The organism is Actinomyces faecalis (assembly GCF_013184985.2).
Lineage (GTDB): Bacteria > Actinomycetota > Actinomycetes > Actinomycetales > Actinomycetaceae > Actinomyces > Actinomyces faecalis.
Window position 1 is genome coordinate 2,530,324 of record NZ_CP063418.1, and the last position, 56,544, is coordinate 2,586,867.

52 protein-coding genes and 1 tRNA gene (2 of these 53 cut by a window edge) are annotated in these 56,544 nt (G+C 70.4%); 34 read left to right on the forward strand and 19 right to left on the reverse strand.

From position 1 onward, the window contains the following. From HRL51_RS10830 to HRL51_RS10860, 7 genes are all read left to right on the forward strand, one after another. A protein-coding gene (locus HRL51_RS10830) for an arginine deiminase (RefSeq protein WP_172119193.1) crosses the window boundary here: on the forward strand, nucleotides 1-772 show its 3' portion. 452 nt of this gene lie to the left of the window's left edge; only the last 772 of its 1,224 coding nucleotides appear in the window; the start codon falls outside the window, past its left edge; the stop codon is at nucleotides 770-772. A 61-nt stretch (nucleotides 773-833) separates the two neighbouring features. Further along, a complete protein-coding gene (argF, locus tag HRL51_RS10835) occupies nucleotides 834-1,841 on the forward strand; it encodes an ornithine carbamoyltransferase (protein WP_172191790.1) in 1,008 nt (335 codons plus the stop codon). A gap of 2 nt (nucleotides 1,842-1,843) precedes the next feature. Further along, nucleotides 1,844-2,824, forward strand: coding sequence for a carbamate kinase (gene arcC, locus HRL51_RS10840; RefSeq protein ID WP_172119191.1), 981 nt, complete (start codon nucleotides 1,844-1,846; stop codon nucleotides 2,822-2,824). Nucleotides 2,825-2,948: 124 nt separating this feature from the next. Next, entirely contained in the window at nucleotides 2,949-4,076 is a 1,128-nt protein-coding gene (locus HRL51_RS10845) for a serine/threonine protein kinase (RefSeq protein WP_172119190.1), read from the forward strand. A 136-nt stretch (nucleotides 4,077-4,212) separates the two neighbouring features. Next, nucleotides 4,213-5,268, forward strand: coding sequence for a DMT family transporter (locus HRL51_RS10850; protein WP_172119189.1), 1,056 nt, complete (start codon nucleotides 4,213-4,215; stop codon nucleotides 5,266-5,268). Then, nucleotides 5,265-6,614, forward strand: coding sequence for an MFS transporter (locus HRL51_RS10855; protein WP_172191792.1), 1,350 nt, complete (start codon nucleotides 5,265-5,267; stop codon nucleotides 6,612-6,614). Before HRL51_RS10850 ends, HRL51_RS10855 begins: the two co-directional genes overlap by 4 nt. Nucleotides 6,615-6,679: 65 nt before the next feature. After that, nucleotides 6,680-7,264 (forward strand): TetR/AcrR family transcriptional regulator, encoded by a 585-nt coding sequence (locus tag HRL51_RS10860; protein ID WP_172119187.1) that lies wholly within the window; start codon nucleotides 6,680-6,682, stop codon nucleotides 7,262-7,264. A 63-nt stretch (nucleotides 7,265-7,327) separates the two neighbouring features. On the opposite strand, the gene topA is transcribed toward HRL51_RS10860, so the two are convergent. Then, nucleotides 7,328-10,129: a type I DNA topoisomerase gene (topA, locus tag HRL51_RS10865; protein WP_172191794.1), complete on the reverse strand. Its 2,802-nt coding sequence runs from the start codon at nucleotides 10,127-10,129 to the stop codon at nucleotides 7,328-7,330. Between the two features lie 226 nt (nucleotides 10,130-10,355). Between topA and HRL51_RS10870 the strand changes: the two genes are divergently transcribed. Then, a complete protein-coding gene (locus tag HRL51_RS10870; protein ID WP_172190989.1) occupies nucleotides 10,356-10,751 on the forward strand; it encodes a hypothetical protein in 396 nt (131 codons plus the stop codon). On the opposite strand, the gene HRL51_RS10875 is transcribed toward HRL51_RS10870, so the two are convergent. The 7 genes from HRL51_RS10875 to HRL51_RS10905 all read right to left on the reverse strand — a co-directional run bounded on the left by HRL51_RS10875 (nucleotide 10,673) and on the right by HRL51_RS10905 (nucleotide 19,753). Further along, nucleotides 10,673-13,084 carry a glycoside hydrolase family 3 protein gene (locus tag HRL51_RS10875; RefSeq protein WP_172119185.1) on the reverse strand — a complete coding sequence of 804 codons (2,412 nt, stop codon included), beginning with the start codon at nucleotides 13,082-13,084 and terminating at the stop codon, nucleotides 10,673-10,675. The two genes, HRL51_RS10870 and HRL51_RS10875, sit on opposite strands and share 79 nt — an antisense overlap. Nucleotides 13,085-13,199: 115 nt before the next feature. Next, nucleotides 13,200-14,111: a phosphatase PAP2 family protein gene (locus HRL51_RS10880; protein WP_172119184.1), complete on the reverse strand. Its 912-nt coding sequence runs from the start codon at nucleotides 14,109-14,111 to the stop codon at nucleotides 13,200-13,202. Next, nucleotides 14,108-15,733 (reverse strand): DUF7059 domain-containing protein, encoded by a 1,626-nt coding sequence (locus HRL51_RS10885; protein ID WP_172119183.1) that lies wholly within the window; start codon nucleotides 15,731-15,733, stop codon nucleotides 14,108-14,110. Before HRL51_RS10885 ends, HRL51_RS10880 begins: the two co-directional genes overlap by 4 nt. Nucleotides 15,734-15,984: 251 nt before the next feature. Further along, the gene (locus HRL51_RS10890) at nucleotides 15,985-16,485 is read right to left on the reverse strand and encodes a PH domain-containing protein (protein ID WP_172119182.1); all 501 of its coding nucleotides are present in this window, start codon (nucleotides 16,483-16,485) and stop codon (nucleotides 15,985-15,987) included. A 39-nt stretch (nucleotides 16,486-16,524) separates the two neighbouring features. Further along, on the reverse strand, nucleotides 16,525-17,754 hold the full coding sequence (locus HRL51_RS10895) for a hypothetical protein (RefSeq protein ID WP_172119181.1): 1,230 nt from the start codon (nucleotides 17,752-17,754) through the stop codon (nucleotides 16,525-16,527). Further along, complete coding sequence (locus tag HRL51_RS10900) at nucleotides 17,751-18,932, reverse strand: TadA family conjugal transfer-associated ATPase (RefSeq protein ID WP_172119207.1); 1,182 nt, start codon at nucleotides 18,930-18,932, stop codon at nucleotides 17,751-17,753. The genes HRL51_RS10895 and HRL51_RS10900 overlap by 4 nt, the downstream gene beginning before the upstream one ends. A 23-nt stretch (nucleotides 18,933-18,955) precedes the next feature. After that, nucleotides 18,956-19,753 (reverse strand): cellulose synthase operon protein YhjQ/BcsQ, encoded by a 798-nt coding sequence (locus tag HRL51_RS10905; RefSeq protein WP_172119180.1) that lies wholly within the window; start codon nucleotides 19,751-19,753, stop codon nucleotides 18,956-18,958. Nucleotides 19,754-19,979: 226 nt separating this feature from the next. On the opposite strand from HRL51_RS10905, the gene HRL51_RS10910 reads away from it, so the two are divergent. Continuing rightward, nucleotides 19,980-20,798: an HAD family hydrolase gene (locus tag HRL51_RS10910; RefSeq protein WP_172191796.1), complete on the forward strand. Its 819-nt coding sequence runs from the start codon at nucleotides 19,980-19,982 to the stop codon at nucleotides 20,796-20,798. 55 nt (nucleotides 20,799-20,853) lie between these two features. On the opposite strand, the gene HRL51_RS10915 is transcribed toward HRL51_RS10910, so the two are convergent. Continuing rightward, a complete protein-coding gene (locus HRL51_RS10915; protein ID WP_172191798.1) occupies nucleotides 20,854-21,756 on the reverse strand; it encodes a Fic family protein in 903 nt (300 codons plus the stop codon). A 55-nt stretch (nucleotides 21,757-21,811) separates the two neighbouring features. Here HRL51_RS10915 and HRL51_RS10920 point away from each other — a divergent pair, with 55 nt between their 5' ends. The 5 genes from HRL51_RS10920 to HRL51_RS10940 all read left to right on the forward strand — a co-directional run bounded on the left by HRL51_RS10920 (nucleotide 21,812) and on the right by HRL51_RS10940 (nucleotide 26,100). Beyond that, a complete protein-coding gene (locus HRL51_RS10920) occupies nucleotides 21,812-22,786 on the forward strand; it encodes a hypothetical protein (protein WP_172191800.1) in 975 nt (324 codons plus the stop codon). Between the two features lie 66 nt (nucleotides 22,787-22,852). Then, nucleotides 22,853-24,001: a hypothetical protein gene (locus HRL51_RS10925; RefSeq protein WP_172191802.1), complete on the forward strand. Its 1,149-nt coding sequence runs from the start codon at nucleotides 22,853-22,855 to the stop codon at nucleotides 23,999-24,001. Between the two features lie 6 nt (nucleotides 24,002-24,007). Beyond that, on the forward strand, nucleotides 24,008-24,763 hold the full coding sequence (locus HRL51_RS10930; protein WP_172191804.1) for an AzlC family ABC transporter permease: 756 nt from the start codon (nucleotides 24,008-24,010) through the stop codon (nucleotides 24,761-24,763). Further along, a complete protein-coding gene (locus HRL51_RS10935; protein ID WP_172191806.1) occupies nucleotides 24,757-25,080 on the forward strand; it encodes a branched-chain amino acid transporter permease in 324 nt (107 codons plus the stop codon). Before HRL51_RS10930 ends, HRL51_RS10935 begins: the two co-directional genes overlap by 7 nt. A 105-nt stretch (nucleotides 25,081-25,185) precedes the next feature. Next, nucleotides 25,186-26,100 (forward strand): alpha/beta fold hydrolase, encoded by a 915-nt coding sequence (locus tag HRL51_RS10940; RefSeq protein WP_172119173.1) that lies wholly within the window; start codon nucleotides 25,186-25,188, stop codon nucleotides 26,098-26,100. Nucleotides 26,101-26,167: 67 nt separating this feature from the next. Here HRL51_RS10940 and nth read toward each other — a convergent pair whose 3' ends face one another. Further along, nucleotides 26,168-26,821: an endonuclease III gene (gene nth, locus HRL51_RS10945; RefSeq protein WP_172191808.1), complete on the reverse strand. Its 654-nt coding sequence runs from the start codon at nucleotides 26,819-26,821 to the stop codon at nucleotides 26,168-26,170. Nucleotides 26,822-26,998: 177 nt separating this feature from the next. On the opposite strand from nth, the gene HRL51_RS10950 reads away from it, so the two are divergent. Then, nucleotides 26,999-27,676, forward strand: coding sequence for a Crp/Fnr family transcriptional regulator (locus HRL51_RS10950; RefSeq protein ID WP_172191810.1), 678 nt, complete (start codon nucleotides 26,999-27,001; stop codon nucleotides 27,674-27,676). Between the two features lie 82 nt (nucleotides 27,677-27,758). On the opposite strand, the gene sp36 is transcribed toward HRL51_RS10950, so the two are convergent. Then, on the reverse strand, nucleotides 27,759-27,920 hold the full coding sequence (gene sp36 / locus HRL51_RS10955) for a Sp36 family protein (protein WP_172119170.1): 162 nt from the start codon (nucleotides 27,918-27,920) through the stop codon (nucleotides 27,759-27,761). A gap of 73 nt (nucleotides 27,921-27,993) precedes the next feature. Continuing rightward, complete coding sequence (locus HRL51_RS10960; protein ID WP_172119169.1) at nucleotides 27,994-28,314, reverse strand: WhiB family transcriptional regulator; 321 nt, start codon at nucleotides 28,312-28,314, stop codon at nucleotides 27,994-27,996. 284 nt (nucleotides 28,315-28,598) lie between these two features. Here HRL51_RS10960 and HRL51_RS10965 point away from each other — a divergent pair, with 284 nt between their 5' ends. From HRL51_RS10965 to HRL51_RS11010, 10 genes are all read left to right on the forward strand, one after another. After that, a complete protein-coding gene (locus tag HRL51_RS10965; protein ID WP_172191812.1) occupies nucleotides 28,599-30,800 on the forward strand; it encodes a transglycosylase domain-containing protein in 2,202 nt (733 codons plus the stop codon). After that, the gene (locus HRL51_RS10970; protein WP_244960176.1) at nucleotides 30,793-31,857 is read left to right on the forward strand and encodes a metallophosphoesterase; all 1,065 of its coding nucleotides are present in this window, start codon (nucleotides 30,793-30,795) and stop codon (nucleotides 31,855-31,857) included. Before HRL51_RS10965 ends, HRL51_RS10970 begins: the two co-directional genes overlap by 8 nt. Before the next feature lie 63 nt (nucleotides 31,858-31,920). Then, nucleotides 31,921-31,994, forward strand: a tRNA-Pro gene (locus tag HRL51_RS10975). Nucleotides 31,995-32,099: 105 nt separating this feature from the next. Then, complete coding sequence (locus tag HRL51_RS10980; RefSeq protein WP_172191814.1) at nucleotides 32,100-33,680, forward strand: diacylglycerol/lipid kinase family protein; 1,581 nt, start codon at nucleotides 32,100-32,102, stop codon at nucleotides 33,678-33,680. Between the two features lie 123 nt (nucleotides 33,681-33,803). Then, complete coding sequence (locus HRL51_RS10985) at nucleotides 33,804-35,252, forward strand: Mur ligase family protein (RefSeq protein ID WP_172191816.1); 1,449 nt, start codon at nucleotides 33,804-33,806, stop codon at nucleotides 35,250-35,252. After that, nucleotides 35,249-36,019 (forward strand): type 1 glutamine amidotransferase, encoded by a 771-nt coding sequence (locus HRL51_RS10990; protein WP_244960177.1) that lies wholly within the window; start codon nucleotides 35,249-35,251, stop codon nucleotides 36,017-36,019. The genes HRL51_RS10985 and HRL51_RS10990 overlap by 4 nt, the downstream gene beginning before the upstream one ends. 155 nt (nucleotides 36,020-36,174) lie before the next feature. Next, nucleotides 36,175-36,669, forward strand: coding sequence for an NUDIX hydrolase (locus HRL51_RS10995; RefSeq protein WP_172191818.1), 495 nt, complete (start codon nucleotides 36,175-36,177; stop codon nucleotides 36,667-36,669). A 137-nt stretch (nucleotides 36,670-36,806) separates the two neighbouring features. Further along, entirely contained in the window at nucleotides 36,807-37,064 is a 258-nt protein-coding gene (locus HRL51_RS11000; RefSeq protein WP_172119164.1) for a FeoA family protein, read from the forward strand. Beyond that, entirely contained in the window at nucleotides 37,061-39,208 is a 2,148-nt protein-coding gene (gene feoB, locus HRL51_RS11005) for a ferrous iron transporter B (RefSeq protein WP_172191819.1), read from the forward strand. The genes HRL51_RS11000 and feoB overlap by 4 nt, the downstream gene beginning before the upstream one ends. 45 nt (nucleotides 39,209-39,253) lie before the next feature. After that, on the forward strand, nucleotides 39,254-39,829 hold the full coding sequence (locus HRL51_RS11010; RefSeq protein WP_172191820.1) for a NifU family protein: 576 nt from the start codon (nucleotides 39,254-39,256) through the stop codon (nucleotides 39,827-39,829). On the opposite strand, the gene HRL51_RS11015 is transcribed toward HRL51_RS11010, so the two are convergent. Together HRL51_RS11015 and HRL51_RS11020 are read right to left on the reverse strand one after the other, a co-directional pair. Beyond that, nucleotides 39,826-42,186, reverse strand: a complete 2,361-nt coding sequence (locus HRL51_RS11015; RefSeq protein WP_172191821.1) for a hypothetical protein — start codon at nucleotides 42,184-42,186, stop codon at nucleotides 39,826-39,828. The two genes, HRL51_RS11010 and HRL51_RS11015, sit on opposite strands and share 4 nt — an antisense overlap. Then, nucleotides 42,186-42,836 (reverse strand): ATP-binding cassette domain-containing protein, encoded by a 651-nt coding sequence (locus HRL51_RS11020; protein ID WP_172191822.1) that lies wholly within the window; start codon nucleotides 42,834-42,836, stop codon nucleotides 42,186-42,188. Before HRL51_RS11020 ends, HRL51_RS11015 begins: the two co-directional genes overlap by 1 nt. A gap of 595 nt (nucleotides 42,837-43,431) precedes the next feature. On the opposite strand from HRL51_RS11020, the gene HRL51_RS11025 reads away from it, so the two are divergent. Next, the gene (locus HRL51_RS11025; protein ID WP_172191823.1) at nucleotides 43,432-43,677 is read left to right on the forward strand and encodes a hypothetical protein; all 246 of its coding nucleotides are present in this window, start codon (nucleotides 43,432-43,434) and stop codon (nucleotides 43,675-43,677) included. 9 nt (nucleotides 43,678-43,686) lie between these two features. Continuing rightward, a complete protein-coding gene (locus HRL51_RS11030) occupies nucleotides 43,687-44,067 on the forward strand; it encodes a hypothetical protein (RefSeq protein ID WP_172191824.1) in 381 nt (126 codons plus the stop codon). Nucleotides 44,068-44,176: 109 nt separating this feature from the next. Here HRL51_RS11030 and hemQ read toward each other — a convergent pair whose 3' ends face one another. From hemQ to HRL51_RS11040, 3 genes are read right to left on the reverse strand one after another with little or no spacing between them, the layout of a single operon-like run. Beyond that, nucleotides 44,177-44,953, reverse strand: coding sequence for a hydrogen peroxide-dependent heme synthase (gene hemQ / locus HRL51_RS11815; protein WP_244960178.1), 777 nt, complete (start codon nucleotides 44,951-44,953; stop codon nucleotides 44,177-44,179). A 57-nt stretch (nucleotides 44,954-45,010) separates the two neighbouring features. Beyond that, nucleotides 45,011-46,369, reverse strand: a complete 1,359-nt coding sequence (locus HRL51_RS11820) for a ferrochelatase (protein ID WP_244960179.1) — start codon at nucleotides 46,367-46,369, stop codon at nucleotides 45,011-45,013. Beyond that, nucleotides 46,362-47,780 (reverse strand): glutamyl-tRNA reductase, encoded by a 1,419-nt coding sequence (locus HRL51_RS11040; protein WP_172191825.1) that lies wholly within the window; start codon nucleotides 47,778-47,780, stop codon nucleotides 46,362-46,364. Before HRL51_RS11040 ends, HRL51_RS11820 begins: the two co-directional genes overlap by 8 nt. Before the next feature lie 240 nt (nucleotides 47,781-48,020). On the opposite strand from HRL51_RS11040, the gene HRL51_RS11045 reads away from it, so the two are divergent. The 7 genes from HRL51_RS11045 to HRL51_RS11075 all read left to right on the forward strand — a co-directional run bounded on the left by HRL51_RS11045 (nucleotide 48,021) and on the right by HRL51_RS11075 (nucleotide 56,080). Then, nucleotides 48,021-49,289: a uroporphyrinogen decarboxylase gene (locus tag HRL51_RS11045; RefSeq protein ID WP_172191826.1), complete on the forward strand. Its 1,269-nt coding sequence runs from the start codon at nucleotides 48,021-48,023 to the stop codon at nucleotides 49,287-49,289. Next, nucleotides 49,286-50,911 carry a protoporphyrinogen/coproporphyrinogen oxidase gene (locus tag HRL51_RS11050; protein WP_172191827.1) on the forward strand — a complete coding sequence of 542 codons (1,626 nt, stop codon included), beginning with the start codon at nucleotides 49,286-49,288 and terminating at the stop codon, nucleotides 50,909-50,911. Before HRL51_RS11045 ends, HRL51_RS11050 begins: the two co-directional genes overlap by 4 nt. Then, nucleotides 50,908-52,104, forward strand: a complete 1,197-nt coding sequence (gene hemC / locus HRL51_RS11055) for a hydroxymethylbilane synthase (RefSeq protein WP_172191828.1) — start codon at nucleotides 50,908-50,910, stop codon at nucleotides 52,102-52,104. The genes HRL51_RS11050 and hemC overlap by 4 nt, the downstream gene beginning before the upstream one ends. After that, nucleotides 52,101-53,042 (forward strand): uroporphyrinogen-III synthase, encoded by a 942-nt coding sequence (locus HRL51_RS11060; RefSeq protein WP_172191829.1) that lies wholly within the window; start codon nucleotides 52,101-52,103, stop codon nucleotides 53,040-53,042. The genes hemC and HRL51_RS11060 overlap by 4 nt, the downstream gene beginning before the upstream one ends. Before the next feature lie 76 nt (nucleotides 53,043-53,118). Further along, the gene (gene hemB, locus HRL51_RS11065) at nucleotides 53,119-54,174 is read left to right on the forward strand and encodes a porphobilinogen synthase (protein WP_172191830.1); all 1,056 of its coding nucleotides are present in this window, start codon (nucleotides 53,119-53,121) and stop codon (nucleotides 54,172-54,174) included. Nucleotides 54,175-54,269: 95 nt separating this feature from the next. Next, a complete protein-coding gene (hemL, locus tag HRL51_RS11070) occupies nucleotides 54,270-55,739 on the forward strand; it encodes a glutamate-1-semialdehyde 2,1-aminomutase (protein WP_172191831.1) in 1,470 nt (489 codons plus the stop codon). Between the two features lie 89 nt (nucleotides 55,740-55,828). Beyond that, nucleotides 55,829-56,080, forward strand: coding sequence for a PspC domain-containing protein (locus HRL51_RS11075; protein WP_172191832.1), 252 nt, complete (start codon nucleotides 55,829-55,831; stop codon nucleotides 56,078-56,080). Here the strand turns inward: HRL51_RS11075 and HRL51_RS11910 are convergent. Further along, a complete protein-coding gene (locus HRL51_RS11910; RefSeq protein WP_280528698.1) occupies nucleotides 56,077-56,211 on the reverse strand; it encodes a hypothetical protein in 135 nt (44 codons plus the stop codon). The two genes, HRL51_RS11075 and HRL51_RS11910, sit on opposite strands and share 4 nt — an antisense overlap. 40 nt (nucleotides 56,212-56,251) lie before the next feature. Beyond that, on the reverse strand, nucleotides 56,252-56,544 hold the 3' portion of the coding sequence (locus tag HRL51_RS11080) for a Dps family protein (protein WP_172191833.1). The gene runs 196 nt beyond the window's last position; only the last 293 of its 489 coding nucleotides appear in the window; the start codon falls outside the window, past its right edge; the stop codon is at nucleotides 56,252-56,254.

A 56,544-nucleotide genomic window follows, 5' to 3' on the forward strand; every position in this document is an offset into this window, starting at 1 on the left:
CCTGCCCAACCACCTGTTCACCCGCGACACCTCCAGCTGGATCTACGGCGGCGTCTCGCTCAACACCATGCGGCGCAGTGCCCGCAGGCGCGAGACCTTGAACTACCAGGCCATCTACACCTGGCACCCCCTGTTCACCGCCTCAGACTTCCCCTGGTGGAACAACGATGTCCAGGGGCGGGACATGAGCATCGAGGGCGGGGACATCCAGGTCATCGGCAACGACTCGGTGATGATCGGCGTCTCTGAGCGCACAACCCCCCAGGGCGTGGAACACCTGGCCGCCAGCCTGTTCGCAGGGGGTGTACGCGAGGTCGTGGCTGTGAGAATGCACAAGAGCCGGGCCCAGATGCACCTGGACACCATCATGACGATGGTCGACCGAGCGACCTTCACGAAGTACGCGGGGGCAGGGATGCTCCCCACCCTGACCCTGCGTCCCGGAGACGGGCCACAGGACATCGTCGTCACCGAGAACGCCCCGGAGCAGATGCACGACGTCATCGCGCAGGCACTGGGAGTCGATGAGATCACCGTGCTCACCACGCCGCAGGACTCCCGATCCGCTGCCCGCGAGCAGTGGGACGACGGCGCCAACTCCCTCGCGATCGCGCCGGGCACCATCATCACCTACGACCGCAACGTCAACACCAACCGGTACCTGACGAGCAAGGGCATCGAGGTCCTGACCATTCCCGGCTCAGAGCTCGGCCGCGGCCGTGGCGGTCCTCACTGCATGAGCTGCCCGGTCCTGCGCAAGCCGGTCGACTGACCTTCTCCCCCACTGCCTCCAACACCATGACCACATCCACGCTAGACAAAGGAGTCCAGCCATGACCCACCCACTGCAGGGGCGCAGCTTCCTCAAGGAGCTCGACCTCACCGCCAAGGAATGGAGCATTCTGCTCAACCTTGCTGCTCAGCTGAAGGCCGACAAGAAGGCCGGCCGTGAGGTCCAGCGCCTGGTTGGTAAGAACATCGCCCTGCTGTTCGAGAAGACCTCCACCCGTACCCGCTGCTCCTTCGAGGTCGCTGCACACGACCAGGGTGCGCACGTGACCTACCTCGATCCCTCGGGCTCGCAGATGGGCCACAAGGAGTCCGTGGCGGACACCGCCCGCGTACTGGGCCGCATGTTCGACGGCATCGAGTTCCGTGGCAAGCTCCAGGAGCACGTTGAGCAGCTGGCGGAGCTGTCCGGCGTGCCGGTGTGGAACGGCCTGACCGACGACTGGCACCCCACCCAGGCCCTGGCCGACCAGCTGACCATGATCGAGCACTCCGACAAGCCACTGACGCAGATCTCCCTGGCCTACCTGGGTGACGCCCGCAATAACGTTGCCAACTCCCTCCTCCTGTCCGGTGCCCTCATGGGCATGGACGTCCGCCTGGTCGGCCCCGAGGCCCTCCACCCCGCACCTGAGGTCCTGGCCGAGGCCGAGCGTCTGGCAGCCGATTCCGGGGCACGGATCACCGTCACCGATGATGTCGCTGCCGGCGTGGCCGGAGTCGACTTCCTCTACACCGATGTGTGGGTCTCCATGGGAGAACCCAAGGAGGTGTGGGACGAGCGGATCGCCCTGCTACGTCCCTACCAGGTCAACTCCGAGCTTGTCTCCCTCACCGGCAACCCGGACGTGAAGTTCCTCCACTGTCTACCCGCCTTCCACGACCGCCTGACCAGCGTCGGCGAGGACATCTTCACCAAGACAGGCATGAACGGCCTGGAGGTCACCGACGACGTCTTCGAGACCGAGCGCAATGTCGCCTTCGACCAGGCCGAGAACCGCATGCACACGATCAAGGCCGTCATGGTCGCCACCCTGGGAAGCTGGGACTGATCATGCGCATCGTCGTCGCCCTGGGTGGCAACGCCCTGATGAGGCGCGGGGAGAAGCCTGATGCCCGCAGCCAGATCGCCAACGTCGAGCGCGCCGCCCGTGCCCTGGCACCACTAGCGCAAAAGCATGAGCTCATCATCACCCACGGCAATGGCCCCCAGGTCGGCACACTGGCCCTGGAATCTGCCAATGATGAGCGGCTGAGCGAGCCCTATCCCTTCGACACCCTCGGTGCCGAGACCCAGGGCATGATCGGCTACTGGCTCCTCCAGGCCATGCAGAACGCCCTGCCTGGACGCCACGTCGCCTCCCTCATCAGCCAGACCCTCGTGCTGTCGGGTGATCCCGCCTTCACCAATCCCACAAAATTCATCGGCGAGGTCTACGACGAGGCCACAGCCAAGGCCCTGGCTGCTGAGAAGGGCTGGGTCGTCAAGGCCGACGGCGACTACTGGCGTCGCGTGGTCGGCTCGCCCACCCCGCAGCGGGCGATCGAGACTCGCATGGTCCGGGTCCTGCTCCAGGCCGGTGCCATCGTCATCTGCTCAGGTGGGGGCGGCGTACCCGTGATCCGCAACGCCAAGGGCAAGCTTGAGGGGGTCGAGGCGGTGATCGACAAGGACCTCACGGCTGCGGTCCTGGCCGAGCACCTGGATGCCGACGCCCTGCTCATCCTCACCGACGTCGACGGCGTGCGCGTGGGATTCGGTGGCCCTGACGAGAAGCGGGTCGACAGGGCAACTCCTGCGTCCCTGCGCGCGATGAACCTTCCGGCAGGGTCCATGGGACCCAAGGTGGAGGCTGTGTGCCGCTTCGTTGAGCTCACCGGGGACATGGCGGCCATCGGTCGCCTCCAGGACGCGGCCGAGATCATCGCTGGTCACGCGGGAACCATCATCACCCCCGGTGGTGACTACGGCGGTCCAGATGACATCCGCCCACCAATGCCAACCCTGTCAAGCCCTGCTCGTACCCGCCTATAGCCCCACAGGGCAGCGAGCACGCCAGTGGGGACCGTCTCGCCGCAGGAGGTGAAAGCCCAAGGTCCTCTGTTCCTCAGTCCTCAGAACGTTCCACCAACCCAAGAATCACAAGGAAGTGATCACCATGACAAAGATCGTCAACTCATGGAACGACTTCGACCCGCTCAAGCACGTCATCGTCGGGCGCGCAGAGAACTCTGTCATCCCGCCGGAGGAGCCCGCCACCTCTGAGAAGGTGCCGATCGACTCCGAGATGCGCGGCATGTGGGGGCTACGCCCCCTCGAGACGGTCGAGAAGGCTGCTGCCCAGCTCGATTTCCTGGCCAAGACCCTGGAGGAGCACGGCGTCAAGGTTGACCGTCCCACGCCTCTGCAGTGGAACCAGCACATCCAGACCCCCGACTTCTCCAACGACTCGATGATGACCTGTATGCCGCCGCGCGACATCCTGCTCACCATCGGCAACGAGATCATGGCTTCCGCCAACTCCTTCCGCTGCCGGTACTTCGAGTACCTGGCCTACTGGCCGCTGATGAAGGAGTACTTCGACAAGGACCCGGAGTTCAAGTGGACCCAGGCTCCCCGCCCGCGCCTGACCGACGCCTCCTACAAGCACAACTACTACGACGAGAAGATCTCCCTGGAGGAGCGTCTGGAGCGCACCGCCGCGAAGGACTTCGTCACCACTGAGGTTGAGCCCATGTGGGACGCCGCCGACGTGCTACGCCTGGGCAAGGACCTGTTCATCCAGCACGGGCTGACAACCAACCGCACGGCCATGGAGTGGTTCAAGCGCTACTACCCTGACCTGCGCGTGCACGCGGTCAACTTCCCAGGTGACCCCTACCCGATCCACATCGACGCGACCTTCGTGCCGCTGCGGCCGGGCTTGATTATCAACAACCCGCACCGCCGTCTGCCCGAGGAGCAGCGCAAGATCTTCGAGGCCAACGACTGGCAGATCGTCGATGCCGCCAAGCCGGCCCACGACACCCCGCCGCCGCTGTGCTACTCCTCGGTCTGGCTGTCCATGAACTGCCTGGTCCTGGACCACAAGACCGTCATCTGCGAGGCCAGCGAGGTCCACCAGATGGAGCAGATGGACAAGCTCGGGATGAACGTCATCCCTGTCCCGTTCCGCGACGCCTACCCCTTCGGTGGAGCCCTGCACTGCGCCACCGCAGACGTCTACCGTGAGGGCGGCTGCGAGGACTACTTCCCCAACCAGGTCGAGGACCCGACCCTCGTCTGACGGGAACACGACCCCGGGCTGTGCGGCGCCTGTACAAGACGCCGCACAGCCCGGCCCCATCTCCCCTGTGGCGGACAGACGCGCCCCGCCGCCACATGGGAGATGACAGGCCCCGCCTCCTCGCGAAGGAACCACCATGAGCACCACAACCACGAGCCAGACGACGACGTCCGACACCTACACCATGAATAAGAGGCTGGGAGCCGTGGCCATGCTCCTGTCCGCCACCGGAATGGGTCTGGTGGGAACCTTCAGCCGCGGAGCGACCGCAGGCCTGGCCGACGCCGACAAGTCCGTCATCGGGTCCTTCCTCGCCTTCGGGCGTATGACCACCGGACTCATCGGCTTTGCCCTCCTGCTGGTGATCATGAAGAGGACCAGCCTCTTTCGTCGCACCCGGCTGAGCCCTGCCGTGGTCATGGGAGGGGTGAGCATCGGCCTGTCACTCGGCTTCTACATCTCCTCCACCCTCATGACCTCAATCGCCAACGCGGTCTTCCTCATCTACACCGGCCCCTTGTTCTGCACGATCCTGGCGAGCATCTTCCGCAAGGAGAAGGTCAGCCTGCGTTCAGGCTGCTTCCTGTTCCTGGTCTTCATCGGGATGCTGCTGACGATCGAGATCATTGGCTGGGACGAGGGAGGACTGCGCTTTGGGCTTGACCTGTCAGCCTCCTCGACTGAGTACCCCAACAAACCCTTAGGTGATCTCTTCGGTCTCCTGTCAGGCGTGTTCTACGGCATGGCCCTGTTCTTCAACGGCTACCGCAAAGACATGGACTCCATCGTCCGTGGCACATGGAACTTCACCTGGGCGGCAGTGGCTACCTTGTGCATGTCCCTCATCCTCAAGCCCTGGCACGGGGTATCAGCTTTCAGCTCCTCCAACTGGGCGTGGGCAGCGGGGCTGTTCCTGGTCTGTGGCTTGTTCGCCCTCGGTTTCCTCGTCGTGGCCGGACGCAACCTCCCCGCTGTCGAGATGTCGACGATCTCCTACTGGGAGTGCCCGGTCGCCATCGCCTGCGGACTCCTCTTCTTCCACGAGTCACTCACCGCCCTCGGTGCCCTTGGGGGCCTGCTCATCGTCGGCGGAGGTTTCGCTCCCATCATTGTTGATGCCTTGGACAGACGGCGCCATCCCTCCCAGGCCCCTGCTGAGCTGGCCCAGGCTCAGGGCGGCGAGCTGCCATGACCACCCCTACCCATGAAGACTCCTCCCACGACGCCGAGCGGGGCCACGCTGTCCGCAGGGCCGCGACCGCCTCCTTCATCGGCAATTTCATCGAGTGGTTCGACTATGCCTCCTACGGCTACCTCGCCGTCATCATCGGTGAGGTGTTCTTCCCGAGCACCAGCCCGACCGCCCAGCTGCTGTCAGCCTTCGCGGTCTTCGCGATCTCCTTCATCCTGCGTCCCTGCGGAGCCATCATCTGGGGAGCCTGGGGAGACAGCAAGGGTCGGCGCTGGGCGCTGTCCTGGTCCATCCTTATTATGTCAGGCTCGACCTTCGCGGTGGGGTGCATCCCGGGCTACGAGGTGCTTGGCATAGGCAGCGTCATTCTGCTCCTGCTGGCCCGCATGGGGCAGGGTTTCTCGGCTTCCGGGGAGTACGCCGGAGCCGCCACCTTCCTGGCCGAGTACAGTCCACGCAGACGCCGCGGCATCTATGTCTCGCTCGTGCCCGCCTCGACCGCCACCGGTCTGCTTGTTGGCTCCCTCTTCGTCTCACTGCTGTACACCACCCTCGATGATGCCGCCATGCACTCCTGGGGGTGGCGGATCCCGTTCCTGCTGGCAGGCCCCCTCGGCCTCGTTGGCCGCTACATCCGCCTCCATCTGGAGGACTCACCCACCTATACCGCGATGCGTCAACAGCTGGAGCACAAGGGCGAGGCAGCCACAGCCGCACCCCGCAGCCGTCGCTGGTCCGAGCCTCTCAAGGAGCTGGTGATCCGTCACCGCCCGGCCCTGCTGACTGGATTCGGGGTCTCCTGCCTCAACGCCGTCGCCTTCTACATGCTCCTGAGCTATATGCCCAGTTACGCCACCACCGAGCTGGGTCTACCCAGCACCCAGGCGACACTGGCGACGTCAGTGTGCCTCACGGTGTACATCCTCGTGATCCCCTTCATCGGGCACGTCTCGGACTGCTTCGGCCGCAAGCGGATCATGATGGTGGCCTGCCTGGCCTTCACCGTGCTGACGATCCCCCTCTTCCATCTCATGAGCGAGGCCTCACTGCTGCTGCTCATCATCTGCGAGATCATCTTCGCCCTCGTCCTGTCCCTCAATGACGGCACACTGGCCTCATTTCTGGCCGAGCTCTTCCCGACCCAGGTCCGTTACTCCGGCTTCGCACTGTCCTTCAACACCGCGAACACCCTCCTGGGCGGCACGACCCCCTTGATCTCGACCTGGCTCATCTCCGTCACGGGCTCAGGCCTGGCGCCGTCCTACTTCCTGACGGCCATCGCCGTCATCGCCTTCCTGACCCTCATCACCTCACACGCGCGTGTGCGCTCCAACCTCGTCTCATGAACCCAGTTCATCCGTCCACCAGGGAAAAAGCCTCCTCGCAGACTCAGACGCCTTAAGATCCTGACATGGTAGAACTTGACTCCCCAAGGACTGCCACGACTTTCAAGGGTGAGGCGCGACGCCAGAGCCTCATTGAAGCCGCGGCCGCGATCATCCGTGAATCCGGACCCACCGCGGTGACCCACCGTGGAGTAGCCCGGCGTGCTGGCTGCTCGTTGTCCGCAACGACCTACTACTTCACGGGCCTTGACGACCTCCTGTACGAGGCAGGACGGGTCAATATCAACATCTGGGCCCAACGGGCCGAGGCGGTGGCAGACAAGGTCGAGGCGCTGGAGACCACTGCCAGCACACAGGAGGCGGTCCGCCTGCTCCTCAGCGCCACCCTGCCGCCGCACGGACCCTACATGGGCCACTACATCCAGCTGCTGTCGGCAGGCGACTTCGCTCCGGTCGGCCGGGCCTACCGCGAAGGCCGGCAGCGCCTGAACACCGCCATGACGAGGGTGGTCAAGGGGCTGGGCGTACCGATGAGCGCTGAGATGGTCATCGCCATCGTCGACGGTGCGGCTGTCACCGCCCTGAGTGAGCGGCGCGACGTGCGCAAGACGGCAGCCAGCCTGCTCACCCAGATGTTCGAGGCGCAATGACGTCCTCGCACCCGTAGAAGGGCCTGGGACCCTGCTGGCAGCCAGGGCCCCGGGCCACGCACGTCAGTCAGCAGGCTTGTGTGCCGAGGTCCTGCGCGTCGTCGTCTTCCTCGCCGTCGTCTTGCGGGTGGTCGTCTTGCGCTTCCTGGCGGGACCCTTGGCCCGCTTCTCAGCCAGGAGCTCATAGGCCCGCTCAGGGGCGACCGTGGCCGGGTCGTCCCCGCGACGCAGCGTCACGTTCGTCTCCCCGTCAGTGAAGTAGGGGCCGAAGCGCCCGTCCTTGATCACCACCGGGCGCCCCGAGACCGGGTCCGTCCCCAGCTCACGCAGGGGTGCCTTGGGAGCCGCCTGGCCGCGCCGGCGCTTGGGCTGGGCAAAGATCTCCAGCGCCTGCTCCAGCGTCACCGTGAACAGCTGCTCCTCACTCTCCAGGGAGCGGGAGTCCGTGCCCTTCTTCAGGTACGGTCCGTAGCGCCCGTTCTGCGCCGTGATGTCCACGCCCTCGGCGTCCTGACCCACCACGCGCGGCAGGCTGAGCAGGTCCAGTGCCTGCTCCAGCGTCACCGTGGACAGGTCCATGCTCTTGAACAACGACGCCGTCCGCGGCTTGGGGCCAGCCTTCGCCTTGCTCGTGCGCTTCCTGGGGGCCGCCACGCCCTCGTTCGGTTCCTCCCCCTCAGGCTCTGGCAGGACCTCCGTGACATAGGGTCCGTAGCGCCCGTCCTTGGCGATGATGACGTGCCCCGTGGACGGATCCGTACCCAGCTCGCGTCCGTCGTCGGCCGCACGCTCGAACAGCTCCTTGGCCTTGGCCACCGTCAGCTCGTCGGGGGCGACGTCAGCCGGGACGTTGGCACGCTTGCCGGCCTCGTCCTCCAGGTAGGGCCCGTAGCGCCCCACCCGCAGGGTGACACCCTCACCGATCTCGATGGAGTTGACCGCGCGCGCGTCGATCTCGCCCAGGTTGTCCAGCATGGCCTTCAGACCGTGCTCACCCTCCTGGTCCGTTCCCTCAGCAGCGCCGTCACCGTAGTAGAAGCGTGTCAGCCAGGCGACCCGGTCCTCCTCTCCTGCGGCGATACGGTCCAGGTCCGCCTCCATCGAGGCGGTGAAGTCGTAGTCCACGAGCTCGGAGAAGTTCTCCTCCAGCAGACGAGTCACGGCGAAAGCCAGCCAGGTGGGAACCAGGGCCTGACCGCGGTGCTCGACGTAACCACGGTCAGCGATGGTGGACATCGTGGCGGCGTAGGTCGAGGGGCGTCCGATCTCGCGCTCCTCCAGGGCCTTGACCAGGCTCGCCTCGGTGTATCGAGGCGGCGGTGTGGTCTCGTGACCCGACGCCTCGGCTCCCTTGGCGTCCAGGACGTCCCCGACCTCCATGGCCGGCAGGCGCACCTCGCTCGCACCCCCCGCGCCCGCCTTGCCGCCAGCCTCGGTCTCATAGCGCTCGGCGTCGCGTCCCTCCTCGTACGCGGCCAGGAAGCCGCGGAAGGTGATGACCGTGCCCGAGGCCGTGAAACCGGCCGTACGGAAGGTGACGCCGGAGTCCCGAGAACCACCCTTGGCCTCCTTGAGCGGGACCTCCACCTTGACCGTGGCCGTGGAGCCGACGGCGTCGGCCATCTGGGAGGCGACGGTGCGCTTCCAGATGAGCTCGTAGAGACGGAACTGGGCACCGGAGAGCGCACCAGCCACCTGAGCCGGGGTGCGGAAGTGGTCCCCAGCAGGCCGGATAGCCTCGTGGGCCTCCTGGGCTCCCTTGTTCCTGGTGGCGTACAGACGCGGCTTAGCGGGCACGTACTCGGCACCGTAGAGCTCGGCGACCTGCGCACGGGCGGCAGCCACCGCCTGCCCGGACAGCACGGTGGAGTCCGTACGCATGTAGGTGATGTAGCCGTTCTCGTACAGGCCCTGGGCCACCCGCATGGTCTCGCGCGGGTTCATCCGCAGCTTGCGCGAGGCCTCCTGCTGAAGGGTGGAGGTGGTGAAAGGCGCCGCCGGACGACGCTTGTAGGGCTTGGTCTCCACCTCGGTCACCGTGGGAGCCGAGGCCATGACGGCGTCGGCGACGGCGCGGGCCCCGCCCTCGTGGAGGTGGACGGTCTGAGCCTTGACAGCGGCCGGGCGCAGGGCGCCGTCGTCGCCGAAGTCGCGCCCTGTGGCCACGCGGCGCCCGTCCAGGGTGGCCAGGCGCGCGGTGAAGGTCCGCCCTGCGTCCTCCAGCGAGCCGGTGGTACCGAGCTCGGCCTCGACCCCCCAGTAGCCCGCCGCCTTGAAGGCCATGCGCTCACGCTCACGCTCGACCACCAGGCGGGTGGCTACCGACTGCACGCGTCCGGCCGACAGCCCTGCACGCACCTTGCGCCACAGCACCGGGGAGACCTCGTAGCCCACCAGGCGGTCCAGGATGCGACGGGTCTCCTGGGCGTCGACCCGGTCCGTGTCCAGCTCTCGCGTGGAGGCCAGGGCACGGGTGACCGCCTCCTTGGTGATCTCGGTGAAGGTCATGCGCCTGACGGGCACCTTGGGCTTGAGCACCTCCAGCAGGTGCCAGGCGATCGCCTCGCCCTCGCGGTCGTCATCGGTGGCGAGGTAGAGCTCGTCAGCGTCCTTGAGCGCCTTCCTCAGCTGGGCGACAGTCTTCTTCTTGTCCGGGTTGACCACGTAGTAGGGCTTGAAGCCGTGCTCCACGTCGACGGCGAACTTCCCGTACGGCCCCTTCTTCTCCGCAGCCGGCAGCTCGGAGGGCTGGGCGAGGTCACGGATGTGCCCGACCGAGGCCTCGACGTCAAAGTCCTCACCGAGGTACCCCGCGATCGAACGGACCTTGTTCGGCGACTCGACGATGACGAGCTTCTTGGACACGTGAACCTTCTTCGGGGCCGGGCGAGCAACGGCGCCGTGCGTCTGACGGGCACGGGACCGCGGACCTCCCGACTGTAACGCACTGGTGTCACGCACAGAGTTCTTCGTCATTCACAGGCTCATCACAGAAGAATCGTGTTGACTCCCGACTATGACTACCCCTGCTACCGCTCAGACCCGGCCCGACGGGTCCCCTGTCTGAGCTCTGGTCGTCGACGACGAGCAGATGCTGCCCGACCTCGACGGCCTGGAGGTCATGCGCCGCATCCGCGGCTACACCGAGCTCATCCAGCGCGAGGGACGCGACATCGCCCTGCCCGCCTCCACCGTCCACACGCTCCAGCGCGTCCACTCCGAGGCTGTGCGCATGACCGGGCTGGTCGAGGCCGAGCTCGGTACCACCGGCTCGCTGGAGGACGCAGACCGGTCACGCCACGCGCGCCACCGCGCGCAGGCAGCGGCGGGGCCGGACGCACGGGGGCGCCCCGCAACCGTGATGGTTGCGGGGCGCCCCGTCAGTCCCGGCGGCTCAGGCCGCTGCGGTCAGGACAGCAGGAAGCGCAGCACGTGGGCCGCCGTCGCCTGCATCTCCCCCAGGGTGATGCCCTCCTCCTTGCCGTAGGAGTCCATGATCGCGTCGTCACGGACGGTGGAGAAGTGAGTGTCACCGCCCGGCATGAGGACGTCCACGCCCGCACGCACGCGGTAGGCGGAGTCACGCAGCTGCGGGAAGGTCGGGTCCTGAGCCATGCGCATCCACCAGTCAGTGACGACCAGTCCCTCGTAGCCCCACTCGCGACGCAGGATCGTGGTGACCAGGTCGTAGTGGTAGTGGGCCCACACGCCGTTGACCTTGTTGTAGGAGGTCATCAGCACCTTGGGCGCCGCCTCGGTCACGACGATCTCGAAGCCGCGCAGGTAGATCTCGCGCAGGGCACGCTCGGAGACCCGCGAGTCGTTGAAGATGCGGTTGGTCTCCTGGTTGTTGGCCGCGAAGTGCTTGGGGCAGGCCGCCCGCCCCGTCGACTGGACACCGGAGACGACGGCGGCCCCCATGAGGCCGGTCAGCAGCGGGTCCTCGGAGTAGTACTCGAAGTTGCGTCCGCACAAGGGGTCACGGTGGATGTTCATGCCAGGGCTGAGCAGGATGTCCGAGCCCAGGGCCGCCATCTCCTGGCCGTGGAGCGTGGCCATCTGCTCCACCGCCTCCGGGTCCCAGGTGGAGGCCAGGGCCGTGCCGCACGGGAGCAGCGAGGCGGTGGCAGCCAGGCGGATACCCGAGGGGCCGTCAGTCGTGATCGACGGCGGCACGCCCAGGGCACGCAGCTCCTCGGTCACGCCTCCCAGCGCACCGGCGTTGCCCTTGGCGCCCAGGGGGGAGTCCATGGTGACGTCACCGTACGCCAGGCAGGACAGGTCCTTGGGGCTGAGGGAGGCCACGAAGTCCTGGAGGCTCACCCGGCCCGCCTGGACGTCCTCGAAGCGGACAGGATCCCCACCCTGGTCCTCGGCCGGGGTCAGCGCCTGCGGAAGACGCGAGAGCACACGCTCCTTGAGGTCCACCTCGCTGACCGGCACCGGCTCCGAGCCGCGGACGATCGTCCCGGACTCGTCCTCCAGGCGTGTCAGGCGCTCGAAGGGGTGCTCCGGGGCAGGAGCGGCCGCCTGCTCCAGCTGCTCGACGACGAGGGTCTCCTCGACCTCGACGCTGCCGGCGGCCTGGGCCGAGCGCACGTCGGAACCGACGTAGAAGGTGTAGGTGCCGGCCGGCAGGACCCAGGCGAAGCGGTGGCCGGTCACGCCGGAGTCGTCGTAGGAGGCCATGTCCCGCCACGGGACGTCGATGACCTGCTCCTCACCCTCACCCGGTGCCAGCCGCTCGGTGCGGCCGAAGCCCACCAGCTCCCGCACCGGCTGGCTCAGGCCGCCACCGGGCTTGGCCACGTAGACCTGGACCACGGTGGAGGAGGGCTGGTCGCCGGTGTTGAGGGCCGTCACCGCCACGCAGGCACCGTCCTCAGTCAGCTCCACGCCCTCGGACGTGATCTCGTGCGTGGAGTAGCCCAGCCCGAAGCCGAAGGGGTAGAGGACCGCCTCAGGGGCAAAGGTCTCGAAGTAGCGGTAGCCGACGAAGACGTCCTCGGTGTACTCGTTGGCCTCCGGGTCACCGAAGTGACTGGAGGAGGGGTAGTCCTCGTAGGTCCGGGCGATCGTGTCGGTGAGGCGGCCGCCAGGCTCGGCGGCACCGGTGAGCACGTCCGCGATCGCGCGCGCCCCCTCCATGCCCCCGCACCAGGCCAGGAGCAGGGAGTCCACCCCGAGCTCCTCGGCCCAGGCCAGGTCCATGACGTTGCCGGTGACGACCACCGCCACGGTGCGCTCGAAGGAGCGCACCGCCTGCTCCAGGAGGCGGCGCTCGGCGTCCTGGAGATAGTAGGAGCCCGGCTCCAGGGCGGACTCACGGTCCTCACCTGCAGCCCGGCCGATGACCACGACGGCGGTGCGCGCGCGCTGCGCGGCCGCAGCGACGACGTCGTCCGCCAGCTCCGTCTCAGGGAAGCTCAGCGGCCACGTGCCCCACTCGGTCCCAGGGTCCACCGGGTTGTCCTGGCACCAGGTCTCGTACAGCGAGGCCAGCTCGGCGTCAACGGCGACCCCCTGCTCACGCAGGCAGTCCAGCAGGTTGGTGACGTAGGGGGCGTTGACGTCGCCGCCCGAGCCGTAGCCCACCGCGATCCAGTCCTTCTGGACACGTCCCAGCAGGGCTACCGGCTCCTCGGAGCCCAGCGGCAGCGTCTGGTCCTCGTTGCGCAGCAGCACCGCGCCACGGGCGGCCAGGGTCCTCACCGCGTCAGCCAGGTCGGGGCTCAACCGGGAGTCGGTGACTGAGCCAAACCGGGTCGAGGCCTGGCTGAGCAACGCCTCCTCAGAGCTGGCTGTCACGTCAGTGGTCATCCTGTTCTCCTTTGAGACGCGTAAGAGACATCGGCACTGCGATGAGCGTACAGGGCCTGACCCTCACACGAGCAGGACCGTAACCGCAACACAGGGACGGTCTCGGAGCGCCTGGCTAGGAGCGTGGGCGCCCGAGCCCCGCCAGCAGCCCCAGCCCGAGGAACGCCACCGCCACGGTCCCTGCGGCCCCACCGACGTAGGCGACGAAGGACGTCGTCCTGCTCGCCGCGTCCTCCAGGCGGATCCAGGTCACAGCCATCAGCACGGTGCCGATCACCCCGGCGGCGATCCCGGCCCGGGTGAGCACGCGCAGGTGGCGAGGGTGCCGTGCCCGGCGGGCCACGCCGTCGGCGCCTCCCGCGGCGCTCCTGCCGGGCACAGCAAGGTCCGCAGGCGAGTGCCAGGCCCCGCACGCCACCGCGACCGAGGCCCAGCCCACCGCCAGGGCGATCGCAGCCACGACGTCGGCCGGACGGTGCCACTGGCACACGAGCGTGGAGTAGCCCATAAGCGCTGCCAGCACGGCCCCGGCCCACGCGGCCGCACCTCTCCAGGCCGGCCCGACCACGAGGACGAGGGCGACGGCGGCTGAGGCGGCCATGGCCGTGTGCCCCGAGGGCAGGGTGTTGGCACCGTCGTAGCGCAGGCTCACCCCGTAGTCCGGGCGGGTAAGGACCCAGTGCTTGAGGACCTGGGTCGAGACGTTGACCGCGACGACCACGGCCGCAGCCCACCAGGCTCGCCTGCGCGCACTGCCCCACAGGCCGACGACGAGAATGGCCAGCACCAGTGCCACCGCAACCGGCATCGAGACCACCGACAGCAGGGTGCGTGCCTGGCTGGAGACGAAGCGCGCCCCGATGAAGGAGCCGCTGATCGCAGCCTGCTCCACCAGCTGCCCGCGGCGGGTAAGGACCATGAGGTACCAGCTGCCCAGGACGGTCGCGAAGCTGGCCAGCGCCAGGGCCGCGGCCCGACGGCGCAGCACCACCGCCGTCCGGCTCGTGCTCAGGTCGCGGACGCTCACAGCTCGACGAACCCGTCAGCCGCCAGACGGCGCGTGGCCTGGACCATCTCAGCGCGCAGGGCCTGGGCGTCAACCTGCAGCAGGGCCGCGACGGCGTCCGCCACCTGTGCCACGCTCAGCTCGCCGTCGGCCACACCGGCCAGGGCAGCCAGCGCCGTGTCCGCCTGGATCGTGCGTGCGAAGCCACCGCCCTGGCGCAGCAGGATGAGCGTGGGCTCGGCCTCGCCGGGACGCAGGTGGCGCTCCTCGGTGACGTCCGGGGCCAGGACCGGGTGGAGCAGGGCGACCTGCTCGTCGTCCATCGCTGCCAGGCCGCTGCGCACCTCGACCGAGCGCGCCAGGTGCTCGGCCAACGGGCCAGCCGGCTGCGTGCCGACCTCCTCCAGGACCCTCCAGGGCTGACGAGGGGCGCCGTCGTGCTCGGGGTCTGGCCGGTGCAGCACGAGGTAGCCGAAGCCGATCTCCTCCACCTCGCGCTCCTCGAAGTCAGCGATCCACGCCTCCAGCGCGGCCTCGAAGCCAGTCAGGTCACGCTCGGGAACCGCTCCGCCGTCGCGTAGCCACATGGTGGCGTACTCCACCGGGTCCTGGGTCTCGCGCTCGATGACCCAGGCGTCGACGTCCGCAGGAAGCCACGCACTGACCCTCTCGCGCCAGTCCTGGAAGCGGTGGTGCTCCCAGTTGCCGAGCATGACCACGCTGCCACCGACCTCCAGGTGCTCCCCCAGGGCGGGGACGAGCTCAGGCAGGACCGGGCGGCCGGCGTCGCGGTACTCCATGAGCGGCAGGCCCGCCTCGCGTACGGCCAGCGGGGTGAGGACGAAGGGAGGGTTGGTGGCGATGAGGTCGAAGCGGCGCCCCGCCACGGGCTCCAGGAAGGAGCCCTCAACCAGCTCCAGCTGCTGCGGGTCAGCACCGCAGAGCGCCGCGTTGAAGGCTGTGAAGGCCAGAGCCCGCGCGGAGACGTCGGTAGCCACGACGTGCTCGCAGTGCTGGAGGAGGTAGAGCGTCTGGATCCCGCAGCCGCAGCCCAGGTCCAGGGCTGTGCGTACGGGGCGGCGAGGAGTGAGCGAGGCCAGGGTCAGGCCCGCTCCCCCGATGCCGAGCACGTGGTCAGGCTCCAGGGCGCGCCCGGTCTCCAGCTCTCCCAGGTCCGAGGCGACCCACCAGCGCAGGTCCGCGCCGTCCTTGCCCAGGCCTGCGACCTCGTGAGGGCGCAGATCGACACAGGCCCGTACCAGCGCCGCGTCACCCACCTCGCCAAGCGTCAGCGCCTCGGCCCCGGCTGGCAGGTGCTCGACCAGTCCCATGGCCACCGCACCGGCCGTGCGGGTGCGCCGCAGCGCCCAGTCCAGCTCGCTGGCGGGCACGGCCTGGCCGAGCATGAACAGGGCGGTGAGCACCGCCGTCGGCGTCGGGGTGGCACCAGCCGCACGGTCCTCAGCCAGGACCCGGTGCAGCGCGCGCAGGGCAGGCAGCCGGACCTCACGCCGCAGGGCGGCGTCGGCCACCTCACCGAGCAGATGGCCGACGGCGTCCACGCCCCAGCCCGAGGCCTCCAGGTCCTTGCGCAGGTCAGCAGCCTGGTCCGGGGTGCAGGTGGGCGGCGCGTAGGAGGTCATGGCCCTGACCGTACCGGGCACGCCTGGCAGATCGGTGGAGGTCACCCCTGTGACGGCAGACGGCGGGCCAGCTCGCCGTACTGGCGGAAGTCGCTGGCTACCAGGGCCTGCTTCCCAGGCCTCCTCTCACGTAGCGGCAGCCGAGACGCACAGGGCGACAGGATCTGGCCGCTGGTGTCCTGCCCCGGCGCTCCCCGGCGGCCCTACCTGTCCGGCACTCCTGGCTCAGGGCGGTCCCGCCCTGCGGCCCGTCAGTCGGTCCCGCCCTGCGGCCCGTCGCGGAAGATCAGGTTGGCGATCTCGACCTGGACCGCCTGGACCTGAGGGACGTCGACGAGCAGCAGCGGGTCGTCCGCGCTGGTCTGCAGGCTCAGCGTGCCGGCGCGGAAGATCCGGTCGGTCACGGTGCGCTCCTGCTGGATGTCACTGATCCGCGTCAGCGGCAGGTCGTGCCCGGTCTTGTTGATGATCCCTGAGCGGGTGATGACGCGCCTGGTGGTCACCGTGTAGGTGGTGCAGGCCCAGCGCAGCCAGGGCAGAAGCAGTAGCGGCAAGGAGATCGCCAGGAACAGCAGCCAGATGGTCGTCAGGCCCCACGGGTTCCAGGAGTCCGGCGCCAGGACGGTCCCCACGATCGCCGCTGCGAGCAGGACGAGCTCCAGGACGATGCGCCACAGGAGAACCTTGGGGTGGGTGTGCATGTGCCGAACCACGACCTCGTCGTGGCTCAGAAGCTTACGGGGAAGGGCCATGTTCCCATGGTGCCATGCCTGCCACCGCATCTGACAGGCCTATCCCGCTACGAGCCCCAGGCCGACACTGACCACCACCGGCACGATCCCCAGGGCGACGAAGGCGGGCAGGTGGCACAGTCCCAGCGGTATGACGAGCCGCACCGCGAGACGCTCGGCCACCTCCTGGTCACGCGCCTGGCGTCCGGCGCGCAGGCTCTGCGCCGTCGCCTCCAGGAGAGGGACCGGGGACGCCCCGTCCTCCCACCCCGGCCTCAGACAGGCCTCCAGGTTGCTGCGCCGCGCTCGCCAGTCCTCGTCCTGCGGTGCGCTCCAGGCCTCGTGCCACGCGGCACCCAGCAGGAGCCCACGGGCCACGACGGCGCAGGCGGGCTCGTCCAGGGCCGGCGCCAGCGCGCTGAGGGTGCCAGGGACCGAGGCCCCACCTGCGAGAGCGGCTGCGGCCAGGTCGAGGACCAGGGCCTCGTCAGCTCCCTCTCCCTCACGCTGCGCCGCCCGTACCAGCCGGTGCGTGACGTAGCCGCCCAGCGCCATGAGGCCGAGGCCCCCGGCTCCCAGGAGGCTGCCGGCTCCGCCGTCGAGCAGCACCTCCTGGGGCCGGGCACCGACGGCGCTGCCCAGCACGACCCCGAGCACAGGCAGGCAGGCCAGCAGCCGGGCGGTGCTCATCGGCCCGGACAGGGCGGTGCGACGGGAGGACTCGGCCCGGCCGGACTCGGCTACGCCCTGCGCCACGGACTCCAGAACAGCCGCCAACGGCGCTCCGAGTGCTGCGCTCAGACGGCAGGCAGCCACCGCCCCAGGGACAGCGGCCGCCGTCGCCCTCCGTCTGGCCGCCCGGGTGCCACTGGCCGGCCAGCCAGGCTCCCACACCCACCTCCCGCCTCGCCGCCTGGGCCACCACCGCACCCACCAGCGCAGCCCAGCCTCTCGGCCAAGGCGCTGCAGGGCTGGTGGCACGCCGTCGGGGCCGGGCTCAGCTCCCTGAGTCAGGCCGTGCCTGCCCAGCGTCCGGCTCCAGGCACGCGCGGGCGTGGCGCCGGCCTGCAGGAGCGTGGCCACCTCCGTCAGCACCAGTGCGAGGTCAAGGTCCGACGACGTGCGTTCGCCCGGCTCGTGCGTCGGCACCCTGGGCACCGCCCCCACCTGCTCCAGCGCCACCTGCTCAAGGGCCGCCTGCTCCAGCTCGCTGGCGTCGCGGCGCGCCGGCAGGAGGGCCACGGTCACCGCGAGCGCGAGCAGCACGGCCACGAGGACGCTGCCGCTCACGCCACGCCCCGGTCCCCGGTGCGAGCGAGCAGGGCCTCCAGCTGGGCGTGGCCCGGCCCCGCCTGCAGCTCCTCCCCACGCACACGCAGAGCCTCCCGGCACACCAGCCGTCCCGTCCCCTCCTCGCGGCTGAGGACCCCGACGGAGGTCACAGCACGCCGTGTCCCCGCAGGCTTGTGGCGCAGGGCACGGCGAGTAGCCCTGCCCTCAGCCCTGCCGGTGCGTGGCAGTCGCTGGAGGTGGACGACGGCGTCCAGGGCGCTGGCTGCCTGGGCGGCGACCGTGGCCTCGTCCATGCCGGCCAGGGCCCCCAGGGCCGTCAGCCGTGCCGGGACGTCCGCCGGGGCGTTGGCGTGCAGAGTGGCCCAGCCGCCCTCGTGGCCGGTGTTGAGCGCGGTCAGCACCTCCCGCACCTCCGGTCCGCGGCACTCACCGAGGACGAGCCGGTCCGGTCGCATCCGCAGCGCGGTCCGCACCAGGGCCGTCATCGTCACCTGTCCTACCCCCTGCACGTTGGCCCCACGCTCCTGGAGGTGGATGACATGGGGGTGGTTGGGCCGCAGCTCGCTGGCCTCCTCGATGCACACGATGCGCTGGGCCGCCGGGACCAGGGACAGCAGAGCAGCCAGCAGGGTGGTCTTGCCCGTGCCGGTCGCCCCCGTGACCAGGCAGGAGGCCCGGGCTGTCACCAGGCCTGCCAGCACCGGTGCGAGCGGCGGTATGACGGTCCCGGCCTCCACCAGCTCCTCCAGGGTGAAGGCCTGTCGGCGGCTGGTGCGCAGGCAGATCAGGGTGCCGTCCGCGCTCAGCGGCGGGAGGACCGCGTTGAGGCGGGTGCCGTCGGCCAAGGTGGCGTCGACGACGGGGCTCGCCTCGTCCAGGCGTCGTCCGGCACCGGCTGCCATGCGCACGGCCAGGGCACGTACCTGCTTCTCCGGCAGGTCGTGGTGGACCTCCTCCAGGCCCCGCCCCCGGTCGATCCAGCTGCGTCCGGCTCCCACGAGCACGTCCGTCACGCCCTCGGTCTCCAGCAGCGGCTGGAGCAAGGGACCGACGCCCTCCACCTCGGCGTGGACGCGCTCGTGAAGGCGGGCCAGGCCCCCGACCCCTGTCGCGGCGTCGCTCTCCTCCTCCAGCGCCACCGCCATGGTGGCCCCTCGTGCCAGGGCGCCTCGCACCCGCTCCAGCTCCTCTGCCTCACTCACCGGTCCACCACCCGAGGCCGTGTCTCTATCTCTCGCATGAGCGCACCAGCCAGCTCACGGGCCGCACGCCGGGCGGCTCCCCGCCCTCGCGTGACGTCGTCTCCCCGGGCCGTGCGCTGGGCGACGGAGCGGTCGACCGCGAGCGTGCCCAGGACCTGGCAGCCCGTGGTCCGCACCAGGCCGTCGACGTCGACGTCCTCCCCCTCCTCCAGGACGATCAGGCGTACCGGCCCCCGCCCTGCGCGTGCCGCCCGCAGCGCAAGCACCCGCACGGCCGTGGCCGAGCGCAGGTCGAGCGTCGTCAGCATCACGAGGCGGGCCCCGTCCGGAGGGGTCGCGGTACGCGGCAGGTCCACGATGACGACGTCGTGCACCGAGGACAGCGCCTCAAGGACCGGCTCCAGGACCCTTCCCTCCTCTACCCCTCCTCGCACGTCGCCGGTGAGCACCGTGATACCGAGCCAGGTCGGCAGCGCGTCCACCAGCCGGGTCGCCCGGAAGGCCGTCTCCTGGGCCGGCAGGTCCGCCCACCGCAGGCCCGGTCCCGGTCCTGTTCCCATGAGCAGGCCGAGCCCTCCGGCCGGGTCGGCGTCCACCAGCGCCACCCGCTGGCCGGCGACGGCCAGGGCCCGGGCGAGCAGGACCGCGAGGCAGGACGTCCCCAGGCCCCCGCGCGCCCCGACGACGGCGACGACCTCTCCTCGCGTCCTGTCGTCCTCGTCAGTACCCGGGTGCTGGCCGGCACGGTGGGAGGTGCTGTGGACGGCAGGGGCTGGGCGGCTTGGTCTGGTCATGTCTCCTCCTCGTTGCGACGGCACACGTCACCTCACGTCCTCGCTGGCTGCTCAGCCGGTGGGCACGGGGCTCACCGCGAGCCTGCTACGACCCTCGTCTCACACGCACCCGCGTCATTCGAGCCCTGTGGACCGGGGTGTCACGGGGCCTGCCTGTGGAGCCCGGGCTCGGTACGATTCAGGAGCACCCGTCGCTGTCCCGCCACGAGCAAGGCAGGAGGTCATCATGGACAAGGCAAGCCGTCGTGCCGCCTACTTCGACCTGGACAAGACCGTCCTGGCCACCTCGACCACCTTTGCCCTGGGCGACCCGATGCGCCGCTCCGGCCTGATCTCCACCACGGCGCTGGCCCGTGGAGTCGTCGCCCAGCTTCCTTACCTCCTGCTGGGCGCGGACGAGGAGCACTCCGCCCGGCTCATGAACCAGCTCGCCGCCATGTCCGCGGGGCTGGAGCGTCGTCGCCTGCAGGAGGTGGTCGACCAGGCTCTGTCCACCGCGATCGAGCCAGCCGTCTACGCCGAGGCCCTGGACCTCATCGAGGCTCATCACGAGGCGGGGCACGACGTCGTCATCGTCTCCGCCTCCGTCAAGGAGATGGTCGGGCCGGTCGCCGCCCTCGTCGGCGCCGACCGGGCCGTGGCCACGCAGATGGAGGTCGACGCCCAGGGGCGCTTCACGGGGCGGATCTCGCGCTCCTTGCTGCACGGGGCCAAGGTCGAGGCGCTGGAGGCTGACGCGGCAGCCCACGGGATCGACCTGGCCGCCTCGTGGGCCTACTCCGACTCCGTCTCCGACCTGCCGATGCTCCAGGCGGTCGGCCACCCGGTAGCGGTCAACCCCGACCGCGAGCTGCGCCACCACGCCACCGAGGCAGGCTGGCTCGTCCGGGACTTCCAGCGCCCACTGACCCTGAGGCGCCCGCTGGCGCCACCGGTTCCTGCAGCCGTGCGGCTGCGTTCGGACCAGGCCGAGGCGCTCACCAGCGCCCTCGCGCTGGCAGGCCTGGGGGCCCTGGCCGCGTGGTGGGTGTCCCGGCACCCCTGAGGCTGCCGCCAGCCGTCACCCGGGAGGCTGAGGCGGCAGCGACAGCAAGGCTTGCTCAGCCGGCCGCCGTCGTTCCTGCCTGCACGGCCCGGCACAGCTCCTCCGCCTCCTGGACCCCCATGAGGAGAGCCTCGGCCTGCCACACGATCCAGGTCACCACGCCGTCCGGGCTCCCGGTGGCGTAGGCCGCCAGAGCGTCGGCGTAGGCCCTCGGAGCCCTGGCTGGGTACAGGTCCGGCACCGCCGTACCGGTCGGTTCCAGACCGTCACGCACCGCCAGGTGCCGTGCCAGCAGCCGTCCCACGGCCGCGTTCCCCGCAGTGAAGGGACGCGCGCACGCCGTCTCCGCGTGGACGACGGCGCAGCGCACGAGCGCAGGCGCTCCTTCCAGGTCGATCAGCTCGATGATGCTGCGGCGCCTGTGGTGCAGCTCCTCACCCTGGGCCGCCGGACCCGGCCCGCCCTCCCGCGCTTCCTGCGACTCCAGCCGGGCCGCCCCGACCTCGGCCAGCGGCAGGCGCCCTGAGGCTGCCAGCGGGCCGACCACGTCACGGTGCAGCGTCGCGAGCAGGGCGGCAGGCGTGGGCACCACTGGCCTGTCCGTGCCACGCAAGGGGGCCATCCACTGGGCAAGGCGGGTCTGGGCACGCCACAGCCCTGCGGCGACGTCGAGGCTGGGGTCCGCTGTCCTCGATGTCACGAGCTCCCCGGCGGCCACGGCCTGGCGCAGGGTGCTGGCCGGCACCACGGCGCCTTCCACCGCGGCTGAGGCGATCGCCCCGCGCACCGCCGCCTCGGCGCGCGCCTCACGCCATCGCCGTCTCAGCACCTCGTTCCAGCGCAGCCGGGTCGAGGCCTCGCGCAGCGCCTCCTGGGCCTGGCGCACACGCGGGTCTGCGGCCAGAGCGCCCAGCGCCTGGGCCACGGCCTGGGGACGGGAGGCAAGGTCAGGGCTCACGGCCCCAGACTAAGGGGCCGCGCACAGTGCCAGGCGGGCCGCTAGGCTCACCTGCGTGAGCATGACGAAGAAGCAGCACGACGGCGGTCCGGCTCCCCTCACCCCTGGTGGCGGGGTCCCCGTCCTACCGCCGCGCGGGCGCCGTCGTGACCACGTCACAGCCGGCCTGGTCGGCCTGGTGCTGGCCCCCGTCACCCTCGTGCTCACAGGCGTCGTCGGCCACATGGCCACCCAGGGACGGCTGGCGCTCACCGCCTTCCACCTCCTGGTCCTGCTCCTCGTGCTCTGCGCGTGCCAGGCCCTGTTCGCCGCACGCTCCTCCCTGGGAGGCCTGGTCGCGGGGCTGGTGGCCCTGACCGCCCAGGTCACCTTCCTCGTCCTGCCCGGCGTCTCAGCGACCGCACCGTCGCAGTGGCTACGCCCTCTCGCTGCCACGGGCACGATCACCGTCACCGCCGCGCTGCTCGTAGGCGGGTCCTGGGGCATGCGGTGGGCGCGGCGGGGTGGCCGGGAGCAGGCACGCTCCTCGTTGCGGCTGACGGAGGCCGACCGCGCCCTCGGGGTCACTCCCAGCGCGCCGCCCTCGCGCCGCCGCAGCCACCTGCTCACCCTGGCCGTGACCACGCTCGTCCTCGTCCTGGCACTCGCCCTGCTCACCCGGTTGCCGCAGACCGTCCTCGACGGCCAGGACCCCGTGACGCCAGCCGCCGCGGCGGGGCTGACGGGAGCTCTCCTTCTGCTGGTCGTGGCCGGGGCCGGGGCGGGACGCTCGTCGCTGGGCACCCGGACCGGTGGCATCCTCCTCATCCTCATCAGCCTGCCGGCGCTAGCCCTACCGGCATGGCCGGAGACGCCGTTCCACGACCTGCTTCAGCGCCTGCTCGCTCACACCCCTGACGCCATGACCCTGGCGGCTACCGGCGTGCTGCTCAGCACCGTCGGCTGGGGCGCGCACCTGGCCCGCAAGCAGGGACGCAGCGAGGAGCTGGCTCTCGCACGCACCGACGCCACGGAGACGTCCGCGGCCTGACCGGCACGCCTCCACGCCCTGGCGCCCTCACGCCGCTACCGTAGCGGCGCGAGTAAGGAGGACCCCGTGACCACAGCATCTTCCCGACGTCCCGAGGACCAGGACGAGCCTCTCACGAACGAGCCGGACGACCTACAGGAACCTGCCCTGACACCGGCCTCTACCGAGCTCGTCTCCGACGACCTCGAGGTTCCCGGCCCGGCCCCCGTCCTGGGCGAGGGCGAGCCGGTCGACGCCCTGCCAGACCCCGTCACCGGAGCGGCCCCGCAGGCAGAGACCTCCTCTACCCCGGACGAGGCTCCGAGCACGCTCATCGCACCCGCCGCTCGTGCCGGTGCCGTGACCTCCTCCGCGCAGGCAGCGCAGGCAGGCGAGGACGGCGACCCTGAGGCCTCCGAGCGCGGTCACCGCGCTGCGCGGCACGCGGCCCCGCAGGACGACGACCCCTCCTCGACCGTCGTGCGCCGTCGTTCCCTCTTCTCCCGTGAGGAGGAGGCTGCCGAGCGCCAGGCGGCGCAGGCCGCTCAGCCTCAGCACCCTGCCGAGGCCACCACCTCCCTCGCACCGCCCACCTCGGCCTCGACCCCCCAGGAGGCCTCCGACGACGCCGACCTGGCTGACGAGGACGACGACGCGCCCCTGACCCCGGCGTGGCCTCAGCGCACCCCGGAGTCTCGTAGCGAGGAGGACATCCTCCTGGACGGCTCGGTCGTCGTGGGACGCCCTGCCTCTCGCGCCGCCGCGCACTGGGCCGGGGTCCTGCTCTCCCTCGTCCTGCTACCGCCGGCCTGGTTCCTCCTGCACGACGCCGCTGCGCACCTCGTCCAGGCCACTGAGGCCTACCACTTTGCGCTCACCACGCGCGGGGCCGTCGAGCTCGTCGTGGGCTGCCTGCTGCTGGTCACCGCCCTGTGGACGGCCCGACGCTCCTCGCTGGGGACCTTCGTCGTCGGTACCCTCACGCTCGTCGCAGGCCTGCCCGGCCTCGTCGCACCAGGTCCGGTGGACAGGGTCGTGGCCCCCTTCCTGGCCCGCCTGGCTGAGCAGTCCTCGCTCGGCGAGGACGTGGCCACCATGCTGTGGTCCGACGCCGTGTCCGGCCGCTTCCTGGCCCTGGGCCTGGCACTGGTGATGATCGGCGTCGTCTCCCACTCCGCGCGCCGGGCCGGCCGGCGCGAGCAGGAGGTTATCGACCGCGTGCGCCACGTGGGCTGAGCCCGCATGACCACAGTCAGGGAAGGCCTGCGCGACGCCGTCCCCGTCATCATCGGCTACCTCACGCTGGGAACCGCCGCCGGGGCGCTGCTGGTCGCACAGCGCCTGGACTGGTGGTGGGCGGCGGTGTGGAGCCTGGTCATCTACTCCGGGACCATGCAGATGCTGCTGGTCCCGCTCGTCGCTGCCGGGGCGCCCCTGGCCGCCATCGCGCTGTCGACGCTCTTCGTCTCGGGCCGGCACGTCTTCTACGGGCTCGGATTTCCCCTCAACCGTGTGCGCGGCAGGCTGGTGACCCGCCTGTACGCCGTCCACGCGATCACCGACGAGGTCTACGCGCTCCTGGCCTCCAAGGACCGCACCCGGATGAGCGGGCGCTACCTGCTCACGGTCGAGGCCGTCAGCCATGCCTCCTGGTGCCTGGGCACGTGCGTCGGCGCACTAGCAGGCAGCTGGCTGGCCTCGGTCGTCGGCGAGCGTATCGAGCTGCTCGGCTTCGTCCTGACCTCGCTGTTCGTGGTGCTGGTGATCGAGAGCTGGCGGTCCAACCCGGACCGCGCCGTCGCCGGCCTCGGCGTGCTGGCCGGGGCGACCGGCCTGACGATCGGCGGCAGCGCCACCCTTCTGGTCGCGCTCGGCGTGCTGGCAGCAGGCCTCAGTGCGCTCTACCTGTGGCGAGTCCGCACCGGTCACCGGCCGGCGCCGGCACCCGATGACGCAGCCGACACCGCACTCGCACCGAGCCGGGAGCAGCCGTGCTGAGCAACGCCGAGATCGCGCTGGCCGTCGCTGTCGTCGCCGTCATCACCTTCGCCTGCCGCCTGGCACCCTTCGTGCTGCTACGCGGACGCTCCTCCAGCCCGCTGCTCGGTTTCCTCTCCCGTGCCATGCCGCTGGGCGTCATGCTGGTCCTCGTGGCCTACACCCTGTCCGGGCTCACCTGGGACCCTGCCTCCTGGGCGCCGTGCCTGGCGGGGATCGCCACCACGGCCGCCCTGCACCTGTGGCGAGGCTCGATCGCGCTGTCTCTCATCGGGGGCACCGGGGTCTACGTGGCCGCCAGCCTGCTGCTGACCTAGCAGCGCCGCTGTCCGGGTGCCACCGCTGGCCCAGGGTCGCAGGGAGGCACCGCCCCACCGCCCGAAGCCGCGTCAGGGGACGACGCCGTTGGCTAGAGTGCCTGCGTGCCCGTCAACGTCTATCGCCCCGGTCCCTGGACGCACCGTGACCTGTCCGCCGGGGGCACGCGCTTCCACGCCGCCCTCGCCGGCCCCGAGTCCCCGCTGAGCGACGCCGAGGGCACCGGCCCTCTCGTCGTGCTGCTCCATGGCTTCCCCGAGTGCTGGTGGACGTGGCGCCACGTCCTTCCCGCCCTGGCTGAGCACGGCTACCGCGTCGCCGCCCTCGACCTTCGCGGCTTCGGCGGCTCGGACCGTCCGCCGTCGGGCTACGACCTGGTCTCCCTGGCCGATGACGTGCACGGGGCCGTCCGGGCGCTGGGGCACGAGTCCGCCGTCGTCATCGGCCACGGCCTGGGCGGCCACGTGGCCTGGGTGATGGCCAACCGCTTCGCCTCGACCGTGCGCGGGATCGTGCCGGTCAGCGCCCCGCACCCGGTCGCGGTGCGCTCCCTGCGCGGGCGCCTGCTGTCCGGTGCCGCGCTGCAGTACCTGTCCTTCAAGGTCCCGGTGCTGCCCGAGCGCACCCTGGCCACACAGGCGGGGGTCGAGAGGCTCCTGCGCTCCTGGGCCGGGCCCCGTACCCGCGCCCAGGTCACCGAGGCCGCCGGCTACTACGCGGCCCTGCTGGCCCGCCCTGGGGCGGCGCACTCGGCCCTGGAGACGCGGCGGGACATGCTCCTGGGCCGCCGGACGCTGGCGGCGCTGGAGCCGGCGGTACAGATCCCGGTCATGTCGGTCCAGGGCCAGCTCGACCCCGTCCAGCCCGCACAGGCCTACGCGCGAGACACCCACCACGTCGCCGGCAGGCTGGCACAGGTCACCATCCACGGCGTCGGCCACTTCCCGCAGGAGGAGGCGCCGGACAGGCTCGTGGAGGTCCTGCTGCCCTTCCTGGCCGACGTCGTCCCCGGTCAGTAGGCCAAGAGGGCGCGCCACGGTCCGGACCTACCGCACTCGGCCTTCTCCTCGGTCCCTCAGAAGTCCCTCAGACCCCGACCTGCGGGCACAGCCCGGCCGCCAGCAGCACGCACTCCTCGCATCGCGGCGACCTGGCGCTGCAGACGGCTCGGCCGTGCTCGATCAGCCGGTGGCACCCGTCGGTCCAGCGCCGGGGCTCCCACAGGGAGGCGATGTCCTTCTCCACCTTGAGAGGGTCCTTGTGCTCGGTCCAGCCCAGGCGCCGCGACAGCCGCCCCACGTGGGTGTCCACGGTGACGGCAGGGACGCCGAAGGCGTTGCCGAGTACCACGTTGGCGGTCTTGCGTCCTACGCCGGGCAGGGTGGTGAGCTCCTCGCGCGTGCGTGGGACGACGCCGTCAAAGCGCGTCACCAGCTCCTCACCCAGTCCGACGAGGCGCTCAGCCCGAGTGCGCTGCATCCCCAGCGGGCGCAGCCGTTCCTCCAGCCCCGCCCGGTCCGCACCAGCCAAGGCTGCGGCGTCGGGACAGGCGGCAAACAGCCCGGGGGTGATCGTGTTGACACGCTTGTCCGTGGTCTGGGCGGACAGGACCGTGGCCACGAGCAGCTGGAAGGGGCCGTCGTGGTCCAGGGCGCAGCGGGCGTCCGGGTAGGTCGTGGTCAGCTCGTCGTCGACCTGGGCCGCGCGAGCAGCCAGCGCGACGGGCTCCTCCTGCGTCATCTGCGTGCCTCCTACGCGCTGGGTCAGCTGCTGCGCACAGGTAGTGACCGATCGGCATTTGACCTGTGCCACGGCGAGACTACAATGCTCGACGGCGTGCCACAGGTCACAGACCGTGGCAAGATAGGCGGGGGACGGCCCGCACAGGCCCCATCGACCACACTCAGGAGGACCTTCGTGGACGAAAGCATCATCTCCAAGATTCCGCTCTTCGAGGGCATGAGCCCGCAGGAGCAGGAGGAGCTGCGCGCCATGATGACGCAGACGACCCTGCGCCGTGGCGAGACGCTCTTCAACGAGGGCGACAGGGGCGAGCGCCTGTACGTCCTGCTGTCGGGCAAGATCAAGCTCGGTCACGCCTCTCCTGACGGCCGCGAGAACCTCCTCGCGGTGCTGGGGCCCGGCGAGATCGTCGGCGAGCTGACCCTGTTCGACCCGGGCCCGCGCTCGACGACGGCGACTGCCGTGGCTCCGACGGACCTGCTCTCGCTGGAGCACACCCAGCTCATGAGCTTCATCGAGACCCACCCGACGCTGGCCAAGGACATGCTGCGCGCTCTGGCCCAGCGTCTGCGCCGCACCAACACGGCCCTGGCGGACCTGGTCTTCTCCGACGTCCCCGGACGCGTGGCCAAGGCCCTGCTCGACCTGGCCGACCGCTTCGGCTCGGCCACCGAGGACGGCGTGCACGTCCCCCACGACCTCACCCAGGAGGAGCTCGCCCAGCTGGTCGGCGCCTCCCGCGAGACGGTGAACAAGTCCCTGGCCGAGTTCGTCTCCCGCGGCTGGATCCGTCTGGAGGGCCGTGCGGTCACGCTGCTGGACATCGACCGCCTGCGTCGCCGCGCTCGCTGAGCGCCCGGCTGGCACACGCACGACGGCGCCGCCACCTTCTCCCGGAAGGTGGCGGCGCCGTCGTCAGTCAGGACGACTGGGCTCAGTCCTGCTTGGGGCGCTTGAGGTAGGCGACGAGGTTGTCCGAGCCCGTCGGCCCGGGCACGACCTGGACGAGCTCCCAGCCGTCAGCGCCCCACTGGTCGAGGATCTGCTTGGTAGCGTGGGTGAGCAGGGGGATGGTGGCGTACTCCCATGTAGTCATGCCCGCAGCCTACGGGGCCCGCACGGCTCCGGCCACCACGACCGCCGCCGGCACTCACCCCGCGGCGCGCGCCTCACCGCACACGGGCCAGGATGCGAGGAGCGCGGCGTGCGTGGATCTCTGCGACGAGCTCGTCGTCCTCACGACGCAGCCAGGCGCCCCAGTCGGTGACCTCGGGGAAGCGACGCAGCAGCGCCCGACGCTCACGCTCCGTCAGCCCACCCCAGACACCGAAGGAGGACTCTGAGTCCAGAGCCTCCGCCAGGCACTCCATCCGCACCGGGCAGGAGAAGCACAGGGAACGGGCGTCTCGCTGCTCGGCGCCCTTGCCGAACAGCTGGTCCGGCTCGACGGTGGCGCAGGCTGCACGGACAGCCCAGGTCTGGTCGGTCATCGTCTTCTCACAACCTTCCTTACAGCGAACCGACGCCAGTGTCGGCCGCGTCACAAAGAAACCGTATGTCACGTCAACGGAATTGACCAAATCCACATCACTGAGCGTCTCATTCACCGTACGCAATCGACTCCGACGGTGTAACGCACGCGCGAGCAGGCTCCGGCACGGCCTCGGTAGAGGCTGAGCCGAGGCGGTCAAGGTCCTCTCACCTCGCGCGAGTCAGGGCCCTTCGCGTCGTGCCCCACAGCGCCAACAGGCTCTGGCCACGTACCCTGGGCACCATGTCGCCCTCCTCCTCCCGTGGTCGCTCGCTCTCGCCAGCCCAGGTCATCTCGATGCTGCTGGTCTTCCTCCTGCTGTCCACAGCAGGAGGTATCGTGACGGCTGGATTCGCCGCTCCGCTGATCGGCGCCGCCTCCGCGGTGACGCGGGCCTCGCAGCAGCTCTTCGACGAGCTCCCCTCGGACTTCAACGTCCTGGAGCCCAGTCAGGTCTCGGTCATCAAGGCCGCGGACGGGACCGACCTGGCCCAGTTCTACGCCGAGAACCGCATCGTCGTCTCGCTGGACCAGATCTCGACGAACATGCAGAACGCGATCGTCGCCGTCGAGGACCAGCGCTTCTACCAGCACAAGGGCGTCGACCCCACCGGCATCGTGCGGGCCTTCGTCTCCAACGCCTCGGGCGGCTCGCAGGGCGCCTCCACCCTGACCCAGCAGTACGTGCGCAACGTCCTGATCGAGGCCGGCCTCCAGAAGGACGACGCCGCTGCCATCCGGGCCGCTACCGAGACGACCTACGCCCGCAAGCTCCGCGAGCTCAAGTACGCCCTGACCCTGGAGCAGAAGCACTCCAAGCAGCAGATCCTGGAGGGCTACCTCAACATCGCCGCCTTCGGTCCCTCGACCTACGGTGTCGAGGCCAGCTCGCGGCACTTCTTCTCCCACTCAGCGGCCGACCTGTCCGTCCCCGAGGCGGCGCTGCTGGCAGGCCTGACCAACGCCCCGGGCCTGTACGACCCGCTCACGAACCCGGACAAGGCCAAGAGCCGCATGGACTGGGTGCTGAAGAAGATGTACGAGGAGGAGTTCATCAGCAAGGAGGACTACGACCAGGCCGTCCAGGTCCAGGTCGCAGACCTCCTCCACGTCAGCAACAGCGTCGGCGGCTGTGCTGCTGCCGGGCCCGCGGCCTACTTCTGTGAGTACGCCGTCTCCGAGATCGAGAACTCCGACCTGTACGGCAAGGACGCGGCCTCGCGCCGCCAGCTGCTGCTGCGCGGCGGCCTGACGATCACCACGACGATGGACCCGGCCAAGCAGGCCGCTGCCGACGCTGCCGTCCAGGCCTACGTCCCCACCGGTGACCCGTCCAACGTCAAGGCCGCCTTGGTCTCGGTGGAGCCCGGAACCGGCCGGTTGCTGGCGATCGCTCAGAACACGAACTACGGCGACGCCACGCCCGAGGACCCCACGGCCACCCAGATCTCACTGGGCGTGGACGCCAACCACGGCGGGGTCGAGAACGCGAAGGGAACCTCCGGCTTCCAGCCAGGATCGACCTTCAAGGGGTTCGTCCTGGCTGAGTGGTACCAGCAGGGACGCTCCGGCTACGAGTCCTTCAACACCTCCCCCACCACCTTCCCCGCCTCAACCTGGACCATCTCCTGCAACCCGGGCGCCGCCTCCCCCTGGCCGGTCGGTAACGCCTCCCCCTCAGAGGGCGGGACGCACAACGTCATCGACTCCACCAGGATGTCGATCAACGTGGGGTTCGCCAGGATGACGGCAGCCATGGACATCTGCTCCATCACGGACCTGGCGGCGAAGATGGGCGTGACGACCAACGCCGGCGAGCCGCTCCAGCCGACGCCCTCGATCGCCCTCGGCTCCCAGGAGGTCACCGCCCTCCAGATGGCCAACGCCTACGCCACGTTCGCCGCCCACGGCGTCTACTGCAAGCCGATCGCCATCGACAAGATCCACGACTCCGACGGTACGGAGATGAAGGTGCCCTCAGCCTCCTGCAGCCAGGTCATGACCGCCGAGGCGGCGGACCAGGTCAGCGTCACCCTCCAGACCGTCCTCACCCCCTCCGGCACAGGACGAGGCGCCATCCTCTCCGGTGGCCGACCCGCTGCCGGCAAGACAGGGACGACCGACTACATGGACAACGCCTGGTTCGTCGGCTACACCCCGAGCCTGTCCGCAGCGGTGTGGCTCGGCCACTCCGACGGGTACCGTGCCATGAACCGCCAGGTCATCGGCGGGCGCTACTACGCCACGATGTACGGCTCGGACGCCCCGGCGCCGCTGTGGAAGACCTACATGGACGCCGCTCTGGCCGGCACTCCTGCTGAGCAGTTCAACCAGGTCAGCCTCGGCGTTCGCCCAGGCCCACAGCCCAAGGAGATCGAGGAGTCTGAGACCACCCAGGAGGCCCCGGCTGCCGAGGAGGAGTACGACGAGGAGAAGGATGAGTAGGCGCATGGGTGCCGCCCGCACGGCCGGCCACGTCCTTGGCCTCGGTACTGCTGCCGGCCTCGGCCTGCTCGGCTACGCGCTGCTTGAGGCGCGGATGCCGGTGCTGCGACGTCGGAGCGTCCCGGTCCTGGCACCCGGCCAGCAGCCGGTCACGGTCCTCCACCTGTCCGACCTGCACCTGACCGACCGCACCCAGGCACGTGTGGACTGGGTACGAGGGCTGGCTGACCTGCACCCCGACGTCGTCGTCAACACCGGGGACAACCTCTCCTTCGCCAGCGGGCTGCTGCCGCTCGGCCAGGCGCTGGAGCCCTTCCTCGGCCTGCCCGGCGCCTTCGTCATGGGGGACCACGACTACCGCTCCACCGTCTTCCGGCTCCCCACCCGCTACCTGCGCCCGGACCCGCGCAGCGCCGACTCCCCCGAGGACGCCAACGACGTCGAGGCCCTGCCCTGGCGGGCGGTCCGCGACCTCCAGTCCTCCGGCGGGTGGGTAGACCTCGGCAACACGCGCGGGACCCTGGAGGTGCACGGCCGGAGCATCGAGCTGGTCGGCGTGGACGACCCGCACGCCGACCGGGACGTCTACCCCGAGCCCGCCGGCCCTCACGACGACGGCGCCACGCCCGTCCTGGACCGAGAGGGCCGTCCGCTGCGGCTGGGCCTGACGCACGCCCCCTACCGCCGGATCCTCGACTCCATGAGCCGCGACGACGTCGACCTGGCCCTGGCCGGGCACACTCACGGCGGCCAGCTCTGCGTGCCTGGCTACGGGGCGCTCGTGACCAACTGCGACCTGGATCCCGCTCGTGCCTCAGGGCTGTCGCGCTATCCCGGGGCGCTGGAGGACCCTGCCGCAGTCGACCACATGTTCCTGCACGTCTCCGCCGGCCTGGGCACCAGCCCCTACACGCCGGTGCGCGTGGCCTGCAGGCCTGAGGCGACGCTCCTCACCCTCGTCCCCCCCAGCCTGAGAACGACGGTGGTCGCCCCAGCCCACCAGGCCGCACCGGTGCTCGGGTGCGTGACAGGCCGCCGTCGACCGGCTTCAGGGTGACTCACCCCTCAGTGCCTAGATTTCCCATGCTGGCACCGGGGTCGATATAGTTTCCGCTGCACACGGGGTGTGGCGCAGCTTGGTAGCGCGCTTCGTTCGGGACGAAGAGGTCGTGGGTTCAAATCCCGCCACCCCGACGGAAAGCCCGGAATCTCAGACCATGAGGTTCCGGGCTCGACCTTTCTCCGCGTCTGGCAGCCGGAGCGCGTACCGGCGGCGGCTGCCGTTAGGCTTGCTGACCGATGAGCACGAAGCAGACACCCCGGGGCTCCTTGGCACGGCGCCTGTGGACCTCACCGGAGATCACCCTCACCCTTGGTTCCGCGGTCCTGTTCGCCGTGTGGACCTGGCTCACCCTCGCCGGCCACCTAGGGTGGCTCGACCGGCTCCTGCGCCCTCCCTTCCTGCCCCCGCGCTCCCTCGCCGGCCAGGTCTCTGAGGCGTTCTCCCTGCTGACGCACCCCTTCTTCAGCGTCATCATGATCACTGGCGTCGCGGTCTTCTCCTACAAGGCCCGCATGCGCCGCCTGGCTCTAGCGATGGCCGTGGCCGCTGCCGGGCTCCCGGCCCAGGTGGTCCTGGCCTTCGTCATCGACCGGCCTCGCCCCCTGACCGCCTTCTCCGACTCCATCTCCCACTTCGGCGGCGCCTACCCAGCCAGCCACGTCACCACGATGACGATCCTGGCCTGGGTACTGGTCACCCTCACACGCGCCCACCGACGCTCCACCTCGATCGTGGCACGGTGGGCCGCCGTCGGCGTCGCCGTCGTCGCCCTGACCGCGGTGTCCCAGTGGACCATGGCCCTCATCCACGTCTCTGACGCCGTCGGTGGGGTCCTGCTGGGCGTGGCCGTGGCCAACCTGGCGCTGACGGTCGGAGGGCTGAGCACCATCCTCTCCGGCTGGGCCCACCTGGGCCTGCCCAAGGGCAGCGTGGACAAGCGCGCCGCCGTCATCCTCAACCCCACGAAGTTCGACGACCTGTCCCTGCTGCGCCGCCGCGTCGAGGCCGAGGTGCTGGCTGCCGGCTGGCACCCCACCACCTGGCTGGAGACCACTGCGGAGGACCCGGGCCACGAGGCTGCACACCGCGCGCTGGAGGCTGGGGTGGACCTTGTTATGGTGGCCGGCGGGGACGGCACCGTCCGCGCCGTGTCCTCCGAGCTCGCCGGCACGGGCACCCCCATGGCGCTGCTTCCCTCAGGCACCGGCAACCTGCTGGCCCGTAACCTCGGCGTCCCCCTGGACACCGACGCCGCCCTGCGCCTGGCCCTCAACGGCAGGACCGAGGCGATCGACGTCGTCCACGCCGTCAGCGACGCCGGGGAGGAGCGCTTCGTCGTCATGGCCGGCATGGGACTGGACGCCCAGATCATGGAGGACACGAACGACGACCTCAAGAAGGTCATACGCTCGGGCGCCTACGCCGTCGCCGCCGTGCAGAACGCCGTCCCGGACCCCTTCACCATCACCGTCACTATCGACGACGCCGAGCCGGTCGAGCACCAGGCCGTGATGGCGCTGCTGGGCAACGTCGGCACGATCACCGGCGGCATGACGCTATTCCCGGACGCCTCCCCCACCGACTCCCAGGTCGACCTGCTCATCGCCAGCCCGGACAAGGTCACCGACTGGGCCAAGCTCGGGGCCCAGGTCCTCACGGGCCGGGACATGTCCGGCTTCCCCGTCACCAGCGGTCACCGCGTCCTCATCGAGGCCGAGCGAGAGATCCCCTTCGAGCTGGACGGGGACACGGCCGGGAGCACGCGCCGGCTGGAGGTGCAGGTCGAGGAGGGTGCCCTCCACGTCGTCGTCCCCTGACGGGCCACGTCGGGCAGGCAGGGAACCAGGCCGGAGCGCCCACGACCTCCCGTCTGCTCGGCGACCAAGGACCTACACTGACCTGGCCGCTGTACGACCTTCTCCCTGCAGGAGCCGCACCCGATGACCAGCCTGGCCACGACACTGCGTTCAAGCGCCACCATCGCCCTGGGGCGGGGAGCGCGCCTGGCTGCGCGCCTGCGCGGCGGGGGCTCGGGCGGCACGGCGCTGCCGGGCCTGGTCGTCGAGAGGACGGATCCCGCGTTCCTCGGACGCGTGCTGGGCCAGCTGCCGCACGGCGTCGTCGTGGTCTCAGGGACCAACGGCAAGACGACGACGACGAAGATGGTCGTCCAGCTCCTCCGGTCCCAGGGGCTCAAGGTCCTGACCAACAGGACCGGCTCGAACTTCATCCGTGGCGTGCTCGCCTCCCTGCTCACCGAGGTCGACTGGCGCGGGCGCGTGGACGCCGACATCGCGGTCCTGGAGCTGGACGAGGCCCATGCCGTGCGCTTCGTCCAGCACGTGCGTCCCAAGGCCACGCTCCTGCTCAACGTCATGCGCGACCAGCTCGACCGCTTCGGCGAGGTCGACTACACCGCCTCCCTCCTGCACCAGGTTGCCCAGGCGACCACCGGCGTCGTCGTAGTCAACGCCGACGACCCGCGTCTGGTCGCGCCCCGTTTCCTGGGCACGCTGTCGGCCCGCACCGCGACGTTCGGCGTCGGCCCCGCCCTGCGCTCGGTCTTCCTGTCCGACGACGAGCTCCACACCGCGCGCACGACCCCGCCGACCAGCCCCGGCCCCGCTCACCAGGACGCTCCAGCCGGCGAGGGCAGTGACACCCGAGTCCTGCGCGCCGACGACCAGGCGCCCACCGCGCACTCGGGTGAGCCCGGCCCGCAGGCGGCGGCCCTGTCACGTCCCACCGTCCTGCTGGAGGAGCTGCACGGGCAGGAGGTCACGCTCCAGGTGCGCGGCGTCCAGCGCCGCACCGCCATGACGATCCCTGGCGTGCACAACCAGCTCAACGCCTGCGCCGCCCTGGCCCTGGCCCTGGAGGTACTGGGACCGAAGGCGGACGTCACCTCACTCCTCGACGAGCTCAGCCGGGTCGAGCCCGCATTCGGGCGCGGCGAGGTGGTGGAGCTCGACGGACGCGAGGTCGAGCTGTCCCTGGTGAAGAACCCCGCAGGCTTCCGTATGGCGCTGCTCACTGCTGCGCAGGCCGAGGAGGAGACAGGGCCCGAGGTGCTCATGGTCGCGATCAACGACGAGTACGCCGACGGCAGGGACATGTCCTGGCTGTGGGACGTCGAGCTCGCCAGCCTGCGCGAGGAGGGGGTTGCCGTCGTCACCGGGGTACGAGCCTGGGACATGGCGCTGCGGCTGCGCTATGACGAGGTACCTGTGGGCGCCGTCGAGCCGGACCTGGCCAAGGCGCTGGAGGTCCTGCGCGCCGCCTCTGGCCGCGAGGGCCGACGCATGCGGATCTTTACCAGCTACACCGCGATGCTGGCCCTGCGCCACCACCTGGGCGAGCTGACCGAGGTCGAGGAGGTCATGAAGTGACGCCCCCTGTCACCTACCGTCACACTACCGACGGCGCCGCGCGCGGACGCGTCCGACTGCTCCAGCTCTACCCCCGCGACATGAACATCTACGGGGACTGGGGCAACACCCTCGTGCTCGCCCGCCGCGCACAGTGGCAGGGCTACGACGTCGAGCTGCTGACCTACGACCCGGGTGACGACCTGCCCTCCGACGTCCACCTCGTCGTCGGCGGGGGTGGGCAGGACTCGGGCCAGCTGCGGATCAAGGACGACCTGGCCCACCGCGCCGCCGACCTGCGCGCGTGGGCCGCTGACGGCGTCCCGATGCTCGTCATCTGCGGTCTCTACCAGCTCTTCGGGCACCGCTTCATCACCTCCTCAGGCGCCGAGGTCCCCGGGGTGTCCGTGCTCGACGCGCAGACCGTCGCCGGCCCAAGGCGGCTGATCGGCAACATCACGCTGGACACCGAGGACCTGGGGCCGGTGGTCGGCTACGAGAACCACTCCGGGCTGACCACCCTGGGGCCACAGGCCCGCCCCTTCGGCACCGTGCGCAGCGGGGACGGCAACAACGGCTCTGACGGCACCGAGGGAGGGCGCGTCCACCACGTCATCGGGACCTACCTGCACGGCTCGCTGCTGCCCAAGAACCCGGCCGTCGCTGACTGGCTGCTGGCGCGCGCGGTCGAGCACGCCGGCGGCACCTGGCAGCCCGAGCCCCTCAACGACCCGGTCGAGGCGTGGGCGGCGCAGGCCCGCAAGGTCGCTGCGTCCCGGCCACGCTGAGGCTGCCCCCTTCTCTGCGCTCGCTACCCCTTCGTGCTGCCAGCCACCCCAAGGTGACCACCGCACCCGGTGGGAGCGCTGCATGGGGTAGCGAAGGCGGTACAGGGATAGCAGCCGGTCCCAAGGGACAGCGACGAACGCGAAAGGATAGCGCCATGCCGACACCAGACTTCATCCTGTCCCTGCGAGCCAAGATCGGGCACGACCAGCTGTGGCTGCCCGGCGTGAGCGTCGTCGTCACAGACCCTGAGGGGCGGGTCCTCCTCGGCCGGCGCTCGGACAGCGGGCGCTGGGCCGTGGTCTCTGGCGTCCCCGAGCCCGGTGAGCAGCCAGCCGCGGCCGCGCTGCGCGAGTGCGAGGAGGAGACCGGCGTCGCCCCTGAGATCCTCGGGGTCACCGCCGTCGAGGCGGAGGAGCCGATCGAGTTCCCCAACGGGGACCGTTGCGTATTCATGTCGATCGACTTCGTGGCCCGCACGGACACCGCCGGCGCGGCACGGGCCCGTGTCGGTGACGAGGAGTCGACGGCGGTGGGCTGGTTCTCCCCTGACGCGCTGCCCGAGCCTGTCCCCCGCTCCACCCGCCGCAGGATCGAGGCTGCCCGGGCCTGGCTCGACCAGCCTGGCAGCGGGGCACGCTTCCGGCTCTAGGACGAGCGCCCCGGGCGTGAGTCCTCTCTCACCTTGCCTGACAAGGACTCTCGACCTGTCACCATGAGTGTTATAAGGCTAGCCTAATCTTCTGTCACGGGACGACCATGTCCCGTGCCCCAACAGAAGGACCCCAGATGAGCACCGCCGTCGTGGAGCAGACCCCCCTGTCGCTGCTTCGACGTGGCCAGCGCGGCCGCGTCACCACCGTCACCGAGGAGCGAGGCACCCAGCTCGCCCGACGACTGGTCGACCTCGGACTGGAGCCCGGACGTGAGGTGCTCGTGGGCCGCAGGGCTCCGCTGGGAGACCCCACCACCTACACGGTGGCCGACTACTCCCTCAGCCTGCGCCGTCATGACGCCGCCCTGGTCATGGTGGAGGTCCTGGCATGAGCATCCCGGTCACCTCCACCGCCTCCGCCTCCTGCCACGACGACGGCGCCGTCTGCTACTGCGGGACCGACTCCGGCCGCGTCCACGCCGGCGCGGACCGCATCGCGCTGGCAGGCTCCCCCAACGCCGGAAAGACCTCCATCTACAACTCCCTGACGGGTCTTCGCGCCAAGACCGGCAACTACCCCGGCGTCACGGTGGCCCGCGCCGTCGGCACGTGCCAGCTCACCGCCCGCGAGGCCGGCCTGGAGGAAGGCGACGCTCCTCGCCGTGTGCCGGTCACCATCGAGGACCTGCCCGGCGCCTACTCCCTGGAGCCCATCAGCCCCGACGAGCAGGTCGTCCTCGACGTGCTCACCGGCCGGCTGGCCGAGCAGGAGGCTCCGGACGCGCTCGTCGTCGTCATCGACGCCACGACGCTCTCGCGCTCCCTGGGCCTGGCCGCCCAGGCCCTCGCCCTGGGCCTACCCACCTGCCTGGCCGTCACCATGACTGACGAGCTGACCCGCCGCGGCGGCCGCCTGGACGTCGAGGCGCTGGGCCGCGCCGTCGGTGTTCCTGCCGTGCGCGTCATCGGCAACCGCTCGGTGGGCATCACCCGGCTACGCGAGGCCATCGGCTCCTGGCGCACCTGGGAGCGCGTGCCCCTCGCCCCGCCGACCAGCGGGGCCGAGCGGCTGAGCTGGACCGAGTCCGTGCTGGAGGCGGCGGACTACGTGCCGCCCAGCGAGGACCGGCGCACTGCCGCGGTCGACCGGGTCCTGCTGCACCCCGTGTGGGGCACGCTCATCTTCTTCGCCGTCATGTACCTCTTCTTCCAGGCGATCTTCACCTGGGCGGCGCCCTTCCAGGACGCGATCGAGTCGGCCTTCGGGTGGCTGGGAGCACAGGTCCACTCCTGGCTGGACGGCCCGGCACCCGTACTGGCCGGGCTGCTGGGCGACGGCGTCATCGGCGGCGTGGGCGGGGTCCTCACCTTCATCCCGCAGATCGTCATCATGTTCCTGCTCATCGCCCTTATGGAGGGTGTGGGGTACATGGCGCGGGCCGCCTTCCTCATGGACCGGGTCATGGCCTCAGCCGGCCTGGAAGGACGCGCCTTCGTGGCGCTGCTGTCCTCCTTCGCCTGCGCGATCCCCGGCATCATGGCCACGCGTACCCTGCCCAGCGCCAAGGACAGGCTCGCCACGATGCTGGCGGCGCCGCTCATGACCTGCTCGGCGCGGCTGCCGGTCTACATCATCATGATCTCCCTGCTCGTAGGGCCTGAGGACCGCATCGGCCCCTTCGGCGCACGCGGGACGATCATGTTCGTCCTGTACCTGGCCGGGGCGGTGGCCGCGATGACGGCGGCCTGGGCGGTCAAGAGGCTCACCGACCGCGGCGGGACGCTCCTGCCTTTCTACATGGAGATGCCGCCCTACCGCCTCCCACGGGCCAGGACCGTCGGCGTCGTGGTGTGGGACGCGGCCAAGGGGTTTGCCAAGAAGGCCGGGACGATCATCCTGACCGCCACGATCGTCATCTGGGTGCTGCTCAACGTCCCGCTGCGCTCCGACGCCGAGTTCGAGGCCTACTGCGCCAGTTCTGCCGAGTGCTCCGCGGTGGCCCAGGCGGTGGAGTCCCCGGCGGCCTCTACGGTGGTCGGGGAGGACGGCGCGCCGGTGACGGACGCTGAGGAGCTGGCTGCGCTCTACGACGCCCAGCGCACCAGCTACGTCATGGACAGCTCCTGGGGCGCCGCCGTCGGCCGCTTCGTGGAGCCGGTCTTTGAGCCGCTGGGCTTTGAGTGGCGGGTCAACGTCGCGGTGCTCTCCTCGCTGGCGGCACGCGAGACCTTTGTGGCCACGCTGGGCCAGATGGGTGCCGCCTCGGACCCGGAGGCGCCCACCGCGCAGCTTCAGGCCATGACCTACCAGCGGGACACGCTCACCAACTCGGCCGGTGAGCAGGTCTTCAACCCGGCCACGGTCGCCGCGATCCTCGCCTTCTTCGTCTTCGCGATGCAGTGCATGGCTACGGCGGGCACCATCCGCCGTGAGACGGGGACGTGGAGGTGGGCGGCGGTTGCCTATGGCTACCTGTTCGTGCTGGCCTGGGTCGCAGGAGCAGTGGTGCACGCCGTCGTCGCCGCGCTCATGTGACGCCGGCACCCGGAGTCACCGTCACACAGAGAGGAGCAGCCCGCCGTGCCCGTGGTCCCCACCCACCCGGTGACGACGCCGGACCCCGCGGTCCTGCGCTGGGTGGTACCCGATGGCTTGCTGCCCTTCACCGGGTCGGTGGCGCGCGCCCCGCGCATGCTCCAGGCGCTGCTCGACGACGGCGTGCTGGCCGGCCTCGAGGTAGCGCCTGGCGCGGTGCTGACCCTGCTCGCCCCTGGGCGCACCTGGGGCGAGGCTGGACCAGCTGTACGGGCAGCCCTCGTTGACGCGCTGGGGATCCCCGGCTCGTGGGAGGCCGCGCCCGGCGCCGTCGGGGTCGGACCGGACGAGGTGCTGGAGGCCGCCGCCCGAGAGATCGCGGAGGGACCGGTCGCAGCGATCGCACGCGCCCATGGAGGCAGCTTCACGGTCCAGCGCGTGAGGGACGGCGTCGTCGAGATCGCGCTGGAGGGCGCGTGCCACGACTGCCCGGCCGCCGTCGTCACCATGCACGCGCGCTTCGAGCACCTGCTGCGCCGCCGCTGCCCGTGGCTGGTGAGCGTGCGCGAGGTGCCGAGGTCCACACCTCACAACGTTATTTCACCTACACCCGCTGGCTAGACACCGGCGTCGCCATTGCTGGGGCTACAAGCCCCAGCAACCAGCAGACCGGCGGACACCAATGCCGACGCCACAACGGGCATAGCCCACCACCAACCGAAAGAGCCGGTCACTAGGGGATTGTTCATCAGCACAGCCGGCTGCGCTCCGAAGCGGCCAAATAGGGATGCTGTGGCCGTGCACACCACCAGACTCACGCTCAATGGCACGGTGAGAGCACACTGACGGTATCTATCAGCGCCGTAGTCCCGCGCCTGCAGGCGCACAGACCGTAGCCGTCCCAAGAACGTGATCGCCGCGAGTCCTTGGCCGATCATTGCCGCCAGGCCTGCAGCAATCGGCAGGGCGAGTGCCTGTCTCATCAGCTGGCGCCGCTCCGGAGAGTCCGGTTCGATGACAAATGCATAGCCGGCCCGGGTGATGACGTCGCTACGGAAGGCATCGCGTCGATCGTCTGGAAGGGAACCGAAGTGTGGCAGGTAGATCGTCCGTCCAGTAGACGGAATGAGCCCCAGCTCCCCCACCTGCACATCGTCAGCGCTGAGCACCACGTCAGGTAGCCATTGATTGTCTAACAAACTCGACGGCGACAATCCCGTCATCTCAGCAGTCTCCTCGACCTGGTCCGTAGCCGGGGTGAAGAAGACAAGCGTCGCTCGCCCTTCCGCGCCGCCTCCCAGCAACTCGGTTGCCGCAGTACCAGCCAGCTCTGCCGCAGGCCCCTGCTCAGGGGCCAAGGCGACCAGTCCGAGAGCACTGAAGCACAAGGCCGAGGTGCAGCTTGCTTCGCCCGCCGGGCCAACCCGCGGCTGATGCTGATCCTCACGCAACTGTGTGAACACGAAGGCCGATTCCATCGCTTGCGGGTAGGCGGCGGTCAACACGGAGACGTCCTGTGCAGTGAGTCCTTGAACCGTAAGTGTCTGGTCTTCTTGCCCCTCAGTCCCATTCGTGAGGCCGAAGTGAAGGTTTGCACTGTAGAAGGAAGCGAAACCGGTGAACATCATCGTGACCATGAGAACAGGAAGTGCGACGGTAAGACAGTGTCGCACTGCTGTGCCCGCGATAGGGGTACGCCGCAACCACGGCAGGCTGAATAGCAGTACCGGCGTAGTCAATGCCGCCAGAATCACTCCCAGAACATGACCGGTGAGCACCCGATGCGGCTCTGCAACCCGCAAGTAGACGAGTGCCATTGCCGCGATCGTCCCTACCGCACCCAGCACCACTCCGTAGGTGGGGCGCAGGCGCCAGGCCGCGCCTCGCGTATCGGCCGACCAGCGGCGCAGCCGGTCCGGCAACGCTCCCAGTAGGCCAGCAAGTAACAACCAGGCTGCGGTGAGACCCAGGACCTGCGCCAGCACCGGCCGATAACCGGCCCAGTACTGACCCAACGCCGAGCCGATGCTCCCGTAGCCCACGCCGAGAACCACCTGAGCCAGGATGATCCCTAGAACACTACCGATGATGAGCGTGAGCGGCATGGCCGCACCAGCCAGGGCCTGCGCGCGGCGTGGCGTCGCACCCGCAGCTCGCAGCGCCCCGGCAACGCGCTCGACACGGGGGCGGTGTGCCGCCAGAGCCGCCCCGCAACCTGCTCCAGCACTCAGGAGTAGCAGCACCACCAGAACGGGGAAGCCAGCCAGCCGCCGAGAACTGACTTCCTGCGTTGCAGCACGGACCGCCTGGTCGATCCCCGCTGTCGTGACCGCACCGCTGCCGCACTGCTGTTCCAGCCTGATCTGTTCACACGGGTTGGTATTACTCAGCCAGGAGGAAACAACCCCACTCCCATCATTCCCCAGGAGATCACCAACAATCACGGTAGCCGTAAGATCACCTGTAGCAGAGGGATTACGGGTCACGCCCGTCACCGTATATGCCCGAGCACCCGCAGGCATGTCTTCCGCAGTCAGTTCCAGGTGATCCCCTATATGCAGGCCCGTGCGGCGGGCGACCTCAACGGAGATCGAGGCCTCGCCGTCAGCAGCTGGATACTCACCCTGCACAAGTAGGCCGGAACGGGAGGGCCCGCTCAGCGCATACGCCTGTACATCAGAGGTGGCCCGCGGCCCGGTTACGGCGGCGCTGGCACGCAGTACCGCCACCGCCTGCCCATGACTTGCCAGCGTACGCATGTAGTCGGAAAGCTCATCACTGTCGCCACCGACCTGGTAATCGTAGCCGCCGAATTCAACGCGGGCCCCGGCCTCCACCACGGCCAGGAAGGTGGCCCTCGCACTGAGCAGCAGGGAACCGAACAAGGCCAGGCCACCTGCCACCAACAGTGCCGCGGCGAACAGTCCCGGACGCCCAGACATCGACCGGGTGATGACCCTGGATTGCAGTCGGGTCATCACAGACCTCCGTCAGCCCCAGCATCTGCGACAGGTATCTCGGCCACGAGGTCGTGGTCACGAATACGCAACACTACGTCGGCATGTTCCGCGACCACCGGGTCATGGGTCGCCACCAGAACCAGTAGTCCGTCGTCATGCGCAAGGTCAACAAAGCGCTGCGCGATCTCCCGGGTCGCGGTCTCGTCGACCGCGCCAGTCGGCTCATCGGCCAGCAGGACCTGGGGAGCCGTCGCTAATGCGCGAGCGATAGCCACTCGCTGCTGCTCACCCCCAGAAAGACTACCCACGACGGCCTCGGCACGCCCGGCAAGCCCAAGTTTTTCCAGCAGTGCAGCGGCATCCGGGAGAGGACCCACACCACCACTTGCCGAGGCAAATTCTTGGGCCAGCTTCACATTCTCAACAGAGGTTAGGTACGGAACCAACCGATAGTCCTGGTAGACCTGAGCCACGCGTCGGCTGCCATCCGCACCCGTAAACTTAATCGTCCCGGTATCCGGTCCGAGGTCACCGGTGATCAAACGGAACAGGGTGGTCTTACCCGCACCGGAGGGTCCCATCACCGCATACAGCCGCCCAGCCGTAAGGCGACAGGTGACGTCCCGATATATCACGCGCTCGCGCACGCCGCGGTAGGAGAATCCCACCCCGGTCAGGGTAACTTCTGGATGTCCAGGCATCACCGAGGCGCCTGATCGACACGTGCACTGCGAGGCCAAATGCTACTGGTCGGCGACGTGTAGTAATACGGCGTGTAATGCCAGGTATTGGTATTCGTGAACCACGATGAGTGGTAGTCGGGAGAATTCGTCAGATCGAGAGTCACGCGAACCTTCGTATCACTGCCAATGCTTGAACAGGTGCCCGCCGCGCGAGTAGCGCCAACTATCGTCTGAAGCTCCGCACTACAATTAGACGACAACGCATCCGCACTGGGTGCGATTGATACAAAGCACCCCACAGTGAACAGCGTTGACAACGCCACCGTGAACACACCACGCCTCAGCGGACTTGACTTCACCATTGCAATCAACCTCTTTTGCCCGACCTCATCGAAGAGCAAGGGCAACTCAATGAGACACGCCCCGAAAGGAACCAAAACAATGATAGACCGTATGACCTGAAACACATCCCGGCATATATATATAACAAATCGATAACAACCGAGATGGCCGTCACGCTGTCAGGCATCCGTAGACTGGTGCAGTAGGTGTTCACAGGCCAGATGGAGGTCGCCGAACTGTGGCTAGCACGTACTCGCGTCTTCTTTCCCGCCTGGGCAGCACCGTCGCCGCTCTCTCAGGCGCGCTGCTGGTCATTGCCGTGTACGCCCACCTCACGGACAGGACCTTCTGGGAGGGGCTCACCTCACTGTGGGTGCCCCTCGTCATCTACCTGCCCGCGGTGGCCTGGAGCATTTGGCGCTCTCCCGTGCCGCAGACCGGCACACAGGCGCATACTGAGGAGGCGAGCAGCACGACGAGGTGAGGAGCTCCCGTGGATCCAGTTCAGCCCCTGAGCGGTGACGCCTACCGCGGCGTGGACAGCCTGTCGACCGGACGTCTGCTCACCGACGTCGTCTGCTACGCCGTCGTCACCCTTGCTGCCGTGCAGGCACCTGGACCGTGGCGCTACCTGGCGCTGCTGGCCGGGCCGGTCCTCATCGCCAGCACCGAGCTCGCCTCTCAGCGTCGTCGGCACGGTCCCGCACCCGATGGCGCCCCCAGCGTTCCCCTGCGACGTCTCACCTGCGAGATCGCCGTCGGCCTCCTGCTCGCGGCGCTCACGCTCTGGCTGGGCTGGCCGGTGGCCCTCTCACTCCTTGCCGCCGCACCCGCCGTGCTGGCCCTGCTCATGTGGCTCACCCAGCCGCGATAGCACCTCAGAACACAGGACGGCCCCTGCGCCACACGGACAAGGTCGTACCAGGGTTCCTGGTCGTCCGCGTGAGGCCGGGGCCGTCCCGCTGGGAGGGTGAGCCTGGGGCTCAGGAGCGGGGCTGACGCTCGGCCCACTCGGCCGGGCTCACGCGCACGCCGGTGTAGAAGGGGGTGTCCTCGCGCACGTGCAGGCGCGCCTCGGTGTAGCGCTGGTGGTGGATGACGCCCTCCAGACGGTCAAGGGTGTCCGCCTCGAAGCCGAGGATCCACTCGTAGTCGCTCAGCCCCATGGTCGACAGCGTCGAGCCCTTGACATCAGGATACTTGGAGAAGCCGTTGCGCCCGTGCTCCTTCATGATCCGCGAGCGCTCCTCAGCCGGCAGCAGGTACCAGTCGTAGGACCGCACGAAGGGGTAGACCATGAGCCAGTCGCGCGGTACCACGCCACCGAAGCAGGCGGGGATGTGCATGCGGTTGAACTCGGCCGGAGTGTGCAGACCCATGCAGGACCACACGGGCTCCAGGTAGCGCCCCAGCGCGCTGGCGCGCAGACGGTGGTTGGCGTCCTGTAGCTTCTCGGGGTCGTCGTCGAGCCACCACACGAGCAGGTCGGCGTCAGAGCGGAAGCCGGAGACGTCGTACCAGCCGCGGGTGGTCACCTCGGACTGCTCGACGTAGTACTGCGACTCCCCGACCAGGCGGCGACGCGTGTCCTCCAGCGGCGGCAGCGGCTGGGTGAGGCGGAAGACCGCGTAGAGGGCGTAGTGGTTCTTGTTGTTGACCTCGTCGAGGTCAACGTGGCGGGCGTCGCGCGGGTCGTGCTGGTAGTGGCCGTGGGACTCGGAGCCTCCGGCGGTCGCGGCCGGGGTGGTCTGGTCAGTCATGGTGGACTCCCTCGTTGGTGGTGGGGTGGTGGTTGGTCTGGGTGGACGATGGCGGGCTCAGCCCTGCCCGTGCGGGCCTGCGGGACGGGCGTGGGGGCGACGACGCACCCCGGGACGGCAGCAGGCGTCCGGGCAGACGGTGTGGAAGGGCCCGGTGCCGGTAGTCGAGTCCGGCTCCACCTCCTCACCACGGGCGACGGCAGCCCGCTCCAGAAGGATATCGGCCAGCGAGGCGACAAAGGCCGGGTGCGTGCCCGCCGTTGCCGCTCGCACGTAGGGCAGGTGGAGGCTCTCAGCGGTCTGGCGGGCCTCGGTGTCCAGGTCGAAGACGACCTCCATGTGGTCCGCCACGAAGCCGATCGGCGCGACGACGACGCCCGTGGGCACCGCCACCGCCGTCCCGTCGGTCAGGCGCCCGACTGCCAGGGCCTCCAGGTGGTCGTTGACGTCAGGCTCCAGCCACCGGGCCTGGGGCGGGCCCGAGCGCGAGCAGTAGACCAGGTCCGTGCGCGGGTCCTCGGCCAGTCCCAGGCGCTCGCGGACCCGCGGCAGCAGGACCTCGGCCAGGCGCTGGTGCTGCTCGACGTAGGAGATCTCCGTGGACAGGTCCGGGGCCACACCCGGCTCCGCCACGGCCGGGCCGGCGCCAGCCGCCCGCTCCTGCGCGTGCGGGCCGGAGTCCTCCTCCATGCCGACCGGTACCGAGTGGGTCACCAGCACGAGCCTCACCCCGCTGGGCTCCACCCCCTGGGCCTGAAGCTGGCGGTAGGCGGCGACGATCGCGTCGACGTTGGCCTCCAGCATGCCGGGGGTGTTGTAGAAGGGGCGGGTCTTGTCCACCGTGAGCTCGACCGGCGCACCTCCGGCTCCACCGACCCGAGCAGCGGCGTCGGCCTCCCAGCCCTGACCGGTCTCACCGTCGGCGCCTGCGGCCAGGAGGGCGAGCGCACCAGCCGTGTCCTCACGGTACTGGCGGCAGCCGGAGTAGGAGCCGTAGGCGGAGGTGGTCATCGTCAGCACACGGCGAGCACCGCCGTCGGCCAGCGAGCGCATGGCCTCGGAGACGAAGGGGTGCCAGTTGCGGTTGCCGATGGCCACAGGCACGCGCGAGCCGCGGCGGGCGAGCTCGGCACGCAGGGCCTCCAGCATCTCGGCGTTGCGGGCGTTGATCGGGGAGACCCCGCCAAAGCGCCCGTAGTGCCCGGAGACCTCCAGCAGGCGGGAGTCAGGCACCCCACGTCCGGCCGTGGCGTTGCGCATGAAGGGCAGGACGTCGTCGGGGCCCGTGGGACCGCCGTAGGACAGGACGAGGACAGCGTCGTAGGGAGCCAGCGGGTCGGGCGACGACGGCCCAGCCTCCTGTCCTCCTGCGGAGACGGGCGAGCCGACGTGGGCGGGGACGGTAGTCTCAGTCATGGGTCCTCTCAGTCTGGACGGGCTGTCCTGAGGCAGGAGCGCCCCCGGTGACGTGGACCGGACAGGCCGTGGGAGCCTGGGCGCCAGCGAGCAGGGCACTGGTGACCTCCGGCCCCAGGAGCATCGGCAGTGCTGCCAGGTACTCCTCGTCCCGGCCGGCCTCCCCGGCCTGTCGGGCGGCGACGCTCGGGTGGTGGAGCAGCCGGGCCGCCAGACGGCGCAGCGCGCGGGCGGCGTCATCAGCGTCCACCACGCCGTCGCGCACACGCAGGCGAGCGACCTCGCGCTCGACCATCTCGTCGACGTGCGTGCGCAGCCCGGTGATGACGGGGTCCATACGACGCCCACCCGCCATGCGGGTGAAGGAAGCGACCTCCTCCCTCACGATCGCGCGGGCGGCCTCCACCTGCGCGGCCTCGGCCTCAGGCACTGACCTCTGGACGCTGGGAAGGTCGATAAGCAGGACGCCCGGCAGGCTGCCCACCGCTTCCTCGACGTCACGCATGAGCGCCAGGTCGAGGATGACGAGCGGACGCTCAGGCGGCTCGGCAGGCGAGCAGGGGTCCTCGTGGCGGTCCAGGAGGGCCGGTTCGACGGGCTGGCGCAGCCGGGCCGCAGGCTCGACCAGCTCGCGGGTGAGCACCGGGGCACCCAGGCCTCGGCAGGTGACCACGAGGTCCGCCAGCTCCAGGGCAGCTGGCAGCGTCTCCTCGGTGACGACACGCAGGTGGTGCCCGTCAGCAAAGGCCTGCACGCGGTCCGAGCGGGAGTAGACCTCCAGGTCCGTGACCCCGCGCTCACGCAGCGCGGTGACGGTGGCGCCGGCGTAGGCCCCGGTCCCCACCAGCAGGACCCGCACCCCGTCCAGGGGCGGAAGCTGCCGTGCTGCCAGGTCGAGGCCGACGGCGACGACGCTGCGTCCGTTGCCGCTCAGCCCCGTGGAGCAGGCCACGCGCCGGGAGGTGGTTGAGGCGTGCTCGACGGCGCGAGCGAGCGCTCCGGTCAGGGTGCGGTCCTGGTGGGCCAGGATCATGGCGCGGCGCAGCTGGCCCGCGATCTCACGCTCACCTATGACCATGGACTCCAGCCCGGCTGCTGTCGCGAAGAGCTGGGCGACGGCGTCCACGCCGTGCCAGGAGCGCAGCGTGAGGGCGTCCAGGTCGGCTCGCGCGGCGAGGAAGCCGGTCACGGCCTCGCTGATCTCGCCAGCCACCTCATCAGGTCGGGAGCCTGTGGCGGCAGGCGCGTCAAGCAGGATGGCCAGGCGGTTGCAGGTCCCCAGCACCACCACGCCGTCGAGACCGGGGACCGCGCTCAGGAGGTCAGGCCCCAGGTGCGCGACGACGCCACCCAGCCGGGCAACGAGGTCGAGCCCGTGGGTGTGGTGGTCAGCAGACAGAAGATGAAGCACAGCAGGGTGTATTCAAGCACCCGGGCAAAGAAAGGGCACAATGGGGAGCGGGAACGCGAGGAAATATGAGGACAAGGCGTCACTATCCGATGCGAACACATTGTCATGACCGTACCTTTTAGCGCACTACCAGTATTTTTTCTCGCTCTTCCGACCTCATCTGCGTAGATTGGGCACGACGATGGTTTTCCTTCCGGAATATCACGCGACGTCACCTTCCGCCGCCTTAAGGACTATTCCGTGACTACCCCCGCACACAATTCTTTCGACCGGTCCTCCGGTCCTGCTCCCGCGCTCCTGGAGGCGCTGAGGGGCCACCGCCCGCCGCGCACACCGGTGTGGTTCATGCGCCAGGCAGGCCGCTCGCTGCCCGAGTACCGCGCGATGCGCGCCGAGGTCGGCCTGGAGATGCTCGAGGTCTGCCTACGCCCGGAGCTGGCGGCAGAGGCGACTCTGCAGCCGGTACGCCGTCACGGCGTAGACGCCGCGGTCTTCTTCTCCGACATCATGGTGCCGCTGCGCCTGGCTGGAGTCGGGGTACGGATCGAGCCAGGCGTGGGTCCCGTCATCGACCGGCCTGTCCGCACGCACCAGGACGTGGACGAGCTCGTCTCCCACCGCTACGGCGAGGACGGGTACGCCGCCGGGGTGGAGGCGGTGTCCCAGGGCGTACGCGCCGTCGTCGCCGAGCTGGGCACGCCTGAGCGCCCAGGCAGTGACTGCGTCCTCAGCCCTCGCGGCCGCCAGCTGGGCGAGCGAGAGCTGGCAGGGCTGGCCCAGTCCCGCGGCGAGCACGGCTGGACCCCGGTCATCGGCTTCGGCGGGGCTCCCTTCACCCTCGCCGCCTACCTCGTGGAGGGACGTCCCTCTCGCGACCACCTGGCGGCCCGCACGCTCATGCACGCTGACCCCGAGGCCTGGCACGCTCTCATGACCTGGTGCGCCGAGGTCAGCGGCCAGTTCATCGCGACCCAGGTCGAGGCCGGCGCCTCAGCCGCTCAGCTCTTCGACTCCTGGGCAGGATCCCTGGCGCCCGCGGACTACCGTCGCGCGGTCGCCCCCTACTCGGCGCAGGCTCTGGAGCACGCCCGTCAGGCCGTCTCCTCCACCACCGGCGCCAGCGTGCCGCTCATCCACTTCGGCACCGGCACCGCACGGATCCTGGCTGACATGCGCCAGGCGGGCGCTGACGCCGTCGGCGTGGACGACCGCACGGACCTGGGCGAGGCGATCGAGGACCTCAGTACCTCCCCGGACGGCCCCTGCCCGGTCCAGGGCAGTCTCGACCCGGCCCTGCTGGCTGCTCCCGCCCCGGTCCTGGCCGCCGCAGTCGACCGCTGCCTGGCGCTCGGACGCCGGGCGCCCGGTCACGTGGTCAACCTCGGTCACGGCGTGCCCGCGAGCACTGACCCGGCGGTACTCACCACCGTCGTCGCCCAGGTGCACGCGGACCGTCAGTGGGCTGAGGTCGCTGCCCTCTCCTGGCAGGGGCCGGAGGTCCAGGCATGACCCCGCAGGTACGGGACGCCGTCGTCGTGGGCGGCGGCATCGCCGGACTCTCTGCCGCCTGGCAGCTGTGCCAGGCCGGCCTGCGCCCGCTGCTCGTAGAGGCGCGCGGCTACACCGGCGGGCTCGTGGCTGCCGCCGAGGTCGGCGGGGCCAGGACGGACCTGGGCGCCGAGGGCTTCGTCATGCGAGGTCAGGCCGTCACGGAGATGGTCGACGCCCTCGGCCTCACGGTCACCGGCCCGTCGGGCGGCGGGGCCAGCCTCTTCCTTCCCCCGCTCGACGACGAGCCCTCCTCGGCAGGATGGGCGCGGCACCCCTTCCTCAAGGACTCCTTCCTCGGTATCCCGGCCCACCCTCTGGCTGAGGACGCCGTCGCCGTGCTGGGGCAGGCCGGTGCCGAGCGCGCCGCGGCCGACGCCACGCTGCCCGGCACGGTCGGTACCCAGCCAGGGGACCCGGCCGACCTCGCCTCCTTCGTACGCGCCCGCATGGGCCAGACGGTCCTCGACCGCCTCGTGCGCCCCATCGTGGCCGGCATCCACACCTCGGACCCCACCGACCTGGCCGCGGACACCGTGGCTCCCGGCCTGCGCGAGGCCACGGCCAGGCTCGGCAGCCTGCAGGCCGCCGTCACCGAGCTGATCGAGCATCGTCGTGCCCGACGCCGGGCCGGGCAGGCCGCGGACGTGACGACCCACGGCGGCCTGACGGCCCTGACCGACGCACTGCGTGAGGCCGTCACCGCGGCCGGCGGACAGGTGCTCACCCGTACCGGCGCCCAGAGCCTGCGGCCGGCTCCCGACGCCCCCGGTTCCTGGGACCTGGAGGTCGCACCGACCGTACGTGGGGCGACGCCGTCGTCCGAGCCCGTCCCGACCGGGCCGAGCGAGCTCGTACGCACCAGCCGGCTCGTGCTGGCCTGCTCCGCCGGAGCCGCCCAGCGGCTCCTGGCAGGCGCCGGTACCGACGCCACGATCGAGGTGCCCGTGGGCTCCCCGATCGCGCGGGTCATGCTTGTGGTGCGCAGTGAGGAGCTTGACGCCGCCCCGGTCGGCTCCGGGCTGCTGGTGGCGCCAGTAGCCCCCGGGCAGGAGGCCGCCTCCTGCCCCGTGAGCGCCAAGGCCCTGTCGCATCTGAGTGTCAAATGGCCCTGGATCGGTGAGCAGCTGGCAGGGGTTCATGGCCCTCATGTCCACGCCCTGCGGCTGTCCTATGGCCGCCCCGGCGAGCCGCGCCCCGAGATCAGCCTGGACCAGGCGCTGGAGGACGTCACGGTGCTCACCGGCCTGACCTCGCTGCTACGGCGTGAGGACGTCATCGCCCACACGACCGTGCGCTGGGACGGGACCCTGCCTCCAGTCACCCCCGCCTACCGAGAGCGCACCGCCCGGCTTGTCGACGACGTCGCCACCCTGCCCGGCCTGGCCGTCACCGGGGCCTGGGTGGCGGGAACCGGGATCGCGACCGTGGTCGAGCACGCCCGCACGCAGGCCGCTCGCCTGTCCGCCTCGCTCCAGCCGGCGCCTGCGCAGTCCGGCCTCGCCTACCCGGCAGCGGGTAACGTCGCTCTGGCCGGTGCCGACGCACCGACGTCCCTCACCCCGGAGCAGGAGCAGGCATGAGCACCGTCCGACTAGGCACCCGCGGATCGGCCCTGGCGCTGACCCAGTCGGGCCTCGTGGCCCGGATGCTGGAGCAGGCTGCGGCCCTTGCCGGGCAGGAGCTCCACGTCGAGCTCGTCCCCGTGCGCACGCGCGGCGACGTCGACCCCACGGCGCTGTCCCAGCTCGGCGGGGTCGGGGTCTTCGCCACGGCGCTGCGTGAGGCGCTCCTGGCCGGCGAGTGCGACCTGGCCGTCCACTCCTACAAGGACCTGCCCACCGCGACGGTGCCGGGCCTGCGGATCTCCGCCGTCCCACCGCGTGAGGACCCACGTGACGTGCTGTGCACGGTGGCCGGCACCGGACTCGCCCACCTGCCCGACGGCGCTCGCGTGGGTACCGGCTCCCCCCGGCGCGCCGCCCAGCTGCTCGCCCAGCGCCCGGACCTGGAGATCGTGCCGATCCGCGGCAACGTCCCCACGCGGCTGGCGCGCGTGGTGGGATCGGTCGTCAACGCCGACGGCCCCATGGGGGCCACCACTGAGCCGGACCTGGACGCCGTCGTCCTCGCCCTGTCCGGGATGAGGCGGCTGGGCCTGGAGGACTACGCCAGCCAGCCGCTGGCCGCACGCTGCGGCGCCCGCTCCCAGGCCGAGGCGCAGGACCTCCCCGAGGAGGGCTCGCCTACCGGTCCTGAGCCGTGGATGCTTCCCGCAGCGGCCCAGGGCGCACTGGCCGTCGAGACGCGAGACCGTGTCTCCTCCGAGCTGCCCGTCCTGGCGGTGGCGCTCGCCCTGGTTGACGACCCGGCGACCCGTGCCTGCGCTGACGCCGAACGCTCCCTCATGCGCGAGCTCGCTGCGGGCTGCGCCGCACCTGTGGGGGCACTGGCCCGGCCCCTCGACGCGGCCGACGAGGCTGTCGCGGACCGTGACCTGCCGACCGAGCCCGGCACGGCCTGGGCGCCCGGTCACGACCAGGCGCCCGCCATCTGCCTGGAGGCCGTCGCGGCCTCGCTCGACGGCACCCGGCTGCGCCGTGCGAGCGCCACCGGGCGACTGGAGGAGGCCGAGGACCTGGGCCGTCGCGTCGCCGAGCGGCTCCTGGCGGACGGCGCCGCCCAGATCACTGACCTGCAGGCCTCCAAGGGCCGTCCCGGGGCAGGCAGCACCGGCCCGCACGCTGCCGCCGTCAAGGACTCCAGGACGCCATGACCACCACGGCCACCACCTCATCTAGCGGGAGCCCGGCTGACAGCGTGCACCAGGCGCTGGCCGGCCGTCGCGTGCTCCTCGGCCGCTCACGCACCGACGATCCCTTCGCCAGGGTCCTGCGCGAGGCCGGAGCCGAGGTCGACGCCCTGGCCCTGACGGTGACGAGCCCGGGCAAGCCTGAGGAGGTTGAACGGGCTCGCACGCTCATCAGCTCCGGCTGGCCGGAGTGGGTCGTGGTCACCAGCGCCCAGACCCTTGAGGTCCTTGACCTCTCCCGGCTCGGAGCCTCAGGGGAGGCTGGTGACGGTGCCGTGCGTGGCGACAGGCAGGACAGCGTCTCGACCCGCCTCTCCGAGGACGGCTGCCTGCTCCTGCCACCTACCCGCCTGGCCGCCGTCGGGCCTCGCACCGCCCGTGCCCTGGCGGCCGTCACCGGCCGGCAGCCGGACGTCGTCGGAGGCTCTGACGCCGAGGCGCTGGCCCAGGCCCTGGAGGACGCCGGGGTGGGACCCGGCACGCGGGTCCTGCTGCCGCAGTCAGCCATCGCCCGCCCGGTCCTGGCCGAGCGGCTGGAGGGGCTGGGCGCGCAGGTCCAGCGTGCCGCTGTCTACACCACCCTCACCGCTCCTGCCTCCTCCCTGCCCCCGACCTTCGCCAAGAGCTGGCGCTGCGGCCTCTGGGACGCCGTCCTCCTGACCTCGGGCTCCGCGGTCCGGGCCCTGATCGAGCTGTCAGGACCTGCCCCCACCGGCACCGCCGTCGTCACCCTCGGCCGCCCCAGCCAGCTGGCCGCGCAGGCGGCAGGGCTACAGGTCGCGGCAGTCGCCCCGACCCCGACGGCTGACGGCGTTCTCAGGGCCGTCAGCCAGGCGCTGGACCGGCAGGCCCGGCAGGTCGCCGCGCCCTCGTCCCACGAGGCGGGAGCCCCACCGCCCTGAGCCGGCACCTCCGTCCAGGCCCGTCCACTGCCCACCGCCCCTGAGCCGACCCTCCTCTGACAGACGAAGGACCCTCATGACCGACTACTCCACCTCTCCCGCCGCCACCTTCCTCTCCTCCCGGGGCGTCCCGGCCCCCCAGGCGCCCACCGTGCGCCCGCGGCGGCTACGCACCACGCCCGCCATGCGCGGGCTCGTGACCGAGACACGCGTGAGCCCGGCCCAGCTCGTCTACCCCGCCTTCGTGCGTGAGGGGATCAGCGAGCCTCGCGAGATCGCTGCGATGCCGGGGCAGTACCAGCACACTCTGGACTCCCTTCGTCGCGAGGCCGTGGCGCTGGTGGAGGCCGGCGTCGGCTCGATCGACCTGTTCGGCGTGCCCGAGGCACGCGACGCCGCCGGGACCCAGGCGTGGGCCGAGGAGGGCATCCTCAACCGTGGGATCGCCGCTGTGCGTGAGGAGGTGGGAGACGCCCTCGTCGTGTGCGCGGATACCTGCCTGGACGAGTTCACCGAGCACGGGCACTGCGGCCTCGTACGCGGCGAGGAGTCGGGGCGTCGCGCCGGCGAGGTGGACAACGACGCCACCCTCGCCCTCTACCAGGCCATGGCGGTCTCCCAGGCCGAGGCCGGCGCCCACATGGTCTCGCCCTCGGGCATGATGGACGGCCAGATCGCTGCGATCCGCCAGGCCCTGGACGCCACCGGGCACGACGACGTCGCCGTCATGGCCTACTCCGCCAAGTACGCCTCGGCCTACTTCGGTCCCTTCCGTGAGGCCGTGGGCTCCACGCTCACGGGCGACCGGCGTACCTACCAGCAGGACCCGGCCAACCGCCGCGAAGGGCTTCGCGAGGCGATGCTGGACATCGCCGAGGGCGCCGATATCGTCATGGTCAAGCCCGCTGGCCCCTACCTCGACGTCCTGGCCGACGTCGCCGCCGCCTCACCGGTACCGGTCGCCGCCTACCAGGTCTCGGGCGAGTACGCGATGGTGGAGGCTGCAGCCGCTCAGGGCTGGATCGACCGCGAGCGTGTCATCATGGAGTCGGTCACCGGCATCGTGCGCGCCGGGGCCGGTACCGTGCTGACCTACTGGGCCCGCGAGGTCGCCCGGCTGCTGGCCCGCTGACCCTCCCCCCTGACGGCGCGCCGAGCAGACAGCGTGAGCACCGCCGTCGTCCCTCATCCCACTCGCTCCTGACCACCTGACGGAAGGTCCTGATCATGACCACCAACCAGCAGCTCTTCGACGACGCCCGCGCCCTCATCCCCGGCGGCGTGGACTCCCCCGTGCGCGCCTTCGGGTCCGTGGGCGGGGCACCGGTCTTCATCGACCACGCGGCCGGGGCACGGGTCACCAGCGCCGAGGGACGCGAGTACGTCGACCTCGTGGGCTCGTGGGGGCCGGCGCTGCTGGGGCACTCCCACCCGGCCGTCGTGGCCGCGGTGCAGGAGGCCGCAGCCAAGGGACTGTCCTTCGGGGCCCCCACCGAGACCGAGACGCTGCTGGCGCGCGAGGTGCGGCGCCGGGTGCCGGCAGCCGAGCGCGTACGCTTCGTGTCCACCGGTACCGAGGCCACGATGACGGCGATCCGGCTGGCGCGCGGGTTCACCGGACGTGACCTCGTGGTCAAGTTCGCCGGCTGCTACCACGGGCACAGCGACAGCCTGCTCTCAGCCGCTGGCTCCGGTGTGGCCACGGGCGGCCTGCCCGGCAGCGCAGGCGTGCCGGCGTCGATCGCCTCCCAGACGATCGTGCTTCCCTATAACAACGTCGATGCCCTGCGCGAGTGCCTCGCCGCACGAGGGGAGGAGATCGCTGCCGTCATCACCGAGCCGGCGCCCGCGAATATGGGCATCGTCCCGCCTTCCCCTGGCTTCAACGCTGCGATCCGTGAGGTGACCTCGGCCCACGGCGCCCTCATGATCGCCGACGAGGTGCTCTCCGGGTTCCGCGTGGGACCCGCCGGCATGTGGGGCCTAGAGGCCCTGGACGGGTGGGTTGACGCCGGCGCGACCGGGCCGTCGGCGACGCCTGCCTGGCGGGCGTCCGAGGGTGCAGCCGACAGTGCTGAGGCCGGGAGTGTGGCTGTGGTGCCGTCGTCGGCCAGCACGTGGGGCGAGGACTGGCGTGAGCGTGCTGCGTGGGTGCCGGACCTGCTGACCTTCGGCAAGGTCGTGGGCGGCGGGATGCCGCTGGCGGCGGTGGCCGGACGCGCCGAGGTCATGGAGATGCTGGCGCCCCTGGGGCCGGTGTACCAGGCGGGGACGTTGTCCGGGAACCCGTTGGCCACCGCCGCTGGCCTGCTCACGCTCCAGCTGGCCGACGACGCCGTCTACACCACGGTGGCACGCCGTTCCCAGGAGATTGGGGAGGTCATCAGCCAGGCGCTCTGCGCTGAGGGCGTGGCGCACCGGGTGCAGCGCTCCGGGTCGCTGTTCTCCGTGATGTTCGGGGCCGAGGCCGCCGAGCACGGCGTGCGCGACTACGACCAGGCACGTGCCCAGGAGGCTTTCCGCTTCGCGCCCTTCTTCCACGCCTTCCTGGAGGCTGGTGTGGCGCTGCCGCCCAGCGTCTTCGAGGCCTACTTCGTCTCTGCCGCCCACGGCGAGGCTGACCTGGAGCGGATTGCCGAGGCCGCGCCATCAGCCGCCCGGGCCGCGGCTCAGGCCAAGGCGTCTGCTCAGGGCTAGGGGCAGAGCGCCAGGACACCGGCCGGACCAGGGTTGAATCAGGGCAGGCCCTGATACCGACGGCGCGCGGGACCTCCCACACTGGAGCCATGACACAGCAGTACCCATCCTCCTCCACAACCACCGCCCCGACGTTCTCCGAGCGCGTTGAGGGCTGGCGCGCTCACCTCCCGCGTCGTTCACGCCGCCGCCTCATCGGCGGTGTCTGTGGCGGTCTGGCCGAGGAATGGGGTGTGGCTCCCACCCTCGTCCGCCTGGGCACGCTCCTGGCGGCGCTCCTGCCCGGGCCCATGTGGGTCGCCTACGCCGTGGCCTGGGTCCTCATGCCCGACGCCGACTAGACGGTCCCGCCTCCGCGGACGGCCCGGACGCCGGCGTCGCTCGGCTGGGGCACGAGATCGCCCGCCGTGACCTGCTGCGCGAGGTAGCGCGTGAGGCGGGTCAGGCGGGCGACGTCGTCGACTGTGCTCATGCAGTCAGGCTGGGCTCAGGGCCTGCCTGGCCGCTGGGGCTCAGGCCGCGAAGTTCTGCGAGGCGAGGAACCAGGCCTGCTGCTCAAGCTTGAGGGCGATGTCCTCGATGATGCCGGAGGACATCGGGTCGGTCTCGTCGACGACCTTGTGGATCTCACGCAGAGTGGTCACGGTCGCGTTGATGGCGGCCACGGAGTAGTCGACGGCGTCAGAGACGATGACGAGCTCAGCCGGGGCGGCCGGGAGGCTGGAGTCGGCGACGGCGGCCGGGCGACCGTCCGGGACGGTGTTGAGGGTGCGCATGCGCTCGGCGATCTCGTCGGAGGCCTCGC

What these genes read in the sequence shown, in the direction of transcription:
- HRL51_RS11000 (WP_172119164.1), top strand. Translation starts at nt 36,807, where the DNA reads ATGAGCACCGCCGTCGTGGAGCAGACCCCCCTGTCGCTGCTTCGACGT.
- nth (WP_172191808.1), bottom strand. Translation starts at nt 26,821, where the DNA reads ATGACGCAGGAGGAGCCCGTCGCGCTGGCTGCTCGCGCGGCCCAGGTC.
- hemC (WP_172191828.1), top strand. Translation starts at nt 50,908, where the DNA reads ATGAGCACCGTCCGACTAGGCACCCGCGGATCGGCCCTGGCGCTGACC.
- HRL51_RS10860 (WP_172119187.1), top strand. Translation starts at nt 6,680, where the DNA reads ATGGTAGAACTTGACTCCCCAAGGACTGCCACGACTTTCAAGGGTGAG.
- HRL51_RS10910 (WP_172191796.1), top strand. Translation starts at nt 19,980, where the DNA reads ATGGACAAGGCAAGCCGTCGTGCCGCCTACTTCGACCTGGACAAGACC.
- feoB (WP_172191819.1), top strand. Translation starts at nt 37,061, where the DNA reads ATGAGCATCCCGGTCACCTCCACCGCCTCCGCCTCCTGCCACGACGAC.
- HRL51_RS10905 (WP_172119180.1), bottom strand. Translation starts at nt 19,753, where the DNA reads ATGACCAGACCAAGCCGCCCAGCCCCTGCCGTCCACAGCACCTCCCAC.
- HRL51_RS10855 (WP_172191792.1), top strand. Translation starts at nt 5,265, where the DNA reads ATGACCACCCCTACCCATGAAGACTCCTCCCACGACGCCGAGCGGGGC.
- HRL51_RS10995 (WP_172191818.1), top strand. Translation starts at nt 36,175, where the DNA reads ATGCCGACACCAGACTTCATCCTGTCCCTGCGAGCCAAGATCGGGCAC.
- HRL51_RS11015 (WP_172191821.1), bottom strand. Translation starts at nt 42,186, where the DNA reads ATGACCCGACTGCAATCCAGGGTCATCACCCGGTCGATGTCTGGGCGT.
- HRL51_RS10930 (WP_172191804.1), top strand. Translation starts at nt 24,008, where the DNA reads ATGACCACAGTCAGGGAAGGCCTGCGCGACGCCGTCCCCGTCATCATC.
- HRL51_RS11820 (WP_244960179.1), bottom strand. Translation starts at nt 46,369, where the DNA reads ATGACTGAGACTACCGTCCCCGCCCACGTCGGCTCGCCCGTCTCCGCA.
- arcC (WP_172119191.1), top strand. Translation starts at nt 1,844, where the DNA reads ATGCGCATCGTCGTCGCCCTGGGTGGCAACGCCCTGATGAGGCGCGGG.
- hemQ (WP_244960178.1), bottom strand. Translation starts at nt 44,953, where the DNA reads ATGACTGACCAGACCACCCCGGCCGCGACCGCCGGAGGCTCCGAGTCC.
- sp36 (WP_172119170.1), bottom strand. Translation starts at nt 27,920, where the DNA reads ATGACTACATGGGAGTACGCCACCATCCCCCTGCTCACCCACGCTACC.
- HRL51_RS11910 (WP_280528698.1), bottom strand. Translation starts at nt 56,211, where the DNA reads ATGAGCACAGTCGACGACGTCGCCCGCCTGACCCGCCTCACGCGCTAC.
- HRL51_RS10890 (WP_172119182.1), bottom strand. Translation starts at nt 16,485, where the DNA reads ATGGCCCTTCCCCGTAAGCTTCTGAGCCACGACGAGGTCGTGGTTCGG.
- HRL51_RS10960 (WP_172119169.1), bottom strand. Translation starts at nt 28,314, where the DNA reads ATGACCGACCAGACCTGGGCTGTCCGTGCAGCCTGCGCCACCGTCGAG.
- HRL51_RS10980 (WP_172191814.1), top strand. Translation starts at nt 32,100, where the DNA reads ATGAGCACGAAGCAGACACCCCGGGGCTCCTTGGCACGGCGCCTGTGG.
- HRL51_RS11075 (WP_172191832.1), top strand. Translation starts at nt 55,829, where the DNA reads ATGACACAGCAGTACCCATCCTCCTCCACAACCACCGCCCCGACGTTC.
- HRL51_RS10965 (WP_172191812.1), top strand. Translation starts at nt 28,599, where the DNA reads ATGTCGCCCTCCTCCTCCCGTGGTCGCTCGCTCTCGCCAGCCCAGGTC.
- HRL51_RS10870 (WP_172190989.1), top strand. Translation starts at nt 10,356, where the DNA reads ATGCTGCCCGACCTCGACGGCCTGGAGGTCATGCGCCGCATCCGCGGC.
- HRL51_RS11060 (WP_172191829.1), top strand. Translation starts at nt 52,101, where the DNA reads ATGACCACCACGGCCACCACCTCATCTAGCGGGAGCCCGGCTGACAGC.
- HRL51_RS10845 (WP_172119190.1), top strand. Translation starts at nt 2,949, where the DNA reads ATGACAAAGATCGTCAACTCATGGAACGACTTCGACCCGCTCAAGCAC.
- HRL51_RS10850 (WP_172119189.1), top strand. Translation starts at nt 4,213, where the DNA reads ATGAGCACCACAACCACGAGCCAGACGACGACGTCCGACACCTACACC.
- HRL51_RS10970 (WP_244960176.1), top strand. Translation starts at nt 30,793, where the DNA reads ATGAGTAGGCGCATGGGTGCCGCCCGCACGGCCGGCCACGTCCTTGGC.
- HRL51_RS10985 (WP_172191816.1), top strand. Translation starts at nt 33,804, where the DNA reads ATGACCAGCCTGGCCACGACACTGCGTTCAAGCGCCACCATCGCCCTG.
- HRL51_RS10885 (WP_172119183.1), bottom strand. Translation starts at nt 15,733, where the DNA reads ATGACCTCCTACGCGCCGCCCACCTGCACCCCGGACCAGGCTGCTGAC.
- hemL (WP_172191831.1), top strand. Translation starts at nt 54,270, where the DNA reads ATGACCACCAACCAGCAGCTCTTCGACGACGCCCGCGCCCTCATCCCC.
- HRL51_RS11050 (WP_172191827.1), top strand. Translation starts at nt 49,286, where the DNA reads ATGACCCCGCAGGTACGGGACGCCGTCGTCGTGGGCGGCGGCATCGCC.
- hemB (WP_172191830.1), top strand. Translation starts at nt 53,119, where the DNA reads ATGACCGACTACTCCACCTCTCCCGCCGCCACCTTCCTCTCCTCCCGG.
- argF (WP_172191790.1), top strand. Translation starts at nt 834, where the DNA reads ATGACCCACCCACTGCAGGGGCGCAGCTTCCTCAAGGAGCTCGACCTC.
- HRL51_RS10875 (WP_172119185.1), bottom strand. Translation starts at nt 13,084, where the DNA reads ATGACCACTGACGTGACAGCCAGCTCTGAGGAGGCGTTGCTCAGCCAG.